Origin of the sequence: Faecalicatena contorta, assembly GCF_001404335.1 — a bacterium.
In the GTDB taxonomy this organism is placed as follows: domain Bacteria; phylum Bacillota; class Clostridia; order Lachnospirales; family Lachnospiraceae; genus Faecalicatena; species Faecalicatena contortus_B.
On sequence record NZ_CYZU01000014.1, the window covers coordinates 57672 to 102360 of the forward strand.

The 44689-nt window shown below is 46.8% G+C and carries 30 protein-coding genes and 1 pseudogene (1 of these 31 running past the window's edge); 22 read left to right on the plus strand and 9 right to left on the minus strand.

Going from position 1 to position 44689, the window contains the following annotated elements; genetic code table 11:
• Together ARB69_RS09215 and ARB69_RS09220 are read left to right on the plus strand one after the other, a co-directional pair.
• Positions 1–692: the 3' portion of an AzlC family ABC transporter permease gene (locus ARB69_RS09215; protein WP_050638734.1), read on the plus strand. Its footprint begins 13 nt before the window's first position; the window shows 692 of its 705 coding nt (coding positions 14–705); its start codon lies off the left edge, out of view; the stop codon is at positions 690–692.
• Positions 683–1015, plus strand: a complete 333-nt coding sequence (locus tag ARB69_RS09220) for a branched-chain amino acid transporter permease (RefSeq protein ID WP_055152765.1) — start codon at positions 683–685, stop codon at positions 1013–1015. Before ARB69_RS09215 ends, ARB69_RS09220 begins: the two co-directional genes overlap by 10 nt.
• A 177-nt stretch (positions 1016–1192) precedes the next feature.
• Here the strand turns inward: ARB69_RS09220 and ARB69_RS09225 are convergent, their stop codons facing one another.
• The 4 genes from ARB69_RS09225 to ARB69_RS09240 all read right to left on the minus strand — a co-directional run bounded on the left by ARB69_RS09225 (position 1193) and on the right by ARB69_RS09240 (position 4108).
• On the minus strand, positions 1193–1993 hold the full coding sequence (locus ARB69_RS09225; RefSeq protein ID WP_050638732.1) for a hypothetical protein: 801 nt from the start codon (positions 1991–1993) through the stop codon (positions 1193–1195).
• Entirely contained in the window at positions 1987–2685 is a 699-nt protein-coding gene (locus ARB69_RS09230; RefSeq protein ID WP_050638731.1) for an ABC transporter ATP-binding protein, read from the minus strand. The genes ARB69_RS09225 and ARB69_RS09230 overlap by 7 nt, the downstream gene beginning before the upstream one ends.
• Complete coding sequence (locus tag ARB69_RS09235) at positions 2686–3054, minus strand: GntR family transcriptional regulator (protein WP_025656778.1); 369 nt, start codon at positions 3052–3054, stop codon at positions 2686–2688. It lies immediately after the preceding gene.
• Positions 3055–3193: 139 nt separating this feature from the next.
• Entirely contained in the window at positions 3194–4108 is a 915-nt protein-coding gene (locus ARB69_RS09240) for a deoxyribonuclease IV (RefSeq protein WP_055152767.1), read from the minus strand.
• 164 nt (positions 4109–4272) lie between these two features.
• Between ARB69_RS09240 and argS the strand changes: the two genes are divergently transcribed.
• The 15 genes from argS to ARB69_RS09305 all read left to right on the plus strand — a co-directional run bounded on the left by argS (position 4273) and on the right by ARB69_RS09305 (position 28328).
• The gene (gene argS, locus ARB69_RS09245; protein ID WP_050638960.1) at positions 4273–6039 is read left to right on the plus strand and encodes an arginine--tRNA ligase; all 1767 of its coding nucleotides are present in this window, start codon (positions 4273–4275) and stop codon (positions 6037–6039) included.
• A gap of 9 nt (positions 6040–6048) precedes the next feature.
• A complete protein-coding gene (locus ARB69_RS09250) occupies positions 6049–7218 on the plus strand; it encodes a serine-tRNA(Ala) deacylase AlaX (protein WP_050638729.1) in 1170 nt (389 codons plus the stop codon).
• Entirely contained in the window at positions 7215–8147 is a 933-nt protein-coding gene (locus ARB69_RS09255) for a CPBP family intramembrane glutamic endopeptidase (protein ID WP_050638728.1), read from the plus strand. The genes ARB69_RS09250 and ARB69_RS09255 overlap by 4 nt, the downstream gene beginning before the upstream one ends.
• 318 nt (positions 8148–8465) lie before the next feature.
• Positions 8466–13001 carry a glutamate synthase large subunit gene (gene gltB / locus ARB69_RS09260; RefSeq protein WP_055152769.1) on the plus strand — a complete coding sequence of 1512 codons (4536 nt, stop codon included), beginning with the start codon at positions 8466–8468 and terminating at the stop codon, positions 12999–13001.
• Between the two features lie 12 nt (positions 13002–13013).
• Complete coding sequence (locus ARB69_RS09265) at positions 13014–14513, plus strand: glutamate synthase subunit beta (RefSeq protein WP_055152771.1); 1500 nt, start codon at positions 13014–13016, stop codon at positions 14511–14513.
• A gap of 1324 nt (positions 14514–15837) precedes the next feature.
• Complete coding sequence (locus ARB69_RS27150; protein ID WP_167702491.1) at positions 15838–16005, plus strand: hypothetical protein; 168 nt, start codon at positions 15838–15840, stop codon at positions 16003–16005.
• Between the two features lie 22 nt (positions 16006–16027).
• Complete coding sequence (locus ARB69_RS09270; protein WP_055152773.1) at positions 16028–17101, plus strand: ATPase, T2SS/T4P/T4SS family; 1074 nt, start codon at positions 16028–16030, stop codon at positions 17099–17101.
• A complete protein-coding gene (locus ARB69_RS09275; RefSeq protein ID WP_055152775.1) occupies positions 17098–18600 on the plus strand; it encodes a hypothetical protein in 1503 nt (500 codons plus the stop codon). The genes ARB69_RS09270 and ARB69_RS09275 overlap by 4 nt, the downstream gene beginning before the upstream one ends.
• A gap of 172 nt (positions 18601–18772) precedes the next feature.
• Complete coding sequence (locus tag ARB69_RS27155) at positions 18773–18928, plus strand: hypothetical protein (RefSeq protein ID WP_167702492.1); 156 nt, start codon at positions 18773–18775, stop codon at positions 18926–18928.
• A gap of 25 nt (positions 18929–18953) precedes the next feature.
• Positions 18954–19427, plus strand: a complete 474-nt coding sequence (locus ARB69_RS09280; RefSeq protein WP_055152776.1) for a hypothetical protein — start codon at positions 18954–18956, stop codon at positions 19425–19427.
• 75 nt (positions 19428–19502) lie between these two features.
• A complete protein-coding gene (locus ARB69_RS09285; RefSeq protein WP_050638722.1) occupies positions 19503–19835 on the plus strand; it encodes a hypothetical protein in 333 nt (110 codons plus the stop codon).
• Between the two features lie 87 nt (positions 19836–19922).
• Complete coding sequence (locus ARB69_RS09290) at positions 19923–20600, plus strand: hypothetical protein (protein WP_070102388.1); 678 nt, start codon at positions 19923–19925, stop codon at positions 20598–20600.
• Positions 20601–25403, plus strand: a complete 4803-nt coding sequence (locus ARB69_RS09295; RefSeq protein WP_055152778.1) for an InlB B-repeat-containing protein — start codon at positions 20601–20603, stop codon at positions 25401–25403.
• Between the two features lie 362 nt (positions 25404–25765).
• Positions 25766–26953 (plus strand): coiled-coil domain-containing protein, encoded by a 1188-nt coding sequence (locus ARB69_RS09300; protein WP_174518404.1) that lies wholly within the window; start codon positions 25766–25768, stop codon positions 26951–26953.
• A gap of 226 nt (positions 26954–27179) precedes the next feature.
• Positions 27180–28328, plus strand: a complete 1149-nt coding sequence (locus ARB69_RS09305; protein WP_055152780.1) for a C40 family peptidase — start codon at positions 27180–27182, stop codon at positions 28326–28328.
• A gap of 53 nt (positions 28329–28381) precedes the next feature.
• On the opposite strand, the gene ARB69_RS09310 is transcribed toward ARB69_RS09305, so the two are convergent.
• A complete protein-coding gene (locus ARB69_RS09310) occupies positions 28382–28750 on the minus strand; it encodes a VOC family protein (RefSeq protein WP_050638718.1) in 369 nt (122 codons plus the stop codon).
• Positions 28751–29165: 415 nt separating this feature from the next.
• On the opposite strand from ARB69_RS09310, the gene rpsB reads away from it, so the two are divergent.
• The 5 genes from rpsB to ARB69_RS09335 all read left to right on the plus strand — a co-directional run bounded on the left by rpsB (position 29166) and on the right by ARB69_RS09335 (position 35402).
• Complete coding sequence (gene rpsB, locus ARB69_RS09315) at positions 29166–29924, plus strand: 30S ribosomal protein S2 (RefSeq protein WP_050638717.1); 759 nt, start codon at positions 29166–29168, stop codon at positions 29922–29924.
• A gap of 88 nt (positions 29925–30012) precedes the next feature.
• Positions 30013–30933 carry a translation elongation factor Ts gene (tsf, locus tag ARB69_RS09320; protein ID WP_050638716.1) on the plus strand — a complete coding sequence of 307 codons (921 nt, stop codon included), beginning with the start codon at positions 30013–30015 and terminating at the stop codon, positions 30931–30933.
• Positions 30934–31251: 318 nt separating this feature from the next.
• On the plus strand, positions 31252–32655 hold the full coding sequence (locus ARB69_RS09325; protein WP_055152782.1) for a glutamate decarboxylase: 1404 nt from the start codon (positions 31252–31254) through the stop codon (positions 32653–32655).
• A 244-nt stretch (positions 32656–32899) separates the two neighbouring features.
• On the plus strand, positions 32900–34327 hold the full coding sequence (gene glnA / locus ARB69_RS09330) for a type I glutamate--ammonia ligase (protein ID WP_050638714.1): 1428 nt from the start codon (positions 32900–32902) through the stop codon (positions 34325–34327).
• Between the two features lie 169 nt (positions 34328–34496).
• Entirely contained in the window at positions 34497–35402 is a 906-nt protein-coding gene (locus ARB69_RS09335; protein WP_157355622.1) for a metallophosphoesterase family protein, read from the plus strand.
• Between the two features lie 88 nt (positions 35403–35490).
• On the opposite strand, the pseudogene ARB69_RS25940 reads toward ARB69_RS09335, so the two are convergent.
• From ARB69_RS25940 to ARB69_RS09355, 4 genes and pseudogenes are all read right to left on the minus strand, one after another.
• A pseudogene (locus ARB69_RS25940) lies at positions 35491–35667 on the minus strand (AIM24 family protein); the annotation flags it as partial.
• A 41-nt stretch (positions 35668–35708) separates the two neighbouring features.
• A complete protein-coding gene (locus ARB69_RS09340) occupies positions 35709–35948 on the minus strand; it encodes a helix-turn-helix transcriptional regulator (protein WP_050638712.1) in 240 nt (79 codons plus the stop codon).
• A 162-nt stretch (positions 35949–36110) separates the two neighbouring features.
• On the minus strand, positions 36111–43670 hold the full coding sequence (locus tag ARB69_RS09345; protein WP_055152786.1) for a GEVED domain-containing protein: 7560 nt from the start codon (positions 43668–43670) through the stop codon (positions 36111–36113).
• A 225-nt stretch (positions 43671–43895) separates the two neighbouring features.
• Positions 43896–44486 carry a TlpA disulfide reductase family protein gene (locus tag ARB69_RS09355; RefSeq protein WP_055152790.1) on the minus strand — a complete coding sequence of 197 codons (591 nt, stop codon included), beginning with the start codon at positions 44484–44486 and terminating at the stop codon, positions 43896–43898.
• Positions 44487–44689: the final 203 nt, after the last annotated feature.

Genomic DNA, 44689 nt, shown 5'->3' on the forward strand with positions numbered 1-44689 from the left:
AGACGGCGTTTAGGAGGGCTTTTCCTTATACGATCCCGGTACTGACGGGATATCTGTTCATAGGGATTGCTTTTGGTGTTATGTATGCGGAAAAAGGATATTCTGCCTGGTGGGCGGTTTTAATGAGCTTGCTTGTTTATGCGGGGTCGGGGCAGTATCTGGCTGTGAATTTTTTTGTGCCGGGTATTTCTTTTCTGCAGGTCATATTTATGACTTTGATGGTGAACATCCGACATGTATTCTATGGCCTGTCCCTGTTGGATAAGTTTAACAAAATGGGCGGCAAGCGCTGGTATATGATCTTTGGACTGACGGATGAGACGTACTCTCTTTTGTGTACAACCAAAATTCCGGAAGATGTTGAGGAAGATAAGTTTCTGTTTGCTATTGCGCTTCTGGATCAGAGCTACTGGGTCATCGGCTCAGCCATCGGAGGAATTTTAAAGAGCGTACTGCCCATCAACGCCGAGGGAATAGAATTTGCCATGACCGCCCTGTTTGTTGTGATATTTGTAGAGCAATGGATGGAAGCAAAAAATAGGATACCTGCAATGATCGGTGTTGTTTCAGCCGTTTTATGCCTTCAGATTTTCGGAAGCGGAAGCTTTGTGTTCCCGACAATGATTCTGAGTATTTTGATCCTCTTTGCTGCAAGAAAACGCCTGGAAGGGGAGGTGGAGACATGCCCGTAAATGTAGGAACTTCATTATGCATTATTTTGGCCGTGGCTGTCACTACATTTGCCACAAGAGCAGTGCCATTTTTAATATTTCCCAAGGGGAAGACGATCCCCAAGACAATTGAGTATCTTGGGAAAGTCCTGACTCCGGCTGTTATCGGGATGCTGGTCGTATACTGTTTGAAGGACACCCCCATAACGACGGTCCCCCATGGTCTTCCGGAAGCATTAGCCGTGCTGGCCGTGATCGTGCTGCATGTCTGGAAGCGCAACAACCTTTTGAGTATTGGAGCAGGTACTGTATTCTATATGTTTCTGGTACAAGCCGTATTTTAAGCGGCCGGCAAATTGGGCCCGCTGAATAATAGAGAAGCAAAAAAGCGTTCCGGTCATCGGACTTTCTGCAAATGCCTATCAGAGGAATATAGATAAAGCAACGCAGAGCGGGAGGAATAGATATTTCCCAAAGCCGGTTGATTCGGAACGCTTTTTTCAGACGCTGGGTGAATTTCTTTAGATGAGATTCACCTTTTTGTTCATAATATAATGTGTTGCGGCGTATTCCAATACTGTTGTAACAAATATCAGGATTCCGCTTAATCGAAACAATTTAAATAAGTAATGCCCTACATTGCCTGCACCAGGCGGGTAGTTGCTGCCGTTTGGAAATATGCCAAGGGCAGCAAGGATTATAAAGGTAAATATTTGAATGATTGTAGATATTATTATGTAGGCAATAACGGAGCACAGCACTCTGTGGCCCGGAAACAACTGCCCAATTGCCACACAGGAATAGATCATGATGACGCTCCCTATACTGCTGGCCAGTATAAATAACAGCATGTACAGACTGTAACGGCCGAGCGGCATCCCAAGTGACTCTGTTACCTCGGAGGCGATTCCTGCGTAGGCTGTTGTAACATTTTTACCGCTGACCAAAATGTAAAGACTCAAGCTGTAGAGCAAAATATCAATGACATACCAGATTGTACCGGATATAATCTTGGCCCAGAGCTGCTGTGCAGGGGTTGCAGGCAGGGTCCATGTCAGATATCCTTCATCTGTAAACAGATTTTTATAAAAACGGATACCAAGCAACAACATCACTCCAAAGGATACTGCCGTAAACAGAAGCAGAAAAATGGATATAAATAAGCCAAGAGAGGTGATCAGGACATTCGCTTCTGCGCTGAAGTCGAGTTTCTCAAGAAAGAAAAACCGTCCGAGTATACTGGCCAACAGCAGCAGTGCGTGGAGTATGATAAATAACTTGGCTCCATATTTTAAGTCGTATTTAATGAGTCTGCCTAACATTTGAATACCTCCCTGAATAAAGCGTCTACGGATTTCCCTTCCTTTGTGCGGATCTCGTCTACAGAAGCATTCAGGGAAAGCTGTCCGTTCTGGATAAAAAGTACTCTGTCGAGTACATTCTCAATATCGGTGATGAGGTGTGTGGACAGAAGAATGGTCGCATTCTCGTTATAATTGGTCAGAATCGTGTGCAGGATATAGTCCCTCGCAGCAGGATCCACACCGCCGATCGGCTCGTCCAGGATATAAAGTTCGGCATCCCGGCTCATGACCAGCACAAGCTGGACTTTTTCCTTCGTGCCTTTAGAGAGGGTACGCAGCCGTGAGTGCGTATCGATCTCCAGATCGTGCAGCATTTTCCTGGCGCGGTCCAGATCAAAATTATCATAAAAATCTAAAAAGTAGGATAATATATCGTCCACCCGCATGTGGTCATTCAGATAGCTTCTTTCCGGCAGATAGGAGACCAGCTTTTTTGTCTCTGCTCCGGGAGCCAGGCTGTTGATCATGACTCGTCCGTCAGTAGGGGTTAGAAGACCGTTAATCAGCTTGATCAAAGTCGTCTTTCCGCTGCCGTTGGGGCCAAGAAGCCCTACAATCTGCCCTCTGTCCAGAGTCAGGTTCAGGTTGGAGAGCGCATAGAAGTTGTTATATTTCTTAGTCAGTCCCTGACATTCCAGAATTGGTTTCATTTACTTTTCCTCCTTGATTGTCTCCTGGATTAATTCCAGAATCTCTTCATCCCCAAAACCGAGCAGCTTCATCTTTTCAAAAAATTGATGAATATGTTCGGATGCTAAATCTTTTTTCATCTTTTTCAGCATTGCATCATCCTCCGTGATAAATCTGCCGCTGGTTCTCTGCGAATATACCAGGCCGCTTCTTTCGAGTTCGGAGAGCGCTTTCTGCATGGTATTGGGGTTCACGGAAGCATCGAGAGCCAGGTCACGTACGGATGGGAGCTTATCTCCGGGATTATATATGCCGGCAATGATGTCCTGCTGGATGCGCTCCATGAGCTGCAGATAGATAGGGCGGTCATTATCTAAATCCCATGGCATCTAAGTCACCTCTTTTTCTGTATGATTAAGTTTTTGGAATACTGTATTATCTGTATAGTACAATCATACAATGAGGCGCCTTAGATGTCAAGTACTAGTACATCGAATAACAATTAACTTGCTGTTATGCTGAGATGTACTAGTCCCCGGTCTTTTCATTCTCCCTGATAATTCTATCCATGAGAGCAGGGGCAAATTTCCCGTTCCTGAGCATTTCGATTTCATATTTATATGGTGCATAGGATTTTTTCTCGTATGTTGGGGAGGGGACATAAGGTGTCTCCAGAATTTTCGGTACATTTTCAAAATCCTTGTGGTGGACAATATAGTTCAGAGCATCAAAGCCGATCTCTCCGAAACCGATATTTGCGTGCCTGTCCTTGGCAGCTCCGGGTATGTTTTTGCTGTCATTAACGTGGAATACTGCAATCTGGTCTTTTCCAAGGATTTGATCAAACTTATCGATCACGTCATCAAAATGGCCGATTATATCATATCCGCTGTCGCTGGTATGACAGGTGTCAAAGCATACCCGCAATTTATCGTTATACTTAACGCCGTCGTATATACGGGCCAGTTCGTCAAAAGTCCGGCCAATTTCTGAGCCTTTTCCAGCCATTGTTTCCAGTGCGATGCAGCAGTCCGTATCCTTTGTCAGAACCTCGTTCAGTCCATGGATAATCTGCTGGGTACCGGTCTCGACGCCGGCGCCGACATGTGCGCCCGGATGGAGAATCAGCAGATGGCTTCTGCAGGCAATCGTACGCTGCAGTTCTTTATCCAGAAATTCCACTGCCAGCTCAAAAGTTTCCGGCTTTACTGCATTCCCCAGGTTGATGATGTAAGGGGCGTGTACAATAATCTCGTCGATTCCGTGTTCCTTCATATATTCCCATGCGGGTTCGATATTCAGCTCGCTGATATCTTTGCGGCGTGTGTTCTGCGGAGCCCCGGTGTAAAACATAAACGTGTCTGCTCCGTATGAAACAGCTTCCCTGGCGGAGCCAAGAAGCATTTCCTTTCCGCTCATTCCTACGTGTGATCCTATAATCATACTTTATTCCTGCCTTTCAAAACAGTATTTCGGGTTTGGGGTTTGGGAAACATACTTAAATGCCCCAAAATACGGGGAGAGTTCCCTCATAACACTTGCCCTCCCTGATTATACGTGATAAAATAGCAAAATGGAAGAAAATTAGAACGGAGTGTGGAATAAAATTGAAGACATTATTGGAACTGATTACCATAGAGATGCAGAAAGCCTTTCGGGAAGCGGGATACGATGAGGCTTTTGCGAAAGTGACTTTGTCCAACAGGCCGGATTTATGCGAATACCAGTGCAACGGTGCGATGGCGGCTGCAAAGACCTATAAAAAGGCGCCATTTGTCATTGCGGAGGATGTTCTGGGGAAGCTCGGAGAGTGTTCCTGCTTTGAGACGGCAGAAGCGGTCAGGCCAGGGTTTATTAATCTGAAGATGAGTCCTGCGTACGTGGCAGCCTATCTGAATAAGATGGCGGCTGCGGAGGGCCTTGGCGTGGAGAAAGCCGCACAGCCGAAGATGATTATGGTAGATTACGGCGGCCCCAATGTGGCAAAGCCGCTTCATGTAGGCCACCTCAGATCTGCAATTATCGGCGAGAGCGTTAAGCGAACTGCGAGGTTTAAAGGACACAAGGTAATCGGAGATATTCATCTGGGAGACTGGGGATATCAGATGGGGCTGATTATTACAGAGCTGGAGAAGAGAAAGCCTGATCTGGCATATTTTGACGAAGCGTATGAGGGAGAATTTCCAAAAGAAGCTCCTTTTACGATCAGCGAGCTGGAGGAGATTTATCCAACTGCCAGCGCATATGCCAAAGAACATGAGGAATACCGTGACAAGGCGCTGCAGGCTACATTTCTTCTGCAGAATGGGCACCGTGGCTATCGGGCCATCTGGAACCATATCATGAATGTATCCGTGGCGGATCTTAAGAAGAATTATGAGAGTCTGAATGTGGAGTTCGACCTTTGGAAGGGCGAGGCGGATGCGCAGAAGTATATTCCCGACATGGTGCAGCGGCTGAAAGACGAAGGTTATGCCCATTACGACCAGGGCGCGCTTGTAGTCGATGTGCAGGAGGAAGCGGATAAAAAAGAAGTGCCTCCGTGTATGATCCTGAAGTCAGACGGCGCGGCCTTATATGATACGACAGACCTGGCAACGCTGGTGGAACGGGAAGCACTTTACCAGCCGGACAAATTAATTTATGTGGTGGACAAGCGTCAGGAACTGCATTTTGTACAGGTATTCCGCTGTGCAAAGAAAACGGGAATTGTGCGCCCGGAAGTGGAAATGAAATTCCTGGGATTCGGTACGATGAATGGGAAGGACGGCAAGCCGTTTAAGACAAGAGAAGGCGGAGTCATGCGCCTGGAGAATCTGATCCGTGAGATCAATGAAACGATGTATGGCAAAATTATGGACAATCGTACCGTGAGTGAGGAGGAAGCGCAGAATACAGCGAAGATTGTGGGACTTGCGGCAATCAAGTACGGTGATCTGTCCAATCAGGCATCCAAGGATTATGTTTTTGATGTAGACAGATTTACCTCCTTTGAAGGGAATACGGGGCCTTATATCCTGTACACGATTGTACGGATTAAGTCCATTTTGAATAAGTATCAGGAAGGAAAGGGAGCCCGGGAGGGCCTGGCGGTAAGGGACGCACAGAGCGAGTTTGAGAAGGCGCTGATGCTGGAGGCGGTCAAGTTCAATGACGTGATTGACGCGGCCTTCGAGGAGAGTGCACCGCACAAGATCTGTGCATACATTTACGACCTGGCCAACGCATTTAATAAATTCTACCATGAGACGAAGATTCTCACAGAAGAGGATGAGGAACGCAAAGCAGGATATATTGCTCTTCTAAAGCTGGTGAAAGAGATTTTGGAGACTTGTATTGATTTGCTCGGCTTTGAAGCGCCGGAAAGGATGTAAATACAGAATATGACAGAAAAGTTATTTTATGAAGACAGTCATAAAAAGGTGTTTACCGCAAATGTAGAAATGTGCCGGCCAAAAGGGGAATATTACGAGGTGGTCCTTGACAGGACTGCCTTTTTTCCAGAGGGCGGCGGACAGTATGCGGATACGGGCTGGCTTGAAGATATCAGGGTGACGGATGTACGGGAAAGAGACGGCATTATCTACCATGTCATGGAGGCGCCTTTAGAGGAAGGTCTCAAGGTGACGGGGAAAATAGACTGGGATATGCGCTTTTTGAAGATGCAGCAGCATACCGGAGAGCATATTGTATCGGGACTTGTGCATGCCGGATTCGGATACAATAATGTGGGATTCCACCTGGGCAGTGAAGACTGCACCATGGATTTTGACGGGGAGATCACAAAAGAGCAGCTGCGGGAGATTGAGTGGCAGGCCAATGAAGCAGCCGTGAAAAACCTGGAGGTGCAGGTGTCCTGGCCATCCAAGGAGGAACTGGCTTCGTTGGAGTACCGAAGTAAGATCGAGATAGAGGGGGCGGTCAGGATTGTGACGATCCCTGGTTATGATGTCTGTGCCTGCTGTGCTCCGCATGTAAAAAGAACAGGCGAGATCGGCCTGATTAAGCTGACAAATGTCCAGCGGTATAAAGGCGGCGTGCGGGTCACGATGCTGTGCGGGTTCCGTGCCCTGGCTGACTATGACGCTAAGGAACAGCACGTGAAGAATATTTCTGCTCTCTTGTCTGCAAAAGAGGATAAAATCAGCCAGGCGGCGGAGCATCTGAAGGAAGAGTGCGGCCGTCTGAAGGCAAGGCTTTTGGAAGAACAGAAAAAGTTGCTGGAGTACAGGGCCGGCGGGATATCCGGGGAGGAAGCCTTCGTATGCCTGTTTGAAGAAGGGCTGGAAGGGGACGGCCCCAGAATCCTGATGAATCTGGTTCTGGCGCGCGGAGCAGAGTGCTGCGCAGTATTTCTGAAGACGGAAGACGGGGCATACCGCTATGTGATCGGCAGTACAAATACGGATATCCGTCCCCTTGCAAAAGGGCTGAACGAAGCGTTCGGCGGACGCGGAGGCGGTAAGCCGGAGATGGTACAGGGATCTCTAAAAGGGAAAGAAGAAGAAGTGAGGGTGTGGATAGAGGAGAAAGCGAGGATAACAAAAGAATGAATAAGAATCCGGAATCAAAGCAGTTCTGGCGGCTGTTTGGTCCACTTCTTTTGTATTGGGTCATCCAGTTCGTTGCAAGATTTATAGTGGAAATGTTCGCAATCATTCCACATCTCGGAGAAATTATAGATTACAGTGCATTTTCCGATAATATGACGCAGGATGAGATTATGAATCTGGCGTGGCAGAATGCAGGCAAGGTCATGGAGATCGTGCAGAAGTATCAGGTTGAGATCCTTGGGTTCGCGGCCCTTTTTACGATTCCGCTGACACTGTCGCTGTTTTTAATGGACAGAAAAAGGGAGAAGCTGCTGAATATTCCGCAGAATAAGAAGGCAAATATCTGGAAATACGGCGAAATCATCGGGCTTGGCGTGGCAGTATGTATCGGGGCGAACTGTCTGACAATCATGAGCAGCCTGGCAATGACAAGCCAACAGTATCAGGAGACTTCGGAAGTGTTCTATTCGGCCAGCGTGCCGGTTCAGATCTTCTGCCTCGGGCTCGTAATACCACTGACCGAGGAACTCATGTTTCGGGGAGTTCTGTTTAAAAGATACAGGGAGCGCGGCAGCTTTATGAAGGCCGCGGTTTGTTCCTCTCTTTTATTCGGGCTGATCCATGGGAATATAGTGCAGTTTTTGTACAGCTTTATTTTGGGACTGCTGCTTTCTTACGTTTATGAGAAATACGGTTCTTTCAAGGCTCCTGCTGTGCTGCATGTGGTGGCGAATATTACCTCATTGATTGTCACCGAGATCGGGGGATTCGACTGGCTTGCCGCAAAAGTTTCCAGAATGGGAATCGCGGCAGTAGTCTGCGCTTTTGCAGGTTCCATTATGTTCGTACTTATTCAGAAAATCGATGAAAAACCGGATGTGACTCCGCCTCCTGCGGAAAATAAGATTACACCGGATATGTTTCGGTAAATAGAACAAATTGAGTTACTATTCACGGGGCCGTGAATAGTAACCAATTTGAACATAAGCCGGTTACAGGACACTGAAGAGGTGTATGTACCCGGCTTTTCAATTGGCACAGAGGAGGAAAATGCCTTAAAATTGTGAGAAGTTGAGGTATAAATATGAAAATAGGAAGAAATATCTGGAAAAATAGGTAGAATAATTTATATTGACAAATTAATAGACAATTCAAAATAAAGTTTTTATTTACAAATAAAAAAAACTGTAGTATAGTAGGAAAAAATAAAAAGTCAACATTACTATTATGGAGAAAGGAAAGGGATTATGGGTGAACTAAATACGGGCCGGCAGGCCGGACTGTACCGATCCGGTTTTGAACATGACAACTGCGGGATCGGGGCGGTTGTGAATATTAAGGGCATTAAAAGCCATGAGACAGTGGTGAATGCCTTGAAAATTGTAGAAAATCTTGAACATAGAGCAGGCAAGGACGCCGAGGGTCAAACAGGAGATGGTGTAGGAATCTTACTTCAGATTTCACACAGATTTTTCTCTAAGGTTTGTAAACCCCTCGGTTTTTCTTTGCCCCAAAATAGGGATTATGGGGTGGGGATGTTCTTTCTTCCCCAGGACGAACTCAAAAGAAATCAGGCGAAGAAGATATTTGAGGTAATCACTGCGAAGGAGGGACTGCAGTTTCTGGGGTGGAGAGAAGTGCCTGTAAAACCTGACATTCTGGGTAAAAAGGCGGTCGACTGTATGCCGTGTATTATGCAGGCATTTATCGGCAGGCCGAAGAAAATAGAACAGGGACTTCCCTTTGACAGACGGCTCTATGTGGTGCGCCGGATCTTTGAACAGAGCAGCGACGATACATATGTGGCTTCACTTTCCAGCAGAACAATTGTCTACAAAGGGATGTTTCTGGTCGGGCAGCTCAGGATGTTTTTTGAAGATCTGCAGGATGAGGATTATGAATCCGCAATCGCAATGGTGCATTCCCGATTCAGCACGAATACGAATCCGAGCTGGGAGCGGGCGCATCCGAACCGCTTTATGGTGCACAACGGCGAAATTAACACAATACGCGGCAACGCGGATAAAATGGGGGCCAGAGAGGAGACAATGGAATCCGGTTATCTGAAAGGTGAACTGCACAAGGTACTGCCTGCAATCAATACTTCCGGTTCCGATTCCGCGATGCTGGACAACGCGCTGGAGTTTATGGTGATGAGCGGCATGGAGCTTCCGCTGGCAGTTATGATTGCCATACCGGAGCCATGGGCAAATAACCGCAGCATGTCCCAGAATAAAAAGGATTTTTACCAGTACTATTCAACCATGATGGAGCCCTGGGACGGGCCGGCCTCCATTCTGTTCTCGGACGGAGACTGTATGGGAGCGGTTCTGGACCGCAATGGCCTGCGCCCTTCCAGATACTATATCACAGAGGATGATAACCTGATTCTTTCATCCGAAGTGGGAGTATTGGAGATTGATCCTGCGAAGATTATCTTAAAGGAGCGCCTGCATCCGGGGAAAATGCTGCTTGTTGACACCATAAAGGGAGAAGTGATTGACGATGAGGCCCTGAAGGAAAAATATGCAAATGAGTACCCATATGGAGAATGGCTGGACAGCAATCTGATTCAGCTGAAAGATCTGAAGATTCCGAATCAGAATGTGCCAAAGTATACAAGGGAAGAATGTACAAAGCTGCAGAAAGCATTCGGCTATGCCTACGAAGATGTAAAAACGTCTATATTGAATATGGCCCGGACAGGAGCCGAAGGGATTGCGGCAATGGGGATTGATACTCCGTTGTCTGTCCTGTCCCATAAAAACCAGCCATTGTTCGGTTACTTTAAACAACTGTTTGCCCAGGTAACCAATCCTCCAATCGATGCGATCCGGGAGGAGGTAGTTACTTCTACGACCATATACATCGGGAAAGACGGGAATCTTCTGGAGAAGCGGGAGGAAAACTGCAAAATGCTCCAGGTAAATAATCCGATCCTGACAAACACGGATATCCTGAAAATCAAAAATATGAAGGTGGATGGCTTCTGTGTGGCTGAAATACCCATTATATATTATAAGAATACAAGCCTGGAAAAAGCCATGGATTATCTTTTTATTGAAGTTGACCGGGCAATCAGGGAGGGGGCAAACATTCTGATCCTGTCGGACCGGGGCGTGGATGAATACCATGTGGCCATCCCGTCGCTTCTGGCCGTATCGGGCCTGCAGCAGCATCTGGTGCGCACAAAGAAGAGGACATCTGTGGCAATGATACTGGAATCTGGGGAGCCGAGGGAGGTACATCATTTTGCAACACTGCTGGGTTACGGCGCCTGTGCGATCAATCCATATCTGGCTCACGAGTCCATTCGCCAGCTGATTGATACGAACATGCTTCACAAGGATTACTATGCCGCTGTGGATGATTATAACGATGCGGTGATTCATGGCATAATCAAGATCGCTTCCAAGATGGGGATATCTACGATCCAATCTTATCAGGGGGCAAAAATATTTGAGGCGTTAGGTCTGAAGGAAACGTTTATCAGCCGGTATTTTACAGATACGGTCAGCCGGATCGGCGGGATCGGTATCGAAGAGATAGCAGGGGATTATACGGCATTTCATTCTGAGGCATTTGATCCGCTCGGACTGGATGTAGATATGACGCTGAACAGTATTGGAAAACATAAATCCAAAAGCGGGGGAGAAGAGCATCTCTATAATCCGCGGACCATCCATATGCTGCAGCAGTCATCGAGGAGCGGTGATTACGGTTTGTTTAAACAGTACACGAAGTTGGTGGACGAGGAAGGAGAAAAGATCAACCTGAGAGGCCAGCTTGATTTCAACTATCCCGCGAAAGGCATTCCCCTGGATCAGGTGGAAAGCGTAGAGTCTATTGTGACGAGGTTCAAGACTGGCGCCATGTCCTACGGATCCATTTCCAAAGAGGCGCACGAGACTCTTGCCGCAGCTATGAATCAGCTGCAGGGTAAGTCAAACAGCGGGGAAGGCGGCGAAGATATTGAACGTCTGGACACGGACCGCTGTTCTGCTATCAAACAGGTGGCTTCCGGAAGATTCGGCGTGACATCGCGTTACCTGGTCAGCGCCCGGGAGATCCAGATCAAGATGGCGCAGGGCGCCAAGCCAGGGGAAGGAGGGCATCTTCCCGGAGAAAAGGTATATCCCTGGATTGCAAAGACGCGTCATTCCACACCAGGAGTCAGCCTGATCTCACCGCCTCCGCACCATGATATTTATTCCATTGAGGATCTGGCGCAGCTGATCTACGACTGTAAAAATGCAAACAAAGAAGCACGGATATCCGTCAAGCTGGTGTCTGAGGCAGGGGTTGGAACCGTAGCTGCAGGCGTTGCAAAAGCAGGGGCGGAAGTGATCCTGATCTCCGGTTATGACGGCGGTACGGGAGCTGCCCCCAGAAGTTCTATTCAGAACGCAGGCCTGCCCTGGGAACTGGGCCTGGCGGAGACACACCAGACACTGATCCAAAACGGGCTGCGGGACCGGGTGCGGATTGAGACCGACGGGAAATTGATGAGCGGCAGGGATGTGGCAATTGCGGCGCTTCTGGGTGCGGAAGAGTACGGATTTGCAACCGCGCCTCTGGTGACCATGGGATGTGTCATGATGCGGGTGTGCAATCTGGATACCTGTCCGGTGGGGGTGGCAACGCAGAATCCGGAGCTCAGAAAACGGTTTTTGGGTAAACCGGAATATGTGGTGAATTTTATGAGATTTATCGCAGAAGAACTGCGGGAATATATGGCGAAGCTGGGAGTACGCACTGTCGATGAGCTTGTGGGCCGGACGGATCTCTTGAAGAGGAAGGAAATTCCGGCGTCAGAACGGGCATCCGTTCTGAACCTGGACAGCATACTTTACAATCCCTATTCAGGAGAGCGGAAGGGGAGAATTTTCAATCCAAAGAAAGTATATGATTTTGGGCTGAAAAAAACGCTGGATGAGAAAATTCTTTTGAAACAACTGCTTCCGGCTCTGGAAAAAGGGCAGAAGAGAAGCATAGAGGTAGATGTCTCTAACACGGACCGTACATTTGGCACCATGTTTGGTTCTGAGATTACAAAGCGTTACCCCGAAGGCCTGCCAGAGGACAGTTTTGTCGTAAAATGCAAAGGCGCCGGCGGGCAGAGTTTCGGTGCGTTTATTCCAAAGGGACTGACTCTGGAACTGACAGGGGACAGCAACGACTATTTTGGAAAAGGGCTGTCGGGAGGAAAGCTGGTTGTGTGCCCGCCTAAAGGAACCAGGTTCAAAGCCAGTGAGAATATTATTATCGGCAATGTAGCACTTTATGGAGCAACGAGCGGAAACGCTTATATTAACGGCGTGGCGGGTGAAAGATTCTGCGTGCGCAATTCTGGAGTACGCGCGGTAGTTGAAGGGGTAGGAGATCACGGATGCGAGTATATGACCGGTGGCCGTGTTGTGATTCTGGGACAGACAGGGAAAAATTTCGCAGCCGGAATGAGCGGTGGTATAGCCTATGTACTGGATATGAAAAACGATCTATACCGTAAAGTAAATAAAGATATGGTAAATATTGAGAGGCTGACGGATAAGTACGATGTCCAGGAACTGAAAAATATGATTCAGGAGCACGTTGCATACACAAACTCCGTGATCGGTAAAGAGATACTGGATCATTTTAAAGAATATCTGCCCAAATTCAAAAAGATCATACCGGAAGATTATGAGCGCATGATGTCGGCAATTCTGCAGATGGAAGAAAAGGGCTTAAGCAGTGAACAGGCAAAGATGGAAGCATTTAACAAAATCAAAAAGGGAAGATAGGAGGCGTTAACAGTGGGGAAACCAACAGGATTTATGGATTATGAAAGACAGGACAAGACGGCAGAGACGCCGAAGGAAAGAATCAGGCATTTCCGTGAGTTCCATGCGCCTCTATCTAAAGAAGAACAGGAGCTGCAGGGGGCCAGGTGTATGGCCTGCGGGGTGCCCTTCTGCCAGTCGGGGCAAATGTTGAACGGGATGGCGAGCGGGTGTCCTCTGCATAATCTGGTGCCGGAGTGGAATGACTTGATTTATAACGGAAATTGGGAGGAGGCCTACGCGCGTCTTATTAAAACAAATAATTTTCCGGAATTTACAGCTCGTGTCTGCCCGGCACTGTGTGAGGAAGCCTGCACATGCGGGCTCCATGAAAAGCCTGTTGCAACGAAAGCAAATGAATACAGTATCATTGAAAATGCTTATGAACAGGGATATGCCCGTGCCTGCCCCCCTAAGGTAAGAACGGGAAAGAAGGTAGCAGTCATTGGTTCAGGGCCCGCGGGCCTGGCTGCTGCCGACCAGCTGAACCGACGTGGGCATTTGGTGACCGTATTTGAGCGGGAGGACCGGATCGGAGGCCTGCTTCGTTATGGAATTCCCAATATGAAGCTGGAAAAGCAGATTATTGACCGGAAGCTTGCAATCATGGAAGAAGAGGGCATTCAGTTTAAAACAGGCTGCAATGTGGGAAAAACAGTGAAAGCAGCAGACATTTTAAAAGAGTACGATAGAGTGATCCTGGCCTGCGGGGCTTCGGAACCGAGGAATATCAAGGTGCCGGGGCGTGATGCGGAGGGAATATACTTTGCGGTAGACTTTTTGAAATCTACAACAAAGGCCCTCTGGGCAAATCAGATGACACTGAAGGATGGCGCGTATATCTCGGCAAAAGGGAAAAAGGTTCTGGTAATCGGAGGCGGAGATACGGGAAATGACTGCGTTGGAACTGCTGTCAGGCACGGGGCAACGTCCGTACTTCAGCTGGAAATGATGCCAAAGGCGCCGGATCAAAGAGCGGATAACAACCCATGGCCGGAATGGCCGAAAGTCTGCAAGACGGATTATGGCCAGGAGGAAGCCGCCGCCGTGTTCGGAGCAGATCCCAGGGTGTATACAACTACGGTGAAAGAGTTCATTAAGGATAAAAAGGGGGCGGTGTGCAAGGCTTCGCTTGTGAAGCTGCAGGCCAAGATGGATGAAAAAACCGGCAGAATGATGATGGCGGAAATACCCGGGAGCGAATACAGCGTGGATGTGGATCTGGTGCTGATCGCGGCGGGATTTATCGGAAGTGAAAGCTATGTGACAAAAGCTTTTGGCGTTGAAGTGGATGAAAGGCACAATGTGAAAACAGCTCCAGACGGGTATGAGACGGCGGCAAAAAATGTATTTGCAACGGGAGATATGCACAGAGGGCAGTCGCTGGTTGTATGGGCTATCCGTGAGGGACGCGAAGTGGCACAGGAGGTGGATTTGAGTTTGATGGGGTATACGAATTTGTCGGTGCAGTAGGAGGGACGCGAAGTCCGAGGGGAAGCTTGCTTCAGCCGGGGCTGTGCATACTGGTTCTCTATCCATAGAGTAAGCATTAGAAGCTGTCAACGAAAAAACAGGGAAAATGGAGGGCAGAATTTGCTTCCGAAGCAAATTCTGTTGCCGCCGGCGGCGGGAATGCATTAGCATTCCCGCCAACTGCGGCAAGCACCCTCCATTTTCCCTGTTTTTTCGTCTACAGCTTCTTCGCGAACGGACAGGATAGAGAACCAGTATGCACAGCCCCGGCTGAAGCAAGCTTCCCCTCGGACTTCGCTAAGCGCTTCCGGGCGGGAATGAGAGGAACATCCCCTGCGGGGATTCATATTGGCGGCAGCGGATGGGATGTCGTATTGAGGGAATGGGTGAGTTGTGTGGAGATTATGTTGCATCTTTTTCTTTTTGTTTAGTTTTTAGACTTTTAGATTTTGATTTTGAGGGGATTTGGTCTTGACATTTGTGGGGGAGGAGAGTAATCTAAATGTAGATCATATCTTGGTAGGTATCTGGAGTTTTTCTTTTTGGTCAGGGAATCTGAGAATCTTTTGTTTTTCCTTTTTTTGAATTTAGGGTTTGGGGCTGTACAAAGGGTCTGATATTTTTTAGCGAGATTAAATAGTATGCTATGTATTATTCGCATGTTTATCTTTATTTAGCGGGGAGATTTGGGCGCTTGAGAGACGGATCATTTTAGTATATTATTTTTTAATTTTACTGGATTTAGTATTGACATAATATATGGAACATGATATTATACATCATATAATTTAGTTCTATAAATTATTGATTTAATCGGTTATTTTCTTTTCGGTGTGTTGGGCACTGATTCGGATAAGTTCTTTTTCGTGATTTTATCCCAGGGTGTAGTTGAATTTTGTTTGTTATGTTTATTCTTTCAGGGCATTTTTTGTTCTGTCGCAGTATTTTTTTCGGGAATTCTCCCGACTTTATTCCTTTTTAGGCTGATAGTGGCTTTGGGCCGTCAGGGACGGTTTTGAGCATAGTACTGTGGTTTTTGTGTGGATTTTAGTGCAGAGACTGCGGAATTTAAATGAAAGTGTGGTGATGTTTTTTGATTGTCTGAATTTGCATGAATAGTCTGCAGTAACATGTTTAACTAAATGAGTGAGAAGTCTCCCGCCTTGGAAGGTGGAGAGAGGAATCACTTAAAACAAGATGAGCGGCAGTGGCGGGCGGTGAGAAATCGGTATCCCCACTGACATGAGGTCAATCTGCGCATCAATCTAAGATGTAGTCGTACTCTGTATAATTACCTTGCGCGGATAGAAATGGAGGATTTTGAATGAAAACATTTATGGAAGAATATGGTGTGATTGTCGTGGCGGCAATTGTGATTATGATTATTGTTGTGGCTGCGACGCCCCTTGGCAACAGTATTAAGCTGGGAATTACCGCTGCAGTGGAAAAGCTGACGACTGCACTTGGCACTACGGCATCTGTCGTAGGGTGATTGAGGGAAAGGAGAGCTGCCTGTGAAGGTTTCCAGGGAGGCTTGGAATTTAAAAGCAGAAAGTTTTGGGCCGCTGCTTCCCTATGTAATAGATCCGGATATCACGGACATTAATTTTAATGGGACGGATGTGTGGGTGGAGCATTTAAAGCGGGGGATTTATAAAGTTCCGGTACAGCTGCCGGCGGAATTTGTGAGCCAGTTCAGCATCAGAGTGTCTAATGTGGTTAGCAGCCAGATTAATAAGTATAATAATGTTCTTGAAGCGGAGACAGATATCCTTCGCATTTCGATTATTCACTCCAGTGCTACGAACACAGGCTATGCAATATCTATCAGAAAGACGCCTGCGGTGATGCGGATGTCTGTCGAGAATATGTTAAAGGAGCAGTACTGTTCGGGAGAGCTTTTGATCTTTCTTATTAACTGCATCCGGGCCCGCATGAACATGGTATTCTGCGGACGTCCGGGGGCAGGTAAAACGGAGCTTTTAAAGTTTCTGACGCAATATATTCCAAAAGAAGAAAAGGTGATGACCATAGAGGACAACCTGGAGATACATTACAAGGAGATTAATCCGGGTTCTAATTGCGTGGAACTAAAGGTGGATGAGGAATTTTTCCCGTACACGAAAGCAATCAAGACTGCCCTGAGGCAGAATCCCCAGTGGGTTCTGCTTTCAGAGGCACGTTCGGTGGAGGTGAAATATCTGCTGGAGTGTTTTTCTACAGGACTTCATGGACTGACGACTCTGCATACGGACGACACGAGAAAGATCCCGGACAGAATCCAGAATATGATGCAGGATGCCTATGCTGCAACAAGGTTGGAGAACGACATCTACAGTTTTCTGAATGTAGGTGTGCTTCTTAGAAAAAAAGTGACAGAAAGACAGAAAGTTGTCAGGTTTATCGACCAGATATGTCTTTTTGACCGTATAGGTGAGCAGAATGTAAAATGCCTGATTGCGGAGGACGGGAAGTTTATATCCAGAGAAATACCGGAAAACGTAATGAAAAAGTTTAAGCTGGAAGATATTACGGCTCCATTTTCTGATATGGGAAGTATGCCGGTTAATATGCGGAGGAGAGGATGAAGAAGAAAGAGAGAGGAGAGGGAATCTGTTACCTGAATCCCGGGTATTTAAAGAGAACGGTGCGCAGATTCGGGTATCAGTTTTCGGCCCGCAGATATGTGGGGTACTTTTTAGGGCTGTATGGATGTGTGGCGGTATTAGCGTTTGCTTTCAGGCTGAAACTGCCCAGTTTTATAATCATTGCCGCGGCATCTGCCTGTTTTGTGCCGGGGATATTTGCCATGACATACCGCAACTTATATGAAGCCCGGCTTTTTGAGGATGTTACCTCCTATATTGAACAGATGCTGTATTCCTTTAAAAGAAGGTCCAAGATACTGACGGCGCTTGAGGATACACTCGTTTTGTTTGAGGAGGGGGAGAGCCGTATGTATGATGCAGTACATAGCGCTATACGCTATATACAAAATGAAAGCGCGGGAGAAAATCTTTACCGGGAAGCATTTGCAATGATTGAAAAAGAATACGGATGCAGAAGGTTGTATAAAGTTCATGATTTTCTGATTGAGGCGGAGGCTGTGGGCGGGGATTTTACTGCCGCTGCAGATATCCTGCTGAATGACAGGAAACTCTGGATGGACAGAGTGTATGAACTGCAGAGAGAAAAGAAAAATGTGAAGGTTAAAATTACGATTGGCATCGGACTCTCCTTTCTGATCTGCGGCATGACCGTACTGATGCTTCCCAAAGAGTTTGGTATTACAGAAAATGTCGTCTCCCAGACCGTGACAACGGTAACGGTGCTGCTGAATATGCTGATCTGGTATATTGCGCAGAGGAAGCTGTCAAAAAGCCTGATCCGTGGAGAAGAGGGCCAGGGGGAGGAGACGGTAAAACGGCAATATGAATATGTTATGCACAGCAACAGAAAAAAGGCAAAGCGTAAGGCGTGGTGCATTGCCATCCTGCTGATTCCGGTGAGTGTCCTTATGGCATTGTACGTTGGCCTGCCGGCGGCGGTGCTGTCTGTGATTATGGCAGCGCTTATGGCGGGTCAGCCTGACCGCAGATACAGAATATCATTGAAACATGTGGCAAGAGAGGTGGAAAAGTCATTTCCAGAATGGCTGATGAGTATGTCACTCCATCTGCAGACCGATAATGTACATGTTTCCTTATCAAAATCGATTCCTCATGCCCCGGCAATACTAAGAGAAGAACTGAATATTCTTCTCGCGGGGATTGAAGAAAAGCCGGATTCAGTACGCCCCTATCTTTCGTTTATGAAGCAGGTGCCGCTTCCCGATGTGACTTCAGCAATGAAGGTTTTGTATTCAATGGCAGAATTCGGCGCCTCGGATATCGGCGGTCAGATAGGCCCTCTGGCTGAAAGAGGAGCTGTAATGACAGATAAAGCGGAGCGGCTCAGGACAGAGGATTATATTGCAGGAATCAGTTTTCTGATCCTGCTGCCAATGATAACAGGTGTATTAAAAATGCTGGCCGATCTTGCGCTGGTTGTAGTTTACATTTTATCAGCGGTGAATCATGCCGGCTGAGAGGAGGGGATTGAGTTATGAAAGAATTTCTGGAAGAGTATGGAGGCATCATTGCAATCTCAGTTATGGGTTACGCAGTGATGTCCGGATTGTGGGATATTTTGAGAATGATCTGTGAGACTGGGGGATAGAAGCCATGCGGTATTCCTTATGGATATGGGAGTGATGAAATATGAAAGAATTTCTGGAAGAGTATGGAGGTATTATTACCGCTTGTATTTTGAGCCTGATACTACTGGGAACAATGGCAGATCTGCTCGGAGCGGATGGACAGATTTCATATCTGTTTGCCGGATTTCTGGAAGGACTTGGGCCGATGCGGGGGTAAGAGTATTTGAAGGAGGTGTCTGCGGGTGAAAGCTGTGATCGGAGAATATGGAAAAGTGATTATTCTGGCGGTTGTTTTGGGAATGCTGGTTCTGTTCCTGTTCGGAAGGGGGAATCATGGCTTTCTTGGAATGATTTCTAAGGCAAGGCCGGAGGCAGCTGTGGGAAACGAGAACTCATTTGCCATGGCACAGACTGTATTTTCGCGCAAAGCCCCGGAGCTCTCTGTCTCGGTAAGAAAGCTGCAAAAAGGCAGGGAATATAATCTGCTGGACAGCGGCCTGTTTGAGATCAGGGCGGTTAATCCGGAAGGGGAGGAGGTGCCTGTTACGATTGTCAAATTGACAGCTCCCGGGCAGCAGGATATTACAGGGGAGACAGATCCCCGCAGGTTTGTCCCTTCTATAAGCGGGGAATATCAGATCACATATCGTGCAGAAGAATCCTTTCAGGGAAGTATCAGGGCAAAAGAAAAGAAATATTCTGTCCTGGTTGACTAAAGAGATCTTGTGTAAGGTATATGGACAGAAATAAAAGGGACGGAAAAGAAGTCCCAAAAGAAAAGAGGACAGAGGATGAAAGGTGCGGTGGAGACAATGATGGGGATGATTATGATCGCATTCATGGCCGTGCTTAGCGCAGCCTATATCATGGCATCCCTGAACACCCAGAGTGCGCAGAATTACCATTCTGCGGTAGTGGCAGAGGTCGAAGCAGGGGACTTTACAGACCCTGTAATACGGAGCTGCAGGCAAAAAGCACTGGAAAACGGATATACGGATTTATTAGTCGAACCGATGACAAGCGTAGACAGCGGGAAATTTGCAAAAGTGACGCTGACTTATGACTATACTCTTCCTGTGCTGAACTTGTTTTTAGAGCATCAAATAGTAGGATATGCAAGATGAAAGAGGGGAAAAGCCAGCGGATGCTTTGTGAAAAAGCACCCCGTAATGTCTGCCGGCTGGGGGTTAATAAAAAAGAAAGGGGAAGGTATGAAGAATGCCGTAATAGGCTTTTTTATGATTGTAATACTGGTAATTTCTTTAGCAGCCATTCAGACTGCAGAGAACAGAACTACCAGAAAAAATGAACTGGACAGCAGTCTTAGCGAAGCCATGGAACAATCAATGAAGATACTGACAGTAAATCCTGTATATCATATTGAGAAGGAGTCCGGTTCGGACGAATTTACTGCAGATTTTATTCAGGGTTTTCTTATGAAAACAACGAGTAATTCTGAGTTTACGGTAGAGATATTAAATGTGGATGTCGAAAAAGGCCTGCTGGATGTCAGAGCCAAGGCCAGATTCAGGCAGATAATCGGATATGGTGAGGTATCCTGCCGCAAGACAGTGATATTGGAAGAGCTCGAAGAAGAGAAAGAAACACCCTGTTATATTTCATTCTTCGCAGAGAAGCCTGCCAAGGAGAAGGATACGGAAAGCAGCTATGTTTTGAAGAAGATCAGCGTACACTTTGGTGACAGGCTTAGTGCGGCAATGCTGCCGGAAAGCGGATTGGAGAAGAAAGGATATATTTTCCGCGGATGGAAAATGACAAAACCGGTAAACGGGATCGGGATCCTGTACGGCAATGAAAATATAAACACATTATGTGTAGGAGATGATATGGAATTTCAGGCTGTTTATGAGCAGGAGGAAGTTTTGTAGATGAAAAAGAAGAGACGCATAACAATACTGGTTACTGCGGCAGTAATTTTGTCTCTCTGTGCCCCCATATCCCTGCGTGCACAGGAAGAGCCGGTAAGAATGGGCACAGAGGAGACGGAAATACCAGATAAAATCGTGGGGGCCGGCGAAGAAAGTCAAACTGTACCAGAAGAATCTGATGAATCAAATGAACAGCAGCCGCTGCAGGATACTGCTTCATGGTTTGAGGAAACATTACAAGGGCTGCTCCTTATGGAAGAACCTTTAAAAGTACTGGAAAAAGCAGACGAAAAGGAGCGGGAATTATTTTTAAACAGAATAACTGTCAGGGAGCATTTAGAATTCACTATCGTATATAAATATCTGCTGCTCACGGCCATTGCGGAGGATACATCTTTTTCCGAGAGTATGCAGTCATCGGATGAAATGACGGAAGCAGCATCCGGGAAGACAGGGCATATTCACTTTCTGCGGGAGCTGTTGATGAAAAATAAAGATACAGATCCGGGACAGGAGGATATAGAGGATATTCAGTGGAGGGAGGAGATAGAACAAGAGGCTTTCCGTATATTTCGTGAAGGCATGGAAGAAAAGGCTGCTGCCAACGGGGAAGAATCTGCAGAATATCATGACTTTCAAGAATACACTGAGTATCTCCAGACACAGACTCATGTAGATATCATCGGATTTGCTGATGTGTTGGAAAAGATGCAGTCAGAAAATGAGCCGGAAGCAACGGAAGCATATGAGGCCGCACTTAACCGGCTGGATGAGATTTACAGTACGAAGCCGGAAATAGCTCCAAAGGTACAGATAATCTGCGGTATCCAGGATTATGATGTAAAGAAAAAGGAGCCGTATCTGACCGTTACGATATCGGATCAGGAGCGTGCTGATGTCATAAAATTGCTGCCCCAAAATTTGGAAGTTTTGCTGGAAGAGGAATCGGACATAAATGAGAAAGAAACTGATCAGGAAGATACTGATAAGAAAGATACTGATAAGATAGAAAAGGACAAGAAAGATACTGGTCAGGAAGAGATTCTTAAGGATGCCGCGTCCGAGGATAAAGATCCGAAGGAAACAGAGCCGTCGGAAAAGACAGTCAATGTTACATGGGAATGCGCAGAAGATATTGAACATACGGAATATGAACAGTATACATATACGGCGGTTCCCCAGGAAGGGTATGAATGGAGTGAAGAACTGCTTAAGGGGGAGGAAGACGGGCTCCAGGCCCTGCCCTATGCCAGGGTCATTATAAAGCCAAAAGAGACTGCAAATGTCATGGCAGCCCGTGCCGCAGCGAGCGTCAGTTATAGGGCGTACTGCCAGAACGATGGATGGAAAAGCTGGAGTGCAGGCAGCGCCACTGCAGGCACGATCGGAGAAAATAAGCGGCTGGAGGCTTTGCAGATAAAAATGTCCGGTGACACGAATCTTGGTGTCAAATATCAGGTTCATGTACAAAACAACGGATGGATGAGCTGGGTAAACGGCAGCGGTACAGCAGGCACTACAGGACAGTCGCTGAGAGTGGAAGCAGTCAGGGTTTTGCTGACCGGGGCCAGCGCAGGCTCCTATGATATTTATTACCGTACATACTGCGAATCATATGGATGGCTGGACTGGGCAAAGAATGGGCAGGCAGCCGGTACAGTGAATCTTGGAAAACGCATGGAAGCCTTTCAGGTGAGAATTACAGCAAAAGGCGGGGCCGTACCCGGAACAACTGCTACTCCATTGAAGACAGATGCTGCTGCAAGGGTCGGCAGCAATTACTACAAAACATTTAATGAGGCATTTGATGCCATGCCGGACGGAGGATCTATGTACGTAATAAAAAACTGTTCGGCAACACATATAACGACCAGAAAATCCTTTTCGATATTCCCGGAGGAAAGAAACGTTAAAGTAACGTTCAATGAAAGTACGCTGATACCTGCCGGCATAATCTCTACAGAAGAGGGCTGGAGGGGAAGTCCTACCTGGAATTTCAGCGGCAATGGCGGGTATACAATAACATTTGATGCGAATGGAAAAGGCTCATCGGGTGTAATAGCAGCATACGGTGCAACGATCAACCTGAAGAACGGCTCCAGATTTACGAACTCTGCAGGCAATGGTGTATGGAACGACATGGGAATTACAAACGTTTATGACGGAGTTTACATTTATAATAATAAAGCGCATGGAATTGCAACCTGCAACACGGTCAATCTATATGGCGGCAGCATTTACGGCAATTCTTATGATGGTATCCGTTCACAGAAGGTGATCAATATGTCCGGCGGTAATCTGTACAATAATGGTGAGTGCGGCGTGCATGTGGGAGACGGCGCGTGTATCTTTACGTTGACCGGAGGAACGATCCATGACAATGTAGATGGCGTGGGTAATATAGACGGCAATGGAACTATTAATATCAAGGGAGGCAGCATCTACAGTAATACCCGCCATGGGATTTCTGCCAAAGGAAAATCTTTGAGTATATCAGGCGCAGCCGTTATCCGAAACAATAAAGGCATCGGGGTGGCAGTCCATGGAGGGGAAGCAGCGGTTCAAAATGGAAAAATATATGAAAACCAAAACGCGGGAATTGCAAATAAGGGCAGCATGAAGTTAAGCGGAGGTGAAATCTTTTCAAATTCGAATGCAGGCAGTGGAGGCGGAATAGCCAACAGCGGAACCTTAAGCATCAGCGGGGGGAATGTTCACGATAACTCGGCCGTAAACGGGGGCGGAATAGCAAACAGCGGTACGCTGGCATTGACAGGAGGCAGCATCACGGGCAATTCGGTTTCCGGAAGTGGAGGCGGGATTTGTCTGTCTGGGGGGACGCTCAGGCTGACCGGGGGTACCATTGCAAAGAACAAGGCGAAAAACGGAAATGGTATATACCATAACGGCGCTGTCTTCCAAATGGGCGGAAACGGTGCAGTAGATGCGGGGAATGATGTATATCTACAGACAAATAAGTATATTACAGTAACATCAGCCCTAAAATCTTCGCCTGCTGCGGTTCTGACACCGTCAGGCTATAGCAATGGCAGAAAGGCGGCGGAAGTTGCATATGGCACTAAAAAGGGCAGTTTGCAGTATGCCAGGTACTCATTAACCCCAAAAGGCGGATACTGTCTTCGTCCGGGAGACATGCAGGCATCCGGTGCAAACACGGAGGCGGCAGATATTGTGCTGAGCACGAAGTATACGATTCAATATCATAAAAATTATGATGGAGAGGTGGCGAATGTCCCGAAAAGCACTCCGAAATACTGGTATGAAAATGCAGGAATAGCAGGAGAGGTTCCATCTGAAGGGAGAATAAAATTTCTGGGCTGGTCCGAGAATGCTGCAGCGGAAAAACCTGCCTATAAGCCAGGAGATGTCTTAAGCGCATCTATTAATCGAAATATCACACTGTATGCTGTCTGGGGAACCAAAATCCAGGTGAGCTATGATGGAAACGGAAGCGATGTCCAAAAGGAAAAGTCAGAAGAAATAACCCTGCAGGAGTGCATGAAGAATGGCGGCTACCTTATACATAAAAATAAAGGATATACGGATTATATCAGAAAGGGATACAAATTTGCAGGCTGGGATGTTTCTGCGGGGGCTCCCGTTCAGGCAGTAAAATATCCTGACCAAAAAGAGAACAGGGTAAAATTTGAAGAACTGATGGATATTGCTGAGGCGCAGGCGAAGACTCCTTTGTCAGGAGAAAAGACTCTTCAGCAGGTGCGCTTATATGCACTCTGGGATAAATTTCCCGAAATCACTGCAGAAGGAATACAGGAATTCTTCGAAGGCACCGAGGTTACCAGGGACATGCTCCTGGCAAACATAAAGGCACAGGATCAAGAGGATGGAGACATAACAAAAGACATCCGCATACTCGGAATCAAATATCAAAAAGGAAGGCTTCGGGATGGACAGAAACAGGAGGCGTATGAAGTACGGTGGAAGGACGGCATGCCAGAGGATAAAAAGCTGGATACTTGGTTTTTAGAGCTGGATGACAAAGATTCACCTGTGGAACACCAGATTATTTACAGTGTGAAAGACAGTGCTGGCAATGAGACAGTAAGAGAATGGCCGGTTAAGGTAAAGTATAATGAATTTCCTGTGATAGAGGCCGAGGATAGGTATTTTACACTGGAAGAGGCAAAGGAAGGCAGAATAACCGAAGAAGTGTTGCTGCGAGGCGCTATAGAATCTGGGGCCCTAACGGTGAAGGATAAGGAAGAGGATGAGCGATATCCCGGCAGAATGGAACAGGCAGTAAAACTGGAAGATTTTCATCCGGAAGAATTTACAAGATTTGAAGATTCGGGTTATATCGTAATTACTTTTTCGGCCAAAGACAGTATGGGACCGGGCGGGGAAGGCAAAGAGACTTTCAGGCAATGTACGGTACATATTGTAAAAGACGGGGAAATAACGTCGCCGGAGCCTTTAAAATACGTGCGGTTTATCAACAGAGAATATTACGAAAAGAATCTGAATGCACAGAATGAAAATACAGGAAAAGAAACAGGGAAACCGGAGTCAGAAACCGCTTCAGGAGAACTGCAAAACGGCGGCCTTTACTTAAATTCCAAGTGGTATAGGATTCCGGAATTCAGAGCATTGCTGTCTGGTGCATGGGATGAAGAAAAACCAGCAAGAGAGGTATGGACTTTTAAAAATACAGATGTAAAAAATATAAAGAGTTATGTGGAAGAGCATGGGATAGGAAACAGCCAGGAGCGGACATCGCTTCTGAGGTTCCATGAAGAATTCAGCCATTTGAGAGTCTTGTAAGCGCTTCTTTACTGGCTGCAGACCAGATGGTAACGGCGAATTGTTACTACCCACACCCCAAGGGCGCGAACAATAATGACGAATTTCTAAAATATTACAAATATGTTAAAATTATATTGCATTTTATTCAGTTATCCTTTATAATTTAGTCTATGTAAGCATAAGACGAATTTTGACGAGTCCTCTGCATATAATATAGTTTCTGTGTTCTGATGAAAAGGGCCGGGGACTGCATATCAATAGGGATTTCTGCAACATACAGGCTGCGGGCGATTTGGCAGCAGCCGGCGGAAATGATACTGCAGTACATATTTGCGGGGACATGATAGATCATAAATAAAATAAGGATGGGTGAATTGATTGTGAATTTTAAAAGAGTACGCAACGTGTTTGCAGCAACCGCTTTGACATGTTCTATGATAACTGTGCCTGTATTAGCGGCACCGAATACATCAAGCCTTCAGGATCAGAAAAATGCAGCGCAGAACGAAGTTAGTTCCCTGCAGTCCCAATTAAATTCATTAATGTCAACGATGAATGAACTGGAAGGGCAGTTAGTAGCAAAAGGCCAGGAGATTTCGAAGGCCGAAGAAGATCTTAAAGCGGCGCAGGAAAAGGAAACGCAGCAGTACGAAGATATGAAACTTCGTATTAAGTATATGTATGAAGAGGGCGACGGTTCAGCGCTTGAGAGGATATTGAGTTCAGGAAGTATCGCCGATCTTCTCAGTGAAGCAGAGTACATAGAAAAGGTTCATACTTATGACCGCAATATGCTGCAGGAATACGCGGATACAGTAGAAGAGATCAAGACTCTGGAGACAACGCTTGAAAACGACATGACAAACCTTCAGGATCTGGAAAAACAATATAAATCACAATCAACCGAACTGTCAACCATGCTCAACAGTAAGCAGGCAGAGGTTAGTAATCTGGATTCCATGATTCAGGAAGCAGCAAGAGCTGCATTGGAAGAACAGAAGAAACAGCAGGAGGCAGCTGCGAAAGAGAAAGAAACTGCTGATAAGAAGAATGAAAATACTGCACAGCCAGGTACAAACGGAGGCCAAAGCAATGATCCTGGTACAGGCGGAACTACAGATCCTGGTACAGGCGGAGAAAATAATAACGAGCAGCCGCCGCAGAATGTACCGGAGCAGAATGTACCAGAAGAGAATAATACACCGGATAACGGCAATATTGGTACCCCGGAACCGAACTACAATCCTTCTACAGGCAATGCAATTGTAGACCGGGCATATAGCTGGGTTAACAATGCGGAATATGCATGGGGAGCCTGTGCACCGGGATCTTTTGACTGTTCAGGCTTTGTCAGCTACTGTCTGACCGGAAGTTATATCCGCCTGGGTACAACCTTTGATTTCCTTACATGGCCTCAGGTAAGCGATCCGCAGCCGGGTGACGTGTGTGTGAATGCCAGTCATTGCGGTATTTATATAGGCGGCGGCCAGATGATTCATGCAGCTGATTACGGCATAGGAGTGATCAGCGGGCCAGTGCAGGGTGGTATGATTTACGTACGCTATTAAAATTGATATTACATAATAGAAATGATACTTCATAAAAGACAGAATGCAATATTAAAAAAAACTAAAGGATCCCCAGTGTAAACGGCATTGAGGATCCTTTTCAATTATTTTCCAGCAATATTATCGTTTTTTTTCGGAATATCCTGTTGAAAAATGCTGATGAATATTGTATAGTAAAAAATATATGTGGGGACATAGATAAAAAAATAAGGATAGGTGTTATTTTATGAAAATGAAAAGAGTACGCAATATGTTTGTTGCAACGGCACTGACATGTTCTATGATTGCCGTACCTGTGTTTGCAGCGCCAAACACATCAGGTCTGGAAGAACAGAAAAAAGCTGCGGAGAATGAGGTGAACAGTCTTCAGTCACAGTTATCAACATTGATGTCTAAGATGACAGATCTTCAGAATCAGTTGATTACGAAAGGTGAGGAGATCACAAAAGCAGAGAAGCAGCTGGAAGAAGCACAAGCAAAGGAAAAGCAGCAGTACGAGGATATGAAGCTTCGTATTAAGTATATGTATGAAGAAGGCGATGGCTCGGCAGTGGAACGGATCTTAAGTTCCGGAAGCATTGCAGAGATGTTAAGCCAGGCAGAATATGTTCAGAAGATACATACCTATGACCGTAACATGCTGGATGAGTATGTGGAAACGGTGAATGAAGTAGAAGAACTGAAAACTACGCTGGAAGAAGATATGAATAAGCTGGAAGATATGCAGACAGAGTATGAGGCGCAGCAGACTGAGCTGAGCAATACGATTGAAAGCAAGAGTGCCGAAGTGGAAAATCTTGACGCACAGATCCAGGAAGCAGCGAGAAGAGCCGCTGAAGAAGAACGCGAGAGACAGCGTTTGGCAGAGGAAGCGGCAAGGAATGAGAGTGCAAATAATGGCGGCGGAACAAACAATGGTGGCGGAATTACACCAAACGTTCCGGAAACGCCTGGTACACCAGAGACTCCTGGCACACCAGATACCCCGAGTACACCACAGACGCCATCTGATCCGGGCAATAACGGAGGCGGCGGTTCAGGAAACACTTCCGCGGCACAGGCAATTGTAAATGCTGCATGGACACAGATTGGTGTTCCGTATGTATGGGGCGGTACAACACCATATGTAGGCCTGGACTGTTCAGGACTCACACAGTGGTGCCACGCACAGGCAGGTATCTCAATCGGCCGTGTGGATACAGACCAGCTCTACGGCGGTCAAAGAGTCAGCGATCCGCAGCCAGGGGACATCGCATGGACTCCCGGACATGTGGCAATATACATAGGTAACGGTCAGATGATCGAAGCACAGCAGCCAGGTACAACGATATGTGTAAGCCCGGTTCGTGTTTCCGTATACGTAAGATATTGGTAATTCAGAATATAAAAAAAGGAGTCCGGATAACGGATTCCTTTTTTCATGTTCTTCTATTTCGAGGGTACAATTTCCAGCCAGTATCCATCCGGATCCTCTATAAAGTATATCCCCAGTTCCGAATTTTCGTGGCATACACAGCCCATCTTTTTATGTTTTGCGAAGGCTGCGTCAAAATCATCTACTCTAAACGCAAGGTGGATTTCATTGTCGCCCAGTTCATAGGGCCTGTTCATGTCGCGCAGCCAGGTAAGTTCTAAAAGATGCGGAGTGGTGGCATCGCCCAGGTATACCAGTGTAAAACTTCCGTCTTTGGCATCTTTTGTGCTGACAGGTTTGAGTCCAAGCGCCTCCTCATAAAAAGCAAGTGATCTCTGTAAATCATAAACATTTAAATTGTTATGTGCAAATGTAAACTTCATAGCTTTTTCCTCCCTATATATGTAAGTTTTACAAAAATGTGCTATAATATACCGTTCCTAAAACAGAAGATATGAACAGTACACCTTATTTAGCATAACACAGAGATGGTACAGAGACAAGTTATAAGAAGTGAGTACAGAAAAATCAAATAAGGCAAATAAGATGAATAAAGCAGAATACATCACACAATATAACAAGATAGTTTGAGAATAAAGACAGACAAGACAGACAAGACAGACAGACAAGATACCACAGAAAAGCCTTGCATTCCAGTATTTTCTATGTTATACTACAACCGTTGCAAAAAAACACGCATGCGGATATCTTTGACGGTGCCTAAGCCTGCACAGTGCAGACCGGTCTCAAAGGAGAGCAAAAACATGCGGAAGTTAAAAACCAAATGGAGGAAGAAACATGAGCGTTATTTCAATGAAACAACTTTTAGAAGCAGGTGTTCACTTTGGACATCAGACAAGAAGATGGAACCCTAAGATGGCTCCTTACATCTACACAGAGAGAAATGGTATCTATATTATCGACTTACAGAAATCTGTAGGCATGGTTGATGATGCATACCAGGCTGTTGCTGATATTGCAGCTGAGGGTGGTACAATTCTGTTTGTAGGAACAAAGAAACAGGCACAGGATGCCATTAAGACAGAAGCAGAGCGCTGCGGAATGTTCTATGTTAATGAAAGATGGCTCGGCGGTATGCTGACAAACTTCAAGACAATCCAGAGCAGAGTTCAGCGTTTAAAAGATATTGAGAGAATGTCCGAAGACGGAACATTCGATGTACTTCCAAAGAAGGAAGTAATTGAACTGAAAAAAGAATGGGCTAAGTTAGAGAAGAACCTGGGCGGTATCAAAGAAATGAAGAGAATCCCTGATGCAATCTTCATCGTAGACCCGAAAAAAGAAAGAATTTGTGTTCAGGAAGCGCATACACTGGGAATTCCGTTGATCGGTATCTGTGATACAAACTGCGATCCAGAAGAACTTGATTTCGTAATTCCGGGTAATGATGATGCGATCAGAGCTGTTAAATTAATTGTTTCCAAGATGGCCGATGCAGTAATTGAGGCTAATCAGGGCGCAACAGGTGCTGAAGAAGAATATTATGAAGAAGCTGCAGAAGAAGCAGTAGCTGAAGAGACTGTAGAAGCAGAGTAATTATAGACTTGGGATGCTTCAGCCTGTGGATACAGGTTGAAGCATTTTTAAAATATGCAATCAAGAATGAATAATGGAGGAATGAATCATGGCAGTTACAGCAGGAATGGTAAAAGAATTAAGAGAAATGACGGGCGCAGGCATGATGGACTGCAAGAAGGCTCTGAGTGAGACAAATGGAGATATGGACGCAGCAGTTGAATACCTGAGAAAGAACGGACAGGCTAAGGCAGAGAAAAAAGCCGGAAGAATTGCAGCAGAAGGTATCGTAAAAACCGTTGTTAAAGATGATAAAGTTGCAGCAATTGTAGAAGTAAATTCTGAGACAGACTTCGTTGCAAAGAATGCAGATTTCCAGGCATTCGTAGAGGCAGTTGTTAATCAGGCAGCAGATACAGATGCAGCAGATATGGATGCATTCATGGCTGAGGCATGGGCTGAAGACACAACAAAGACTGTGAAAGACGCGCTTGTAGAGAAAGTTGCAGTAATCGGTGAGAATCTGAATATCAGAAGATTTGAAAAAATAGTGACAGACGGATGTGTTGTATCCTATATCCATGGCGGCGGCCGTATCGGTGTTCTTGTAGAGGCTGAGGCAGATGTAGTAAATGACGAAATCAGAACATGCCTGAAGAATGTGGCAATGCAGATAGCGGCTATGTATCCGAAGTATGTATCCCGCGCAGAAGTTTCCCAGGAATACATGGATCATGAGAAAGAGATCCTGTTAGCACAGGCTAAGAAGGAAAATCCAGAAAAGCCGGACAATATCATTGAGAAAATGATCATTGGCCGTCTGAACAAAGAATTAAAAGAAGTATGTCTGTTAGACCAGGCGTATGTACAGGACAGTGATCTGACAGTTGCTAAATATGTAGAAAAAGTAGCAAAAGAGAACAATGCGAATGTATCAGTTAAGAGATTTGTACGTTTTGAGACTGGTGAAGGCCTGGAAAAGAAAAATGAAGACTTTGCAGCGGAAGTAGCTGCCCAGATGGGACAGTAATATTAGGTTTGCGTTAATATTTTAGAAACAAGCCCTTATAAATAGCGGTTTTACGCTGTTTGTAAGGGCTTATTTTGTAATAAGTTTCGATGGATAAAGCCAGAAAAACGTAATACAAATCTATAAATCAAAAGGTGCTGATTTTATGATGTTTAGTGTAGATAAATAATGGGATTATGCTCTAGGGAATTGAAATCAATAGAAGAAGTTGCTCATATATTTTCCTTTATTACGCCTTTTGTGATAAAGTAGTATTAGCATCAAAGAATACGGATACTGCGTCAGTCTATATCAAATGAAGATCAGGAGGAAATGATTATGCTGTGTGATAAGGAAAAACGAAAACTAAAGGATTCTTATGATACGCCTTTATTCGGGACGTTAGCGGCGGACTCCCCGATTCCGAAAAACAAGATAGGGGAACAGCCCTTAGAACCAGCCCTTGCATACCGGCTCATAATGGATGAACTGATGAACGAGGGGAATGCAAGGTTAAATCTGGCTACTTTCTGTCAGACCTACATGGAAGATGAGGCGATCAGACTGATGTCAGAGACACTTGAAAAAAATGCCATTGACAAGACGGAATACCCGCAGACAGCCGAGATAGAACAGCGCTGCATACGGATTATATCGGATCTATGGAATGCCGCGGAAACAGACGCTGCAATCGGCACATCCACAGTAGGTTCCTCGGAAGCGTGCATGCTGGCAGGGATGGCAATGAAATTCCGGTGGCGTAAGCGGGCCTCTGTTTTAGGGCTTGATGTAAACAAAAAGCCAAATCTGGTCATTTCATCAGGTTATCAGGTCTGCTGGGAGAAATTCTGTGTTTACTGGGATGTAGAACTTCGTCAGGTGCCGATGGATACAGAATGTATGAGTATGCGTCCAGATGCAGTATTAAACTATGTAGATGAGTATACGATTGGTGTAGTCGGTATCCTCGGCATTACATATACAGGGAAATTTGATGATTTGAAGGCGATTGACCAGATACTTGAAGAATACAATGCTTCAACAGAGCACAAAGTTTATATCCATGTTGACGCCGCTTCCGGAGGTTTGTTCGTTCCATTTGTCAATCCGGAGCTTTGCTGGGATTTCCGTTTAAAAAATGTAGTGTCAATCAACTGTTCCGGTCATAAATATGGTCTTGTCTATCCGGGTATCGGATGGATTTTGTGGAAAGACAAAGAATATCTTCCAGAGGAACTAATATTTGAGGTAGATTATCTCGGAGGTAAGATGCCGACAATTGCAATCAATTTTTCCAGATCGGCCAGCCAGATTATCGGCCAGTATTACAATTTCATCCGGCTTGGCAGGGAGGGATACCGCCGCATTCAGCAAAAAACACAGGACGTGGCTCACTATCTGGCAAAGGAAATTGAGAAAACAGGAAGATTTTTCATATACCATGACGGAAGCGACTTGCCGGTTGTATGCTATACAATAAAAGAAAAAACGGGGCAGGAGTGGACTCTTTATGATCTCTCTGACCGCCTGCTTATGAGGGGATGGCAGATTCCTACTTATCCGCTGCCTGTGAATCTGGAAGATACTGTTATTCAGAGAATCGTCTGCCGTGCCGACTTGAATTATGATATGGCAGAACTGCTCATGCGTGACATAGAAGAGGGAATCCGTGAATTAGACGAAGCGGTCATACTCCCCCATGCGAAAGATAAAAAACCAAAGGTATACGGGTTTACACATTAAGATGCTCAAGCTTTAGAAACCAAAGGTCACAGGTTGCTGTGCCTATGTCCGGATAACGTTATTGTGTGCACCCTCAGAGTGTTACCAACAGCATCCTTTTTTATAATTAAATGATGAACTTAACATTCCCTTTTGCTGCCAGGATATGCTAAAATAGTAATAATATCATGAGACAAGACATGTGGCCTGAACAAATACTGGGACAAAGTTCAGGAAAAACAAATTTACTAATTGGAGGTATATCATGTTAAACAGCACTGATATCAGGAAGGTATGCAATGAGAAGGGAATCAGAATGATTGATTTCAAGATGACGGACCTGGACGGAAGGTGGCGTCATATCACAATCCCTGTAGAAAGGTTCGACGACGACATTTTCGTCTATGGCATTGGGTTTGACGGTTCCAACTACGGATATGCACCGGTGGAGAAGAGCGATATGGTATTCATCCCCGATCCGGCAACCGCGGTTGTCGACCCATTTACGGAGATTCCTACCATGACCATGTGCGGGAATGTATGCGTGATTGGGAAGGAGAATACCCCTTTCGATCAATACCCAAGGAACGTCAGCCTGCGTGCAATGGAATATATGAAGTCAGAGGGAATTGCAGACGAGATGCTGATCGGGCCGGAATTTGAATTTCATTTATTTGACAATGTAAGCTATATGGCAGAGCCCTATAAGACCTCTTTTACGGTAGACACCAGGCAGGCATCCTGGAACAGCGGAAAAGAAGGGCCTGACAATGCAGGATACCAGGTGCCCAAAGGCGGCGGATATCATATTGCAGCGCCGCATGACATCGCTTACAGCTTAAGAAGCAAGATGTGTATGTATATGGAAGACTGGGGAATCGACGTGAAATACCACCACCATGAGGTAGGCGGCTCAGGACAGATGGAGATTGAAGTAGAACTGGGTGATATGGTGGACATGGCGGATAAGACAATGATTATCAAATATATCATTAAAAATGCTGCCGTACAGGAAGGCAAGACCGCTACATTTATGCCCAAACCAATCCATAAAGAAGCCGGAAACGGAATGCATGTGCATATGCTCCTTATGAAAGACGGAGAGCCGATTTTCTATGATGAGAAAGGCTATTCCGGTTTAAGCAAAACCGCGCATTACTTTATCGGCGGGCTTTTGAAGCACATTGGTTCTCTCTGCGCATTTACCAATCCCTCTACAAACTCTTTCAAACGGCTTGTTCCGGGATATGAGGCGCCTGTTACGATTGGGTACGCAACCTCTAACCGCAGTGCTGTGATCCGTATCCCGGCCTATGCGAAGTCACCGAAGGCAAAGCGTTTTGAGCTGAGGAATCCGGATGCTACTGCCAATCCATATTATGCTTACGCAGCGATTTTGATGGCCGGACTGGACGGTATCAAGAACCAGATCGATCCTACTGAACATGGCTGGGGTCCCTATGACTGCAATCTTTACGATCTGCCGGAGGAGGAAAAGGCAAAGATCCAGTCACTTCCAAAGACGCTGGATGAAGCACTGGATGCACTGGAATGCGACCATGAATATCTGACGGCGGGAGGGGTGTTTCCGGAGAGGCTGATTGAGATCTGGCTGAAACGCAGACGGAAAGAAAGCCTGGAGATATCACAGATACCGCACCCCGCGGAATTTGAAAAATATTATGATTTGTAATCAGCTTTTACACTTATAAAAAGGAAGGCGCTCAAACTTGAGCCGCCTTCCTTTTTATTTTGTAATGATAAGGGACAACTCTATAAGAATATGCTAAAATGATGTCATGAATACTGGGGTGCCAGTTTTAAGCTCTGGAGGTAAAATGGATACTATAAGGTGGGTGCATTTGTCAGATATACATTTTTCTGCTGATGAGAACAATGAAATGAAACGAATGAGGGACAGTCTTTTAGAAAAATTATGGGAGATGTCCCAAGAACATGAATTTGATGCGGTATTTATCACCGGTGATCTGACTTACCAGGGAGGATATTATGATTATAATCTGAAGAAATTTATTGAAGCATTAATTTATCTCTTAAAACTCACTCCGGATGAGTTATTTATCATACCGGGGAATCATGACCTGGCCAGGTCTCACTCCAGGGATCTTGCGGTAGCGGAAACAAGAAAAAGCGGATTTGAGTTTGGAAAGGACAATATTAGGCAATTACAGAAGGATTTCAGCAAATATAATATATTTTATAGAAAAATAAAAAATGAGGAGGCTCAATATATATATAAAACAATTACAAAAGATAAGTTTAATGTATTTTTAATAAATACGGCCTTTACGTCCGGAACTGATGAGGACGAAGGTAAGCTTATCCTTGAAAAAGGATCTTTTTATCAGGAAATCAGAAAGTTAAAAGATCAGGAAAAGTGTATTAATATTGCTGCAGGCCATCACCCGGTCAATTGGTTTACAGAGAATGACCAGCAGTTTATTTGGAAGAATTTTAACGACTATAATATTGATTTTTATTTATGCGGGCACATGCACAAGGGGGCCTATAATTTTAATTCAAGCGGGGGAAGGGGAATCCCGTCTTTTCAGTGTGGAAGCGGAAAGGCAGAGCGGGATACTGCGGTTACATTTTCAATAGGAGAGGTTGATATATCGGCAAAGAAAGGCCGGCTGACATCGTACAAATGGCTGGTAAAGGAAGCACGCTGGGCAAGCGGCGGCCTGGAAGGGAGAAGGGCCGCCTCAGGTGTACTGGATCTTATTTTGGAAAGGCTTTGCTCATGATGTAGCCGCATTTCTGAATTTTAGCAGATAGAATAGAAAGCACACCATTTCTGATGTGCTTTCTGTGATGGCTGTGCAATTCTTTTGTTTAGACGACCGGCCTGTCTACAGGGGCAAGCAGTACTTTTCCTGTTCCCTTATACACATTTACCAGTCCCTCCCCGGAAGCAGCAGAACCAAGCAGTGTTTTACCGGAACGTTCCACGGTAAAGTCAAGGCTTCCGCTCCAGGCAATTGCCATATTGCCGTCAAACTTTAGGATATTTTGATCAGTCATTTATGGTATAAATAAAACAAAGACTACGATTATAAACCGCAGTCCTTGTTTTTGTAATTATTTGGATTCCTTCCGACCATTTCGTCTAAAGAGACATGAAATAAATCTGCAATTCGTATCAATTCATAAATATCAGGAATCCGTTTTCCTAGTTCGTAGTTGGAGAGCGTTTGGCGTGTCATATTCAGCGTTTCTGCCAATTGCTCCTGGGTTAGGTAATTCTTTTTCCTCAGCGCCCTGATGTTACTGCCTATTTTATTGGTCATCATCTCTTATTCCTCATCTTTTGTAATCTTAAAGTAGGATAATAATAACATTTTGCATTGAAGTGTAAAATAAAAAGTGCCTTATTGTTACATAATGGTAACAAATCATTTATTTTGCGTAAGTTTTTAATAAATAAATTGTTACGAAACTGTGAACTGAAATGTTTAATTACTACATACGGTTACAGCAGCGTCTGCTCTGTTGTTTTCCGGATTTGGATCCTGTACGGAGCCGGATACGGTAACGGTATTTGTGATAGTACCGTGGGCGCAGCAATCTATCTTGCCGGTTAGAAACAGTGTTACGGTGTCTTTGTCAGCCAGGCTTCCTATCATAAGCTGCCCTGTCCAGGGCTGCCAGGTATGGCCGTTATTCAAAGAATAGCGCGGTTCAAAAATGGCGGTCGGAAGCAGATCGGTAATAATAACATCTTTTGCCATATCCGGGCCCAGATTGGTCACAGTGATACAGTATTCTATAAATCTTCCGGGGCACACGGTCCGGCAGTGCGCCTTTTTGGTAACTGCCAGGTCAGCGGACGGTACATTGCCTACATCGATACTGGAATAGCCGCTGTTGTTGCTGTGGTCCGGATCGGGAGTATCACTGGTTACATAAGCCATATTTACAATGCTTCCGGTTGCTGCCGTCACGGTCCCCTTCAGTAGAATCATCCGTGATTCATGATTTGGTATGGTTCCGATGGCGTAAGGACTGCTCCAGCGGTTCCAGGTATCTCCATTGTCGGTGGAATACTCCAGGTTCTCCAGTCCTTCCGGAGGATCATCCCGGAGCATTACATTTTCTGCATCTATATTCCCCAGGTTTGAGACATGGATCTGATAAGTGACCGTGTCGCCCAAAACTGCGTAAGTGATATCGGAGGTTTTCTCCAGTTTCAGATCGGCTGTTTCCGCGATGGGTGTGTCTACGGTAACCGTATTGTTATCGGGATCGGGATCTGGTGTGGATGATGTCACACCGGCAGTGTTGCTGAGTACACCGGTGTTATCCGCATCAGGAAGCGTGCGCAGCAAAAGCCTGATTACGGTGCCTGTATAAACGGTTCCCAGGGTGTACGAACCGGTCCAGGGCAGCCAGTGTATGCCGGAATCAAGGGAATATTCAGCGTTTACTGCGGGATCAGTTAATAATACATTCAGCGCATCTGCAGGACCGGCGTTTGAAACAAGGATGGAATACGTCAGGTATTGGCCGGGAACGGCAGGATTGGGATGGGCCAGTTTGGTGATTGACAGATCCGCCGTGTCCTCAACGGATGTCTTCTCAGTTGCAGTGTTGTTTGTTGGATCAGGGTCAGGTGTAGATGAGGTGACTGCCGCCGTATTTATGATGGCGCCGGATACAGTTTTATTTAGTGTTCCCCGAATGAGGACCACAATACTGTCTCCGGCTGCCAGGTTCTCAGCCTGGTAAGGTGATTGCCAGGTCTGCCAGGTCTGCCCCTGGTTGACCGAGAACACAGCATTCATAAGCTGTGCAGGAACGGTATCAATCAGTGTGATATTCCGGGCGTTCCCGGGTCCGTGGTTTTCCAGCGTTATGGTATAAGTCAGTGTTTCCCCGGGAATGGCAGGTGACGGTGCGGCTTCTTTAGTGATTGAAAGGTCCGCCGATGGAATCACAGGTATTGTGATAGAAACCGTATTATTGCCTGAATCCGGATCTGAAGTCGTGCTGCTGACCGCTGCGGTGTTCAGGACAGCCGTTCTTCCTTCGGGGACGGCGCCTCTTATCTGCAGGGCGGAAAAATCACTCCCTGGCTGCAGAGTACCGACGGAGAAAGAACCGCTCCATTTGCTCCAAGTTAGTCCGCCATCCGTGGAATACAGAGGATTCTCCAGTTCATTTAATATGGCAGCATCTGTGATAAGCACGTTCTCGGCCGCATCCGGGCCCAGGTTGTTAACAGAGATATCATAAGTGAGGGGTTCCCCCGGCGATACAGGAGAAGGTGAAGCTGTTTTACGAATCGCAAGGTCAGCCGTTGCTCTGACAGGTGTTATGATGATAACGGAGTTATTATCTGGATCAGGGTCTGGGGTATCGCTGTCTATGAAAACTGTATTTAAGAGTTCCCGTACACCCGGATTCTGGATTGTGAGCAGGCCACGAAGGAGCAGCGTGTAGGTCATTCCGACGCTTAGCTGATCGAGCGTAAAGGAGCCGTTCCATTCATTCCAGGTACGGCCATTGTCGGCAGAGTATTCCTGGCCGGTCAGCTGCGCAGAAAGTGTATCCTTCAGAGTAACGTTTGCGGCATCGGAAGGTCCGGCGTTGGATGCGGTCAGTGTGTAGACTACCAGGCCGCCGGGCACTGCCGGCACAGGGCTGGCGGATTTTGTGACGGAAAGATCAGCAGACGGTGTGATCTGCAGTTCCTCCGTATCCCGGTTATCTGACGGGTCGGGGTCTGAGGTGGAGGAGGTAACGACAGCGGTGTTTGTAAGCACTCCTGTGGCGGATGCACTTAATGTGCCGCGGATCGTCAGTACGGCAGAACTGCCCGGCTCCAGGGAAGAGAGCTGCCAGGTTCCGGTCCACGGTTCCCAGCCGGAGGCATCATCTGTGCGGTATTCTGCCTGCCCCAGAAGACTGGAAACCGCATCAATCACAATGATGCCGCTGGCCTGGGAGGGACCTGCATTGCGTATGGCCAGCGTGTAGGTTACAGGTTCTCCTGGAACGGCCGGATTGGGACTTCCGCTTTTAGTGACGGATAGATTCGCTGAAGGAGCAAGCGGCGTCTCCAGCTCAGCCGTGTTATTATCCGGAACAGGATCCGGCGTATCGGAGGACACAGAAGCTTTGTTATATATCGGTGTGACAGCATCAACAGCAATCGTTCCCCGAATCGTAACGAGGGCGCTTTGGGCAGCTTCCAGGCTGCCGATATTCAGCGAACCGTCCCATGTGGAGTAGGAGTCTCCGTTTAGAGAGGCCTCCGGATTTTGAATCTCTGCAGACAGAAGGTCCGTCAGGACAATCTGATCGGCGGTATCCGGTCCTGCGTTGGCAACCTGTATGGTGTAGGTAATCAGCGAGCCCGGGACTGCAGGAACCGGTGATGCAGCTTTCGTGACTGAGATATCAGCCGAAGCCCCGACCGGTGTCAGAAGACTGTACGTATTATTATCCGGATCAGGATCCGGAGTGGAAGAGGAAACAAATGCCTCATTTGTTAGAAGTTTGACAGTGGATGCGCCCAGTATGCCGCGCAGCAGAATGACAGCATCGGCATTGCTGTCCAATGTCCCTATGATATATGGGCTGGACCATGGATTCCAGGCAGTGCCTCCGTCTGTTGAAAATAACGGCTGAGACAGCTCTGCCGGCAGTGTGTCAAACAGCGAGACATCCTGTGCCGTCTCCGGCCCGGCATTGCGGACGGTAACCGTGTAGGTCAGGTACTGTCCCGGTACTGCAGGAACCGGATCTGCAGATTTTACAACAGATAGATCGGCAGAACTCTGTATCGGCGTAAATAGGGTGGAAGAGTTATTATCCGGATCGGGATCCGGAGTTGTAGAGCTGATGATGGCTATATTTTCTATGGTGCCCGTTGCTGCGCTGCTCAGATTCCCTCGTATTAATATGATAGCGCCGGTTCCGGCTTCGAGTGTTCCCAGATTGAACGTTCCCTGCCATGGGGCCCAGTTTTCCCCGTTGTCAACCGAGTATTCAACGGAAGATAACAGCGAAGATATGGGATCTATCAATTGTACATTCCGGGCATCGGAGGGACCGGCATTAGAGACAGACACGGTATAGGAAAGAAGGCTGCCCGGTACTGCGGGACTCGGGGCTGCAGTCTTTACAATGGAAAGATCTGCGGAGGTCTCGACAGGTGTTGTAGCGGCAGACGTATTGTTATCCGGATTCGGATCCGGCGTCTGGGATGATATGGCCACGGTATTGGTAACCAGCCCTGAGGCGGATGCAGCTACTGTTCCCCGGATATAAATAATGACTGGCACTCCGGGATCAATTGTACCGATTGTAAGGGAAGAGACCCAGGGCCTCCAGTTCTGTTCATCTGTGGAGTATTCCAGCCCGGAGAGTCCGGAAGGAATCGTATCTTCCAAGACCACGCTCTCAGCGGCAGATGGGCCTGCATTGCTCGCCACAATGGTATAAATCAGGTATTCTCCGGCTATGGCCGGGGAAGGAGAGGCCGCTTTTATAACCGAAATATCTGCGAAGGCTGTGATCGCTGCCGTCGTTTCAGAGGTGTTATTTGTGAGATCCGGATCCGGTGTGGAGGCAGATACGGAGGCACCATTTACCAGAGTTCCTGATGCAAAAGGGCTAAGTGTTCCTGTGATAACCAACTCCGCTGATTCAGACGGATCCAGGGATGCCAGGAAATAACTGCCATTCCATACGCCTGTATAGATACCATTTAAGGTGAAATCCGGGTCCATGACTGCTGCCGGAAGGAGATCTGTTATATTAATATTCACTGCTCTGCTGGGGCCATTGTTTGTAATGGTGAGTGTATATATGACAGCCTCACCGGCAGCCGCTGAGTCAGGACCTGTTTTTACAATCTGCAGGTCTGCGAAGGCGTCAGCAGGCGTTATGATAGTATCTGTGTTATTATCCGTATTCGGGTCAAAGGTATCGCTGAAGGCTGAGGCCATGTTGAACAGGTCTTCTGTCTGGGAAAGGGAAACATCCGCGAGGATCGTCAGGGTAATAGTGCCGTCAGCGGACAGAGATATCTGATTGTACTGTCCGTTCCAAGGCAGAAAATTGATTCCGTCTACGGAGTACTGCGCATTTTCCAGGCCAGGAGGGAGCATATCTGATATTACGATATTGACTGCATCCGAGGGACCTTTATTCGTAACAAGAATGGTATAGGCCAGTTTTTCACCTGATATTGCGGTATCAGGGTACGCTGTTTTCGTAACGCTGAGATCTGCAGTGCCTTCCAGCGTTATTACTTCCGTATATTCGTTATTGCCCGGATCCGGGTCCGGCGTCTGCGAGGCGACATTCACAGTATTGGAAAGCGTTCCCGGCACTGCATCAGGACTGACGGATGCACGCAGATACAGCGTATAAACGGCACCTGCTTCCAGAATTCCCACCATATGGCCTCCGTTCCACGCAAGCCAGCTGATCTGATCCGTAGAATATTCCGCATTCAATAGATCGGCAGAAAGCACATCGGTTATCTCAACATCCTGTGCCGGGGAAGGGCCGCTGTTTGTTACAGTTATAATATAGGTTAATGTCTGCCCCGCAGCCACTGGGTTTGAGACACCGGTTTTCACCACGGACAGGTCCGCGGACGAAGACTTGGGGACGATAACGGTAACGGTATTGTCATCCGGATCCGGGTCATCGGTATCGCTGGTGACAGAGGCCGTGTTAGTGAGTGCATCAGAGATTCCGGAAAGAACGGTTCCTCGAAGCAGAAATGTGTAAACAAATCCGGCATCCAGTGTTCCTGCGAAAAGCTGGCCATGCCATGGATACCAGGTGGCGCCGTTGTCCAGGGAATACTCAGGATTTTCAAAATCTGTTTCAACAATGTCATACATGATGACATTTTCGGCGGCATCGGGGCCATTGTTAGTTACTGAGATGTTAAATGTGAGGCTTTCTCCTATCACAGCAGGATCTTTGTCAGGCGTTTTTTCAATGACAAGGCTGGCGGCCCGGTTGACTGGAGTAATCACAGTATCCGAGTTGTTGACCGGATCAGAGTCTTCGGAATGAGAGGTGACGGATGCCGTGTTTACGACCGGTCCTATTGTGGAGCCATCGAAGACACCCTGGATCACAACTGTGATGACCTGGCCGGGCGGCATATCGCCGAGCGCAAGGGTTCCCGGCCAGTAATCCAGTGGACCCTGATCCAGACTGTACATGGGATTGGTGATCTCCGGCGGAATCAAATCTTCCAGTATGACATCCAGTGCCGTTTCCGGGCCGTGATTTGTGATGGTGATTGTGTAATGAATGAGATCTCCTGTAACCAGTACGTCTCTGTCGGCAGTTTTTGTGAGCGCCACATCCGTAGTGGTGCCGATTTTGAGAATATAATCCTCCACTTCGCCGTCAGCGGCAGGGCCTACGCTTCGGGTATCCTGCGTTTCCAGCCCCGTATCTGTCAGAAGCTCTGTGGTAAGACGCAGTCTGACAAAGGTATGGTCGGGCCTTATAACAGTACCGGCGGGAATTGCAAAATCCAGGGTATATTGGCCGGTTCCTGAATAGGCCGGAACAATAAGCACGGGCGCCGCCTCGGAGGCTTCAAACAACCCGTTTTTGTTAAAATCAATCCATCCATACAGATAAGCCGTTTCGCTAGTATAATTTGTAGCAGTGACAGATAGAGAGTAATTCAGGGCCGCCACTGCCAGCATGGGCAGAGGGATAGACAGGCCGTCATCCTGAATCCCATGATACAGATCATCGCCGGTAGCGGTGGCATTCTGATAAGCGTCTTCTTCGGATGTCACCTGTGTTCCTAAATACAGGGGGCTTCCGGTGCCGTGGCGCGGGCCGTTGCTTGTAAGCAGGGTATTATAGCTTCCTGTTCCTCCTCCGCCTGCGTCCGGTGCGTCACCATAATCCAGCTCAATGACTGCATAGGGACAGAGGGCGCCGTCATTGAATGCATCCACCGGTGTCATTGAAAAACGTGCGCCCGCTGCGGTATCTCCGCTGATCCGGTAACGGTAAATGGTGCCGTCCCCATTGCTGACCGCATAGAGGTTCCCGCTGCCGTCAATTACTACAGAGCCAAAGGTATCACCGGGATTAGGGCCGGTTGTTTCCAGAGGCGTTACGGTTCCGGTGTACTCATCAATCCGGTATACGGCGCCGTCTCTCTCCACACCATACAACCGCTGGTCTGCAGGGCTGAATGCCCAGTCACCGATGGTAAGAGGGGCGGATAAGGGTGTGCCGTAATTGGAGGTCTGTTCCGTAAAGCCGTTAGCTGGATCTACAAGCTTTAAGAATGTAAGAGAATCTGTGCGCAGGTCGACCGTATAGAAACGGCTGGTTCCAGGAACGTAGAGATAATAGAAACCCGCCATATCCATTGTGCCGGCGGAATAAGGGGCAGCAGGCATGCCGGCGGGGCGGGGATTGAGCAGAACCACTTCGCCATTATTATCCACCCGGACAATGGTGTTGTTTGACTGGTCATATCCGTAGACATGATAATCAATTGTGCTGAAACCTATCGCATTGACGGACCCATTATTAGACAGAGGGCCTTGCAGGAGGGATGCACCGGTGATCAGATCGACGGTGTGACGCATGGTGGGCCTGCCCTCAAAAAGGATCATTTCTCTGCCGCAGGGATAAGGAGCACTCTGCGAGTCATGGCTGAAGTTCAAATTGTCAATATTTTCGTGATTGTTAATCTGACCGGCACTGACCATGACGGTCTGCTTTCTGGGGGTGTTGGAAAATGTGTAACCGGCGGGCTGTCCTGCGTTAGAGGGCGGGCAGTTTCCGGACTGTACTCCAGTTTCATAGACAGTATAAGTTCCCGGGTCTGTGACTGTAAAAGAGTATCGGCCGTCTGAATATGTGACTGTTGATGCACAGAAGGGGCCAGAGGCAGAATCTGAAAAAAGTACGAGGACCACCTGGGAGATACCTGGTGAGCCGGGGACGTACTGACCTTCATGATTCAGGTCGCGAAATACGGTTCCATTAAGGGTAGCGGGCATGATCTATTCCTCCTTGATCAGTTAAGCTTCTGGTTGATTACATAGTTTGTGTACCGGCGCAGTTTGCCTGGTTTTATTGTATTCACAGTAGAAAAATAAGGTGCATGCCGTTTGGGTGGGGAAATAAGGCTGAATGCAGTATAAAAAACCTCCGGACAAAAGCCGGTGAAGCCGGCAGTGGTCCGGAGGTTTGCGGAAAGCAGCAGCCTGCTGCTACCAGGGCGTTCACCCGACAGCACAATCTGCAGGATGATCATTTTCACAGACTTTGCTGTGATATTTTTCGATTTCCTTTCCCCAGTAATCTTCATCCCGGGCACCTGCATATACAGTCCCCAGCTGCTCTTTGTCCCTGCTGTAAAGAACGGTTGACGGAGTCTCTTCATAAAGGCCGGGCATCATTTTTTCAAGTTCTTCGGAATCCAGCAGCTGGATATAATGTGCACCGGTCTCGGAAATGACCGCAAGAGCCTCTTCATCCCTTTTTTGGGTAACTCCCTTTATGATCCCTATGATCTGGACACCCCTGCCGGAATATTGATCTCCAAGCGCTGCGAGAGCCTCCATTTCGCTTTGACAGGAGCCGCAGGAGGGTTCCCAGATATTAAAGACTGTAAGCTCTGCGTTGCTAAGGATACTGTTCATATCTGTTTCTGTTCCGTCCAGTTTCCGGACTTTCATATTCTCAAAGCCGGAAGTATCTGAGTTGGTATTTGCCGCGGTGTTTTCGGCAGCCGGTTCTGTGGTATTCTGGCACGCTGTCAGCAGAAAGGATGCGCTTAACAGAACGGCTAAGACCGTGTTTCTTTTTTTCATGGCTATTTCACCTCATTCTGTAATGAAAAGAAATACAGTTTATACTGTAATCATAACAATTACAGTATAAACTGTCAAGCTTTTGAGTTACTGTTCAGATCTTACTTTTCACGTTCCAGCCAACATCTAAATCGGGATTTAGTCGGCAAGCTTTAGACTTGTCGACGGACGGGGACGCTTCATGACAGGGAGGCCGGGGAGGT

Excerpts from the sequence above, each read along its gene's own strand:
- ARB69_RS09345 (WP_055152786.1), bottom strand. The coding sequence starts at position 43,670 with ATGCCCGCTACCCTTAATGGAACCGTATTTCGCGACCTGAATCATGAA.
- gltB (WP_055152769.1), top strand. The coding sequence starts at position 8,466 with ATGGGTGAACTAAATACGGGCCGGCAGGCCGGACTGTACCGATCCGGT.
- ARB69_RS09235 (WP_025656778.1), bottom strand. The coding sequence starts at position 3,054 with ATGCCATGGGATTTAGATAATGACCGCCCTATCTATCTGCAGCTCATG.
- ARB69_RS09295 (WP_055152778.1), top strand. The coding sequence starts at position 20,601 with ATGAAAAAGAAGAGACGCATAACAATACTGGTTACTGCGGCAGTAATT.
- rpsB (WP_050638717.1), top strand. The coding sequence starts at position 29,166 with ATGAGCGTTATTTCAATGAAACAACTTTTAGAAGCAGGTGTTCACTTT.
- ARB69_RS09250 (WP_050638729.1), top strand. The coding sequence starts at position 6,049 with ATGACAGAAAAGTTATTTTATGAAGACAGTCATAAAAAGGTGTTTACC.
- ARB69_RS27155 (WP_167702492.1), top strand. The coding sequence starts at position 18,773 with ATGAAAGAATTTCTGGAAGAGTATGGAGGTATTATTACCGCTTGTATT.
- ARB69_RS09355 (WP_055152790.1), bottom strand. The coding sequence starts at position 44,486 with ATGAAAAAAAGAAACACGGTCTTAGCCGTTCTGTTAAGCGCATCCTTT.
- ARB69_RS09275 (WP_055152775.1), top strand. The coding sequence starts at position 17,098 with ATGAAGAAGAAAGAGAGAGGAGAGGGAATCTGTTACCTGAATCCCGGG.
- ARB69_RS09305 (WP_055152780.1), top strand. The coding sequence starts at position 27,180 with ATGAAAATGAAAAGAGTACGCAATATGTTTGTTGCAACGGCACTGACA.
- ARB69_RS09230 (WP_050638731.1), bottom strand. The coding sequence starts at position 2,685 with ATGAAACCAATTCTGGAATGTCAGGGACTGACTAAGAAATATAACAAC.
- ARB69_RS09310 (WP_050638718.1), bottom strand. The coding sequence starts at position 28,750 with ATGAAGTTTACATTTGCACATAACAATTTAAATGTTTATGATTTACAG.
- ARB69_RS27150 (WP_167702491.1), top strand. The coding sequence starts at position 15,838 with ATGAAAACATTTATGGAAGAATATGGTGTGATTGTCGTGGCGGCAATT.
- ARB69_RS09290 (WP_070102388.1), top strand. The coding sequence starts at position 19,923 with ATGAAGAATGCCGTAATAGGCTTTTTTATGATTGTAATACTGGTAATT.
- ARB69_RS09240 (WP_055152767.1), bottom strand. The coding sequence starts at position 4,108 with ATGATTATAGGATCACACGTAGGAATGAGCGGAAAGGAAATGCTTCTT.
- ARB69_RS09225 (WP_050638732.1), bottom strand. The coding sequence starts at position 1,993 with ATGTTAGGCAGACTCATTAAATACGACTTAAAATATGGAGCCAAGTTA.
- ARB69_RS09255 (WP_050638728.1), top strand. The coding sequence starts at position 7,215 with ATGAATAAGAATCCGGAATCAAAGCAGTTCTGGCGGCTGTTTGGTCCA.
- ARB69_RS09340 (WP_050638712.1), bottom strand. The coding sequence starts at position 35,948 with ATGATGACCAATAAAATAGGCAGTAACATCAGGGCGCTGAGGAAAAAG.
- glnA (WP_050638714.1), top strand. The coding sequence starts at position 32,900 with ATGTTAAACAGCACTGATATCAGGAAGGTATGCAATGAGAAGGGAATC.
- ARB69_RS09325 (WP_055152782.1), top strand. The coding sequence starts at position 31,252 with ATGCTGTGTGATAAGGAAAAACGAAAACTAAAGGATTCTTATGATACG.
- tsf (WP_050638716.1), top strand. The coding sequence starts at position 30,013 with ATGGCAGTTACAGCAGGAATGGTAAAAGAATTAAGAGAAATGACGGGC.
- ARB69_RS09220 (WP_055152765.1), top strand. The coding sequence starts at position 683 with ATGCCCGTAAATGTAGGAACTTCATTATGCATTATTTTGGCCGTGGCT.
- ARB69_RS09285 (WP_050638722.1), top strand. The coding sequence starts at position 19,503 with ATGAAAGGTGCGGTGGAGACAATGATGGGGATGATTATGATCGCATTC.